General features: G+C 63.2%; 47 protein-coding genes, 6 tRNA genes, 2 rRNA genes and 2 pseudogenes. 31 read left to right on the forward strand and 26 right to left on the reverse strand.

Annotation, left to right across the window (positions count from 1 at the left end; translation table 11 throughout):
* Window positions 1-205: 205 nt before the first annotated feature.
* Together C2847_RS12480 and C2847_RS12485 are read left to right on the forward strand one after the other, a co-directional pair.
* Window positions 206-391 (forward strand): annotated as a pseudogene (locus C2847_RS12480) (helix-turn-helix domain-containing protein); the annotation flags it as partial.
* Between the two features lie 111 nt (window positions 392-502).
* Window positions 503-979, forward strand: coding sequence for an IclR family transcriptional regulator (locus tag C2847_RS12485; protein WP_244187345.1), 477 nt, complete (start codon window positions 503-505; stop codon window positions 977-979).
* On the opposite strand, the gene C2847_RS03645 is transcribed toward C2847_RS12485, so the two are convergent.
* The 3 genes from C2847_RS03645 to C2847_RS12985 form a co-directional block, all read right to left on the reverse strand.
* Window positions 957-1,583, reverse strand: a complete 627-nt coding sequence (locus tag C2847_RS03645) for a bifunctional 4-hydroxy-2-oxoglutarate aldolase/2-dehydro-3-deoxy-phosphogluconate aldolase (RefSeq protein WP_105317124.1) — start codon at window positions 1,581-1,583, stop codon at window positions 957-959. The two genes, C2847_RS12485 and C2847_RS03645, sit on opposite strands and share 23 nt — an antisense overlap.
* Before the next feature lie 59 nt (window positions 1,584-1,642).
* Window positions 1,643-1,777, reverse strand: a complete 135-nt coding sequence (locus tag C2847_RS12980; protein WP_279627869.1) for a hypothetical protein — start codon at window positions 1,775-1,777, stop codon at window positions 1,643-1,645.
* A gap of 130 nt (window positions 1,778-1,907) precedes the next feature.
* On the reverse strand, window positions 1,908-2,183 hold the full coding sequence (locus C2847_RS12985; protein WP_244187344.1) for a hypothetical protein: 276 nt from the start codon (window positions 2,181-2,183) through the stop codon (window positions 1,908-1,910).
* A 393-nt stretch (window positions 2,184-2,576) separates the two neighbouring features.
* On the opposite strand from C2847_RS12985, the gene C2847_RS03655 reads away from it, so the two are divergent.
* The 7 genes from C2847_RS03655 to C2847_RS03685 are packed head-to-tail and all read left to right on the forward strand — an operon-like array spanning window position 2,577 to window position 8,749.
* The gene (locus C2847_RS03655) at window positions 2,577-3,551 is read left to right on the forward strand and encodes a C4-dicarboxylate TRAP transporter substrate-binding protein (protein WP_164835629.1); all 975 of its coding nucleotides are present in this window, start codon (window positions 2,577-2,579) and stop codon (window positions 3,549-3,551) included.
* 29 nt (window positions 3,552-3,580) lie between these two features.
* The gene (locus C2847_RS03660) at window positions 3,581-4,051 is read left to right on the forward strand and encodes a TRAP transporter small permease (RefSeq protein WP_105317125.1); all 471 of its coding nucleotides are present in this window, start codon (window positions 3,581-3,583) and stop codon (window positions 4,049-4,051) included.
* 13 nt (window positions 4,052-4,064) lie between these two features.
* Entirely contained in the window at window positions 4,065-5,339 is a 1,275-nt protein-coding gene (locus C2847_RS03665; RefSeq protein ID WP_105317126.1) for a TRAP transporter large permease, read from the forward strand.
* Window positions 5,340-5,341: 2 nt separating this feature from the next.
* A complete protein-coding gene (locus C2847_RS03670; RefSeq protein WP_105317127.1) occupies window positions 5,342-6,046 on the forward strand; it encodes an SDR family oxidoreductase in 705 nt (234 codons plus the stop codon).
* A complete protein-coding gene (locus C2847_RS03675) occupies window positions 6,043-7,086 on the forward strand; it encodes an Ldh family oxidoreductase (protein ID WP_105317128.1) in 1,044 nt (347 codons plus the stop codon). Before C2847_RS03670 ends, C2847_RS03675 begins: the two co-directional genes overlap by 4 nt.
* Window positions 7,079-8,011: a sugar kinase gene (locus C2847_RS03680; protein WP_105317129.1), complete on the forward strand. Its 933-nt coding sequence runs from the start codon at window positions 7,079-7,081 to the stop codon at window positions 8,009-8,011. The genes C2847_RS03675 and C2847_RS03680 overlap by 8 nt, the downstream gene beginning before the upstream one ends.
* Before the next feature lie 9 nt (window positions 8,012-8,020).
* A complete protein-coding gene (locus tag C2847_RS03685) occupies window positions 8,021-8,749 on the forward strand; it encodes an SDR family NAD(P)-dependent oxidoreductase (RefSeq protein ID WP_105317130.1) in 729 nt (242 codons plus the stop codon).
* A 349-nt stretch (window positions 8,750-9,098) separates the two neighbouring features.
* Here the strand turns inward: C2847_RS03685 and C2847_RS12990 are convergent.
* Window positions 9,099-9,266, reverse strand: a pseudogene (locus C2847_RS12990) (transposase); the annotation flags it as partial.
* A 123-nt stretch (window positions 9,267-9,389) separates the two neighbouring features.
* On the opposite strand from C2847_RS12990, the gene C2847_RS03695 reads away from it, so the two are divergent.
* Both C2847_RS03695 and C2847_RS03700 read left to right on the forward strand, forming a co-directional pair.
* Window positions 9,390-9,980, forward strand: a complete 591-nt coding sequence (locus tag C2847_RS03695; RefSeq protein ID WP_105317132.1) for a GNAT family N-acetyltransferase — start codon at window positions 9,390-9,392, stop codon at window positions 9,978-9,980.
* Complete coding sequence (locus C2847_RS03700; RefSeq protein ID WP_105317133.1) at window positions 9,946-11,145, forward strand: anion transporter; 1,200 nt, start codon at window positions 9,946-9,948, stop codon at window positions 11,143-11,145. The genes C2847_RS03695 and C2847_RS03700 overlap by 35 nt, the downstream gene beginning before the upstream one ends.
* On the opposite strand, the gene C2847_RS03705 is transcribed toward C2847_RS03700, so the two are convergent.
* The 5 genes from C2847_RS03705 to C2847_RS03725 form a co-directional block, all read right to left on the reverse strand.
* The gene (locus C2847_RS03705) at window positions 11,137-12,441 is read right to left on the reverse strand and encodes an amidase (protein WP_105317134.1); all 1,305 of its coding nucleotides are present in this window, start codon (window positions 12,439-12,441) and stop codon (window positions 11,137-11,139) included. The genes C2847_RS03700 and C2847_RS03705 overlap by 9 nt on opposite strands.
* A complete protein-coding gene (gene thiI / locus C2847_RS03710; protein WP_105317135.1) occupies window positions 12,422-13,651 on the reverse strand; it encodes a tRNA uracil 4-sulfurtransferase ThiI in 1,230 nt (409 codons plus the stop codon). Before thiI ends, C2847_RS03705 begins: the two co-directional genes overlap by 20 nt.
* Window positions 13,652-13,754: 103 nt before the next feature.
* On the reverse strand, window positions 13,755-14,183 hold the full coding sequence (locus C2847_RS03715; RefSeq protein ID WP_105317136.1) for an NUDIX hydrolase: 429 nt from the start codon (window positions 14,181-14,183) through the stop codon (window positions 13,755-13,757).
* Window positions 14,184-14,219: 36 nt separating this feature from the next.
* Window positions 14,220-16,229, reverse strand: coding sequence for a molybdopterin oxidoreductase family protein (locus C2847_RS03720; RefSeq protein WP_105317137.1), 2,010 nt, complete (start codon window positions 16,227-16,229; stop codon window positions 14,220-14,222).
* A gap of 4 nt (window positions 16,230-16,233) precedes the next feature.
* Complete coding sequence (locus tag C2847_RS03725) at window positions 16,234-17,787, reverse strand: carboxylesterase/lipase family protein (RefSeq protein ID WP_105317138.1); 1,554 nt, start codon at window positions 17,785-17,787, stop codon at window positions 16,234-16,236.
* A gap of 68 nt (window positions 17,788-17,855) precedes the next feature.
* Here C2847_RS03725 and C2847_RS03730 point away from each other — a divergent pair, with 68 nt between their 5' ends.
* The 3 genes from C2847_RS03730 to C2847_RS03740 all read left to right on the forward strand — a co-directional run bounded on the left by C2847_RS03730 (window position 17,856) and on the right by C2847_RS03740 (window position 20,139).
* Window positions 17,856-18,473 (forward strand): ribonuclease HII, encoded by a 618-nt coding sequence (locus C2847_RS03730; RefSeq protein WP_105317139.1) that lies wholly within the window; start codon window positions 17,856-17,858, stop codon window positions 18,471-18,473.
* Between the two features lie 35 nt (window positions 18,474-18,508).
* Entirely contained in the window at window positions 18,509-18,979 is a 471-nt protein-coding gene (locus C2847_RS03735) for a DUF4384 domain-containing protein (protein WP_105317168.1), read from the forward strand.
* A gap of 80 nt (window positions 18,980-19,059) precedes the next feature.
* Window positions 19,060-20,139, forward strand: coding sequence for a TRAP transporter substrate-binding protein (locus C2847_RS03740; protein WP_105317140.1), 1,080 nt, complete (start codon window positions 19,060-19,062; stop codon window positions 20,137-20,139).
* Between the two features lie 53 nt (window positions 20,140-20,192).
* On the opposite strand, the gene C2847_RS03745 is transcribed toward C2847_RS03740, so the two are convergent.
* From C2847_RS03745 to C2847_RS03760, 4 genes are all read right to left on the reverse strand, one after another.
* Window positions 20,193-21,686, reverse strand: coding sequence for a TRAP transporter large permease (locus C2847_RS03745; RefSeq protein WP_105317141.1), 1,494 nt, complete (start codon window positions 21,684-21,686; stop codon window positions 20,193-20,195).
* The gene (locus C2847_RS03750; protein ID WP_105317142.1) at window positions 21,683-22,222 is read right to left on the reverse strand and encodes a TRAP transporter small permease subunit; all 540 of its coding nucleotides are present in this window, start codon (window positions 22,220-22,222) and stop codon (window positions 21,683-21,685) included. The genes C2847_RS03745 and C2847_RS03750 overlap by 4 nt, the downstream gene beginning before the upstream one ends.
* 109 nt (window positions 22,223-22,331) lie before the next feature.
* Window positions 22,332-23,900, reverse strand: a complete 1,569-nt coding sequence (locus C2847_RS03755) for a phosphoglucomutase (protein WP_105317143.1) — start codon at window positions 23,898-23,900, stop codon at window positions 22,332-22,334.
* Between the two features lie 64 nt (window positions 23,901-23,964).
* The gene (locus C2847_RS03760) at window positions 23,965-25,782 is read right to left on the reverse strand and encodes a peptidylprolyl isomerase (protein ID WP_105317144.1); all 1,818 of its coding nucleotides are present in this window, start codon (window positions 25,780-25,782) and stop codon (window positions 23,965-23,967) included.
* 44 nt (window positions 25,783-25,826) lie between these two features.
* Here C2847_RS03760 and C2847_RS03765 point away from each other — a divergent pair.
* The 4 genes from C2847_RS03765 to C2847_RS03780 all read left to right on the forward strand — a co-directional run bounded on the left by C2847_RS03765 (window position 25,827) and on the right by C2847_RS03780 (window position 28,428).
* Window positions 25,827-25,903: transfer RNA gene (locus C2847_RS03765), tRNA-Arg, on the forward strand.
* Window positions 25,904-25,992: 89 nt separating this feature from the next.
* A complete protein-coding gene (locus C2847_RS03770) occupies window positions 25,993-27,144 on the forward strand; it encodes an MFS transporter (RefSeq protein ID WP_105317145.1) in 1,152 nt (383 codons plus the stop codon).
* Window positions 27,141-27,947: a universal stress protein gene (locus tag C2847_RS03775; protein WP_105317146.1), complete on the forward strand. Its 807-nt coding sequence runs from the start codon at window positions 27,141-27,143 to the stop codon at window positions 27,945-27,947. Before C2847_RS03770 ends, C2847_RS03775 begins: the two co-directional genes overlap by 4 nt.
* A gap of 49 nt (window positions 27,948-27,996) precedes the next feature.
* Window positions 27,997-28,428, forward strand: coding sequence for a CBS domain-containing protein (locus C2847_RS03780; RefSeq protein WP_105317147.1), 432 nt, complete (start codon window positions 27,997-27,999; stop codon window positions 28,426-28,428).
* Here C2847_RS03780 and C2847_RS03785 read toward each other — a convergent pair.
* The gene (locus tag C2847_RS03785; RefSeq protein ID WP_105317148.1) at window positions 28,425-28,772 is read right to left on the reverse strand and encodes a phage holin family protein; all 348 of its coding nucleotides are present in this window, start codon (window positions 28,770-28,772) and stop codon (window positions 28,425-28,427) included. The genes C2847_RS03780 and C2847_RS03785 overlap by 4 nt on opposite strands.
* Before the next feature lie 244 nt (window positions 28,773-29,016).
* Here C2847_RS03785 and C2847_RS03790 point away from each other — a divergent pair.
* The 3 genes from C2847_RS03790 to C2847_RS03800 all read left to right on the forward strand — a co-directional run bounded on the left by C2847_RS03790 (window position 29,017) and on the right by C2847_RS03800 (window position 32,217).
* Window positions 29,017-31,913: ribosomal RNA gene (locus C2847_RS03790) — 23S ribosomal RNA — on the forward strand.
* 82 nt (window positions 31,914-31,995) lie between these two features.
* A 5S ribosomal RNA gene (gene rrf / locus C2847_RS03795) occupies window positions 31,996-32,112 on the forward strand.
* A gap of 29 nt (window positions 32,113-32,141) precedes the next feature.
* Window positions 32,142-32,217: transfer RNA gene (locus C2847_RS03800), tRNA-Gly, on the forward strand.
* A 32-nt stretch (window positions 32,218-32,249) separates the two neighbouring features.
* Here C2847_RS03800 and C2847_RS03805 read toward each other — a convergent pair.
* Genes C2847_RS03805 through pgeF form a run of 7 tightly spaced genes read right to left on the reverse strand, consistent with a single transcriptional unit; the run spans window position 32,250 to window position 40,334 of the window.
* On the reverse strand, window positions 32,250-32,879 hold the full coding sequence (locus tag C2847_RS03805; protein ID WP_105317149.1) for a histidine phosphatase family protein: 630 nt from the start codon (window positions 32,877-32,879) through the stop codon (window positions 32,250-32,252).
* Window positions 32,876-33,877, reverse strand: coding sequence for a phosphoribosylformylglycinamidine cyclo-ligase (gene purM / locus C2847_RS03810; RefSeq protein ID WP_105317150.1), 1,002 nt, complete (start codon window positions 33,875-33,877; stop codon window positions 32,876-32,878). Before purM ends, C2847_RS03805 begins: the two co-directional genes overlap by 4 nt.
* Window positions 33,878-33,882: 5 nt before the next feature.
* Window positions 33,883-35,292: an Asp-tRNA(Asn)/Glu-tRNA(Gln) amidotransferase subunit GatB gene (gene gatB / locus C2847_RS03815; protein ID WP_105317151.1), complete on the reverse strand. Its 1,410-nt coding sequence runs from the start codon at window positions 35,290-35,292 to the stop codon at window positions 33,883-33,885.
* Between the two features lie 30 nt (window positions 35,293-35,322).
* A complete protein-coding gene (locus tag C2847_RS03820; RefSeq protein ID WP_105317152.1) occupies window positions 35,323-36,411 on the reverse strand; it encodes a type IV pilus twitching motility protein PilT in 1,089 nt (362 codons plus the stop codon).
* An 11-nt stretch (window positions 36,412-36,422) separates the two neighbouring features.
* Window positions 36,423-39,095, reverse strand: coding sequence for a type IV pilus assembly ATPase PilB (gene pilB / locus C2847_RS03825; protein WP_105317153.1), 2,673 nt, complete (start codon window positions 39,093-39,095; stop codon window positions 36,423-36,425).
* Window positions 39,092-39,574 (reverse strand): YqeG family HAD IIIA-type phosphatase, encoded by a 483-nt coding sequence (locus C2847_RS03830; RefSeq protein ID WP_105317154.1) that lies wholly within the window; start codon window positions 39,572-39,574, stop codon window positions 39,092-39,094. The genes pilB and C2847_RS03830 overlap by 4 nt, the downstream gene beginning before the upstream one ends.
* A gap of 4 nt (window positions 39,575-39,578) precedes the next feature.
* Complete coding sequence (pgeF, locus tag C2847_RS03835; protein ID WP_105317155.1) at window positions 39,579-40,334, reverse strand: peptidoglycan editing factor PgeF; 756 nt, start codon at window positions 40,332-40,334, stop codon at window positions 39,579-39,581.
* 79 nt (window positions 40,335-40,413) lie between these two features.
* Between pgeF and C2847_RS03840 the strand changes: the two genes are divergently transcribed.
* Entirely contained in the window at window positions 40,414-40,818 is a 405-nt protein-coding gene (locus C2847_RS03840) for a DUF4395 family protein (RefSeq protein ID WP_105317156.1), read from the forward strand.
* Here the strand turns inward: C2847_RS03840 and ribH are convergent.
* Window positions 40,805-41,278 carry a 6,7-dimethyl-8-ribityllumazine synthase gene (gene ribH / locus C2847_RS03845; RefSeq protein WP_105317157.1) on the reverse strand — a complete coding sequence of 158 codons (474 nt, stop codon included), beginning with the start codon at window positions 41,276-41,278 and terminating at the stop codon, window positions 40,805-40,807. The genes C2847_RS03840 and ribH overlap by 14 nt on opposite strands.
* A 20-nt stretch (window positions 41,279-41,298) precedes the next feature.
* On the opposite strand from ribH, the gene crcB reads away from it, so the two are divergent.
* Genes crcB through C2847_RS03865 form a run of 4 tightly spaced genes read left to right on the forward strand, consistent with a single transcriptional unit; the run spans window position 41,299 to window position 42,938 of the window.
* A complete protein-coding gene (crcB, locus tag C2847_RS03850) occupies window positions 41,299-41,676 on the forward strand; it encodes a fluoride efflux transporter CrcB (RefSeq protein ID WP_038071939.1) in 378 nt (125 codons plus the stop codon).
* Between the two features lie 4 nt (window positions 41,677-41,680).
* Window positions 41,681-42,013, forward strand: a complete 333-nt coding sequence (locus C2847_RS03855; RefSeq protein ID WP_105317158.1) for a DUF190 domain-containing protein — start codon at window positions 41,681-41,683, stop codon at window positions 42,011-42,013.
* A 44-nt stretch (window positions 42,014-42,057) separates the two neighbouring features.
* Complete coding sequence (locus C2847_RS03860) at window positions 42,058-42,672, forward strand: sulfite oxidase-like oxidoreductase (protein WP_105317159.1); 615 nt, start codon at window positions 42,058-42,060, stop codon at window positions 42,670-42,672.
* The gene (locus tag C2847_RS03865; protein WP_105317160.1) at window positions 42,669-42,938 is read left to right on the forward strand and encodes a hypothetical protein; all 270 of its coding nucleotides are present in this window, start codon (window positions 42,669-42,671) and stop codon (window positions 42,936-42,938) included. Before C2847_RS03860 ends, C2847_RS03865 begins: the two co-directional genes overlap by 4 nt.
* On the opposite strand, the gene C2847_RS03870 is transcribed toward C2847_RS03865, so the two are convergent.
* Genes C2847_RS03870 through C2847_RS03880 form a run of 3 tightly spaced genes read right to left on the reverse strand, consistent with a single transcriptional unit; the run spans window position 42,914 to window position 44,901 of the window.
* On the reverse strand, window positions 42,914-43,717 hold the full coding sequence (locus tag C2847_RS03870) for a histidinol-phosphatase HisJ family protein (protein WP_105317161.1): 804 nt from the start codon (window positions 43,715-43,717) through the stop codon (window positions 42,914-42,916). The genes C2847_RS03865 and C2847_RS03870 overlap by 25 nt on opposite strands.
* Window positions 43,707-44,318: a hypothetical protein gene (locus C2847_RS03875; protein ID WP_105317162.1), complete on the reverse strand. Its 612-nt coding sequence runs from the start codon at window positions 44,316-44,318 to the stop codon at window positions 43,707-43,709. The genes C2847_RS03870 and C2847_RS03875 overlap by 11 nt, the downstream gene beginning before the upstream one ends.
* Window positions 44,311-44,901 (reverse strand): nicotinamidase, encoded by a 591-nt coding sequence (locus C2847_RS03880; protein ID WP_105317163.1) that lies wholly within the window; start codon window positions 44,899-44,901, stop codon window positions 44,311-44,313. Before C2847_RS03880 ends, C2847_RS03875 begins: the two co-directional genes overlap by 8 nt.
* 53 nt (window positions 44,902-44,954) lie before the next feature.
* Here C2847_RS03880 and metF point away from each other — a divergent pair, with 53 nt between their 5' ends.
* Window positions 44,955-45,836 (forward strand): methylenetetrahydrofolate reductase [NAD(P)H], encoded by an 882-nt coding sequence (gene metF, locus C2847_RS03885; RefSeq protein WP_105317164.1) that lies wholly within the window; start codon window positions 44,955-44,957, stop codon window positions 45,834-45,836.
* On the opposite strand, the gene C2847_RS03890 is transcribed toward metF, so the two are convergent.
* Window positions 45,833-47,128 (reverse strand): MBL fold metallo-hydrolase, encoded by a 1,296-nt coding sequence (locus tag C2847_RS03890; protein WP_105317165.1) that lies wholly within the window; start codon window positions 47,126-47,128, stop codon window positions 45,833-45,835. The two genes, metF and C2847_RS03890, sit on opposite strands and share 4 nt — an antisense overlap.
* Before the next feature lie 70 nt (window positions 47,129-47,198).
* Here C2847_RS03890 and C2847_RS03895 point away from each other — a divergent pair.
* The 4 genes from C2847_RS03895 (at window position 47,199) to C2847_RS03910 (ending at window position 47,548) form a co-directional block, all read left to right on the forward strand.
* Window positions 47,199-47,274 (forward strand) — tRNA-Thr (locus tag C2847_RS03895).
* Between the two features lie 9 nt (window positions 47,275-47,283).
* Window positions 47,284-47,369 (forward strand) — tRNA-Tyr (locus tag C2847_RS03900).
* A 24-nt stretch (window positions 47,370-47,393) separates the two neighbouring features.
* Window positions 47,394-47,469, forward strand: a tRNA-Gly gene (locus tag C2847_RS03905).
* Between the two features lie 3 nt (window positions 47,470-47,472).
* Window positions 47,473-47,548: transfer RNA gene (locus C2847_RS03910), tRNA-Thr, on the forward strand.
* The last annotated feature ends 132 nt before the right edge of the window (window positions 47,549-47,680 follow it).

The raw sequence follows: 47,680 nt of genomic DNA on the forward strand, positions 1-47,680 counted from the left end.
GAGGTGGGAGACTTTTACGACAGCCTCTTAGTGGAGAACGTGCGGGATTAGCCTGATTGGGAGGGCAGTAAGATGACCACAGGGGTGGAACGTGTCAAGCAAGTATTCAGGACTCAACTGTGCTCTTGGATGTTGGTCTCGATGATGACAGGAGGTTCTGCGCGTTAGGCGCATACGCCCTTTGACGTGCCTGTTGACGTGTGACATGAGGAAACCGCGGGGGGAAAGTTCAAGTCGTGGAACTGGGGGGACACAGACCTTGCTTCGAGGCCTGCTTTTGCTCGAGAAGGTCAGTGAGGGGGTAAACGACTTACCCAATTTGGCAAAGTCCCTCGGATTGACTCGGAGTACAACTTATCGCCTTCTGTCGGCCTTGGTTCGCGCGGGCTACTTGAAGCATGAGCCCAGAGGAGGTTACCGCTTAGGGCCCCAGCTTATCCGCTTGGGATTTAAGGCCTACAGCCAACTCCACCTTCCCACCGTGGCGCGCCCTCATTTGGAAATGCTCCGGGACCTTACAAGTGAGACCGTTCACCTAGCTGTTCTGGAGGGCTCGGAGGTGGTATACATTGACAAGGTCGCCGGGTCTCGGGAACTGCAATTGGCTAGTCAGATTGGTAGCCGATTCCCCGCGCAGTCCACAGCCTTGGGCAAGGCCATACTAGCTTGGTTACCGGAGGAGCAGGTCCGGAGCATATTTGTGCCCGGATTGAAGCGAACGGAGAGGACCATCGCTGATTGGACTTCCTTTTCCGAGGAGCTCAGGAAAACCCGGGAAAGAGGGTATGCCCTAGATCTCGAGGAAAACGAACCCGGGGTGAGGTGTGTGGCGGCACCCATCTGGGGGGCCAAAGGTGAGCCAGTGGCCGCCGTCAGCATTTCCACAGCCACCATCTACTTAGATGAAAATAGAATTGCTCCGGTGGCCCTCACTGTGCGGCAGGTTGCCGAAGCGATTAGTCGCGAGCTTGGGGGCTAACGAGGGCTTTGGCATTGCGAATATTCCTGGACACTGCCTCAAAGCCACCTTTTATTAGCCAGGATCCGCCACATGCTATGACATTGGGTAGCGAGCAATAGATGGACACGTTCTTCTCGTCTATGCCCCCCGTAGGTATGAATTGTGCTTCCGGGAAGATCTTGGCGTAGTGTGCCAGCACCTTTACACCTTGAAAAGGCTCGGCAGGGAAGAACTTGAGGATGCTGAGGCCACGATCGAGAGCTTGCTCAACCTCTAGTGGCGTTAGAACCCCAGGTAGGTATAGCAGGCCGTGCTCCCGCGCAAAAAGGGCCACGTCTTCTCTGTAGGCCGGTGAAACCAGAAACGCTGCTCCACTGGCAAGGGCTTCCCTAGCGTGTTCAGCGTTCCGCACTGTGCCTGCTCCCACACAAAGGCCGCTTGCATTTATGCGGGTAAGCGCCTGCAAACCAAGGGGGGTTCGCAGGGTAACCTCGATTATGGGAAGATCCTCCTCCTTCAAAGTCGTTATGAGGTGCTCCAGATGCTGAAGCTCCTCGTGAGTGCGCACGGTTAAGATAGGCAGGAACCTATAACTGGTGAGCAGCTCAAGAGGGTTTTGCATGGGGCCAGTATAGTTTGGTCATCCTCCCCTGTTCAAGGGAGAAAAAACAGACTTGACCGCTATACCGCATAAAGTCCCAGGAACCGCAGGGCAGCCAGGGGGTTGAAGGAGAAAGCCTCCAAGGCCACCTCCTTCCGACGAACCCCTTTGGGGTTTAGCCACGACACCAGGTGCGCCCGCAACACCGCCAGCACCTCGCCCCCGCACCCACCCCAAAAGCTTCCCCTGGTTCCCCTTCAGGACCAAAAGGTACTCCCCCCTTTGCCCCCACCTAGCGGGCCACCTCGGGGTACAGGAAGCCCGCATCCCCCACCACCACCTTCCCTAAGAGCCCCTCGGCCCCCAGGTGTTCAGAAGAGCCCTATCTTCCCTCCCCTCCGCCCTGGCCTGGGCCAGGGTGCGCCCCAGGGCAAGGGCCCATGCCTCCACCAGGTGCACCTGGGGGCTCTTACCCTTGCCGCTTCCCCGCAGGACCTTTCCGTCGGCTACCAGGACCTTTTCCCCTTCCAGCTCCTCTTCTGGGAAGACCTTGGCCAGGGCCTTAGGGTCCAGGCGGTGGAGGAGTTGGGTGAGGGCGGTGTGGCCCGGGGCCTTGCGCAAGCCCAGGTGGGGGAGGAGGTGGGGGTTGGCGCGGGCGGTCAGCCCGTCAGACCTGGGATAGGGCTTCGCGCAGGGTCATGGAGAGCCATCTACCCCAAAAGGGGTACAACGGTCAAGTCTGGGGAGAAAAAATCCCCGTCAGGACGTGATGCTGCGGTGATCCTGAACGGAACTTTTCGGGTTGTCTCGTTGCCGATTCCCGCGCCTGAGGTAAAGTGCCCGGGGACGGTAGTGGAGGAAGCTGACTTGGGGTTGAGCCACGCCTGGACACGTGGCGGGCAAATGGGTTTCCTTGGGTAGGAGTCCTTTTGTAGAGGGTTTCAGGCATCCCTCCCGCGAGCAGGTGCTTGACAAAATGTGGGATCTAATGATAGATAGTGAGAAGAAAGGCGGGTGAGGAAAGTGAAGCGTGCTTGGGTTTATGCAGCCCTAACGGCACTGGCAGGATTGGCTGTGGGGCAGTCGTATACTCTTCGTTTCAACCATGTCTTGGGACCAAATCATCCTTATCACGCTGGGTTCCTGTCTTGGGCAGAGCGCGTGGAACAGCGGACGAACGGAAATCTCAAGATTTTGGTTTTTCACAGCAGCCAGTTGGGCATCGAAGAGGACATTATCGAACAGTTACGCCAAGGGGTACCCCTTGGGCAAAATACGGATGGTGCTCGCCTGGGCAACTACGTGCGTGAATTGGGCGTGTTCAACGGCCCATATTTCGTGGACGATTACAACTCCGTTGAGCGATTGGCTACCCTTCCAATAGTGCAGGGTTGGATAGAAAGGCTGGCTCAACAGTATGGTATCCGCGTTCTGTGCTTCAACTGGGTCCAAGGGTACCGGCACTTCATGACCAACCGCCCTGTGCGTCGGCCGGAAGATCTGAAGGGCCTCCGGATTCGTACTCCGCCGGCCCCCGTCTGGCAAGAGTCCGTACGGGCTTTGGGCGCCACCCCCGTTGCCCTTCCGTTTGGGGAAATTTACTCCGCACTGCAGCAGAGGGCTATCGACGGTGTCGAGCTTGTGTACGCCAACGTTCCCGATATGAGTCTCTGGGAGGTGCTTCGCTACATCAATGAAACGAAGCACTTCCTTCTCATTAATTTCCAGATCGTAGGGGAGGCCTGGTATCAACGGCTTCCTGCGAACTACCGGCAGATTCTCCGCGAGGAGTGCGTACGGGCAGGAAGGGAGACCTCCCTGCGGATTGCACGCGAAGAGGGTCAGATTAGGGAGCTTGCCAAGCAGAGGGGTATGACCGTGGTCACGGATGTGGACCTGGCTGCCTTCCGTAGAGCTGCAGAGACCGCCTACCAGCGCTTAGGATTGAAAACGGTCCGCGATGCACTGTATCAGGCTTTGAAACGCTAGCTAACGTACCGCTACGGGGGGGTGGGGCGATGGGGGCTTTTTGGCGTGGTCTTCACAGTCTCGAGGAGTTTCTGGCGAAGGCGTTCTTGATTCTCTCGGTTCTGACCGTGTTTGCCGGCGGGGCGGGGCGTTTCCTTGGTCATCCGTTGGACTGGGCGATGGACTGGGCAACGTTCTGCTTTGCCTGGGCTGTGTTTCTCGGCGCGGATCTTGCGTTAAAGGAAGATCGCCACGTGGCGGTTGAGATCCTCCTCCGCCTGCTCCCCCACCCAGTTCAGCGCTACCTTCGCACGTTGTTGTGGGCCATAATAGCTCTTTTCCTTGTTGTGCTTGCTATCTACAGCATCCAGGCTTCCTATCAGACGCGTTTCCGATCCTTTCAGGGCATACCCGGGTTCAGCTACACATGGTTAACGCTAAGTGTCACTGTGGGTAGTGGGCTGATGCTGCTGTCTGTGTTAAGGAAACTCCGTCAAACCGTTAGGGGCGAGGAGCCATGAAAGGAGAAGGGCGATGTTGTTGAGCTTCTTGGTCTTTCTCACCCTACTCTTGCTCGGGATGCCTGTGGTCTTTGCCATTGGTATTGGCGGACTGATCTTCTTCTTGACGCACCCCGACCTGCAACTCACCATGCCGGTCCAGCTTGCCCTTGCGGAAACGCAGAATTTTTCCCTGCTGGCAATCCCCACCTTTATTCTTGCCAGCAACCTCATGAACGAGCTGGGCGTTACGAGGCGGTTACTGCAAGTTGCTTATGCCTTAACGGCGTTCATCAGAGGGGGATTGGCTCATGCCAGCATAGTCCTTGGATTCCTAATGGGTGGGGTCTCGGGATCAGCCATAGCCGATGCCACCATGCAGTCGAGGCTCCTGGGACCAGAGATGCTGCGTCAAGGTTATTCCAGGGGATTCATAGCTGCCCTTCAGGGTTTTGCCGGTCTGCTTGCTGTGGCCATTCCCCCCAGTATCGGGCTCATTCTCTACGGAAGCATTGGACAAGTGTCGATAGGCCAGCTTTTTGCTGGGGGAATAGGGCTGGGGCTGGTCATGGCAGTGTCCCTTTTGCTAGCCGTAACTGTACTTGGACCGAAGCTCCCTCCTGGCGAGGGATCGTTCCACGTGTCCGAGATTGCTAGGGCCCTCAAGGATGGGTTCTGGGCGGTTGTTTTTCCGATCTTACTCTTGGTCTCCTTACGTTTTGGCGTTTTTGTGCCATCTGAGGTGGGAGCGGCCGCCGTGGTTTATTCGTTGTTCGTTGGACTTGTCTATAGAGAATTGTCCGTGGACAGGGTAGGTAGAGCGCTCTCCAATTCTGTGCGGGACATAGGGATGGTGGCTTTACTGATCGCGATGGCGGGGGTTTTAGGGTATGGAATGAAGTGGGAGATGGTTCCCCAGCAGGTGTCTAGCTTTCTGCTGGATGTTGTGCAGAATCCTCAGTTCGCTTTGGTTCTTATTCTTCTTTCGCTTTTGGTACTTGGTATGATCCTGGATTCGACGGTGATGATTATCATGCTGACCCCAATTCTGGTACCAGCGGTCAAGGCGCTCGGTATCGATCTGGTCTATTTCGGTGTACTCATGGTTATGACGTGCGCTATTGGCTTGCTGACGCCCCCGGTTGGGCTGTCCATGTATTCCGTCTGCTCGATTATGAATTGCGATCTGGAGGAGTACGTTCGGGAGGGGTGGCCCCTCTTCGTAGCCGCGTTGGTAGCCCTTATCGTGGTAATGACGTTTCCGCAAGTCGTTTTATTCTTGCCAGAACTGCTATTTAGGGGTAGGTGACCATGAAGCTATTGGGAAAGAAAGCTTTGGTAATTGCTGCTGGGCAGGGAATCGGAAGAGCAATAGCGATAGCCTTCCGTGAGGAGGGAGCGGAGGTACTGGGAGCCACTTTGCATCCCGAAAAGTTGAAGGGCGTGGTTCCAGCGGTGAAGCTGGATGCCAGGGATCGGGAGAGCCTGGTTCGGCTTTTAGGTAGCTTGGACGACCTGGACATACTTGTAAATGCGCAAGGCATTGTTCCCGAAGGGGGACTCGTCGATGCGACCGATAGGGATTGGGATGAGGCCTTCTTGTTGAACACCAAAAGTATCTTCTGGGCCATGCAGGTGGCTCTACCGAAAATGGCAGCTAGGGGAGGAGGAAGTGTCATCAATATCGCTTCCGTTGCTGCCCTGAAGGTGGTCCCTAGGCGCTTCATTTACAGCGCCACGAAGGCGGCCGTGGTGGCCATGACCAGGGCCGCAGCCTTAGAGTTCGCCCCCATGGGGGTGCGTGTCAATGCCATCTGTCCAGGGACTGTGGACACACCTTCCCTAAGAGAACGTGCTCGAGATGAAAGCGGACTAAAAAAGTTTGCAGAACGCCAGCCCTTAGGTCGGTTGGGGCGGCCAGAGGAAATCGCAGCCTTGGCAGTATATCTGGCCTCAGACGAGGGTGCGTTTGCCACGGGGGGCGTGTTTGTGGTTGACGGAGGCTTAAGCTTATGAAGACATTTCCTTCCGCCGCGTTGCAGACCTTTGCGGAGCGTATTCTCAGGGCCGCCGGTGCGGATGAGGCTTCGGCTAGGGCCACGGCCCAGGTTTTGCTCGACGCCGAACTTAAGGGAATCCATAGCCACGGGTTGTCGCGCCTTCCCATTTATGTGCGACGGCTTACGTCGAAGTTGGTCAATCCGTCTCCTTTTCCACAAGTGGTGAGCCGTCATGGAGCCATCACAGTGGTTGATGGCGACAACGGATTAGGACCTCGAGTGGGGATATTCGCACTGGAGGAGGTGAGGCAACTTGCCCTTGCCTATGGTATCGGGGCTGTGGGGGTGAGACGCAGTACCCATTTTGGCGCAGCGGGCTTCTATGCGGAAGCCCTGGCAAAAGAGGGCCTGCTAGGCCTTGTCATGACCAATGCGGAGCCAGACGTTGTACCCTTTGGTGGTAAACGGTCCGCTCTGGGAACGAACCCAATAGCTTTTGCCGCACCCGCTCCGCAGGGGATACTCGTGGTGGACTTGGCTACCGCTCAGGTAGCCATGGGTAAGGTGCTGATGGCCCGGGCTAGGGGCAGTGCCATCCCCTTGGATTGGGGTGTGGATGAGGAGGGCGTTCCAACAGGTGATCCCCATAAGGTTAGGGCGTTGTTGCCTTTGGGTGGTCCGAAAGGATATGCGCTTGCGTTAATGGTGGAAGTCCTTGCGGGAGTGCTCACGGGAGCTGGGGTCGCAGACACGATTGGCCGCATGTACGATGATTGGGATCGTCCTCAAAATGTGGGCCATTTCTTGGTGGCGATTGATCCAACATTCCTGTCAAGTCGGGAAGAGTTTCTTGGACGCATGGAGTATCTGTGGAACCACATCAAACGCATACCACCCGCTCCAGAGTTTTCAGAAGTGTTCTTGCCAGGAGAAAAGGAGGCCCGTCTTAGAAATGCGCGCCTCCTAGAGGGAGTTCCGCTGGAGGACGCGGTAGTGGAGTCTCTTCTGGAGTTGGGTGAGAGCTACGGCGTGTCCTTGGAGGTGCGTGGTGATTGAGGTTGTAACTGCTGGAGAGGCTATGGTGCTTCTCCTGTCCCCGAGAAAAGGGTATCTCCGGCACCAGACTTGTCTCGAGGTCCGTATAGGAGGGGCGGAAGCCAACACGGCCATAGCCCTGGCCAGGCTTGGATTTTCTGTTGGGTTTTTCACTTTTGTTGGCCAGGATGAGCTCGGTGACGTAGTGTTGCACCGTCTGCGCGCCGAAGGGCTCCAGGTGTTCGCCAGGAGAGTGGATGCGCCCACGGGACTTTATATAAGGGAAAATTTAGCGTTCGGTGGGAGGGTTTATTATTACCGCCAAGGTTCGGCGGCTGCCTATATGGCTCCTGAAGCGTTCGATCTGGATTGCTTGGGCGAAGCAAAAATCTTTCACCTTAGTGGGATTACGCTAGCACTTTCGGAAAGGACCTGGGCCTTTTCCCGATGGCTCTTACAAGAAGCCAAGGAGCGGAAGATGCGGGTGAGCCTCGATGTGAATTATCGGAAAAAGCTATGGGCGCCCGAGGATGCTAAACCACTCATTGAGGACGTTCTTCCGTTAACGGACATTTTGTTCTTGAGTGAGGATGACGCCGTGCTCTGGCCTGGCGATAGAACTTCGATTCTCTACACGCTTGCAGCTAAAGGTCCGGCGGAAGTTGTGCTGAAGAGAGGGAAAAAGGGTGCGGTGGCGTTAGTGGAAGGTTCGCTTGTAGAGGCCGATCCGTTCCCAGTTAACGAGATAGACTCCGTGGGGGCTGGGGATGCCTTTAATGCAGGCTATCTCGCAGGGGTGCTGTGGCAATATCCCGCTCAGGAGAGGCTCAAATTGGGAAACGCCATGGGTGCCTTGGCCGTAACCACACTGGGTGATTACGAGGGGGCCCCGTCTCGGGAGGATCTTTTTCGGTTCCTCGGTAAAAGTCCCATACTCGATCGGTGAGGTGGCAGTATGCGCGTTGCGATAGTCACAGGAGGAAGTCGCGGAATTGGACGGGCACTGGCTGAGGAGCTGGCGAAGAAGGGATTCAAGGTGGGTATAGTCAGTCGTCATCCAGAAGGGGCTGTCAAGAGTTTTCAGGAAATGGGCCTACCCGCATTCCCAGTTGCCGTAGACTTGGAAAAGGATCCGCCTGAAAAGGTGGTCGACCTGGCTTTGGCGGAAGGCGATATCCATGCTCTCATACACGCAGCTGGAATCAACGTGCGTAAGCCCGCCCTGGAGCTATCCTACGAGGAGTGGCGTAGAGTCTTGTACCTCCACCTAGATGTTGCCTTTCTTCTGGCAAAAGCGGTGGCCCCCCACATGGCTTGTGTCGGATGGGGCCGAATCTTATTCATTGGGTCTGTAACCACCTTTACCTCAGGCGGGCCGGTTCCCATCCCTGCATATGTGTCTGCTAAGACTGGCTTGTTAGGTTTGACCCGGGCCCTCGCCAAAGAGTGGGCACCTCTCGGAATCCGGGTCAATCTCCTCTGTCCAGGCTATGTGCAAACGGACTTCACCGCTCCAGTGTGGAGTAACCCCGATCTCTATCAGGCAATCACCAGTCGCATTCCGGTAGGACGTTGGGCTTCTCCAGGGGAAATCGCTAAGGTTGGCGCTTTGCTATGTACTGAGGACATGGATTACGTTACGGGCACGACCGTGGTTGTAGATGGGGGCTTTCTGAGCTATTAACCACGGGAAACCCCTATTCGTAATCTGGTCATGCGCTAGCCTTAGGGAAAAGTTTGTCGTAACGAGGGGTGTACGTGAGTCAAGCCGCGATTTTTGTGGGTTTCCCTTCCGCAGCCCAAAGCGGGGTCATGTCCACGTAGCGCCTGAACCCCACTCTTCCGTGACCCTGAGCATCACCACCGTGGCCAGGTCGGCCAGGCTCTCTTCGTTGGAAAACACCCCCACCCCCTGAAGCCCCCGCTCCACAAGCCCCTTCAGCAGGTTGCGCCACCCTTCCTTCCTCTCCCCGCCTGCCCCAGTTCGCCTTGAAGTAGCTGGCGTCCAGGTACAGGTAGGGGGTGGAGACCCCTTGCGGGTACATCTCCAGGACCGCCCCTTCCATCTCCCCGGTCATCCGCTTGCAGCGTTCAAAGACCTCCGTGAGAAAGCTCCCCTCGCGATCCCGGGGGGCCTTGAGCTGGGCAATCTTGCCCGCCGGCGTGATCAGGTCCCGGGTGTAGTGACCGTTGCGCTCCCCCCGCCGGCTCGGCGGGCCTTTTCATCTCTTCCCGGTCCATCCGCCCCTCCGTGCTTAACCCACAAATTAACCCACAAAATAAGCGACACTACCAGGAGTCCTGTGGGCCTCATAATGGGGGACATGTGGACTTTCCCCGAGGCCTTTCAGGGCCGGTATGTCCGCCTGGAGCTCCTAACCCTCTCCCACCTTCCGGGCTTCCAAGCCCAGTTCGACCCCGAGGTCTACCGCCACATGAGCCATAGGGTAAGGGGGCCGGAGGACCTAAGGGATCACCTCGAGGCCCTTCTTTCCGAGCCTGGCCGGGTTAACTGGGCCGTTTTCCTGGGAGGGAAGCTGGCCGGGCGGATCTCCGTCATCGCCCCGGATCCGCAAAACCGCAAGCTGGAGATCGGTACCCTCATCTTCAAACCCTTCTGGGGAAGCCCCGCCAACAAGGAGGCCAAGTACCTCCTCCTGCGCCACGCCTTCCAGGTGCTCCTCGCGGAAAGGGTGCAGTTTAAGGTGGACCCCTTGAACCTGCGAAGCCAAAGGGCCTTAGAGTCCTTGGGGGCGGTGCGGGAAGGGGTCTTGAGGCGTAACCGCCTTCTCTCGGATGGCCGTTTCCGCGACGACGTGGTCTACAGCATCCTGCGGGAGGAGTGGCCTCGTGTGAAGGCCCGGCTGGAGGAGAAACTGTATGGAGCTTTCCCAGGAGATACGGGAGGGGCTTAGCCTCTTGGTACTCCTCCTCACCTACCTGGGCCTGGCCCTGGGGGGGCTCCCCGGCTACCGCATGAACCGGGCGGGGGTGGCCCTGGTGGGGGCGAGTTTTCTGGTGCTCCTCGGGGTCTTGGACCTCCGGGAGGCCTGGCAGGCCCTGGACGCCCAAACCCTCACCTTCCTCTTCGGGATCATGGTCCTGAACGCCCATCTGGGCTATGCGGGCTTCTTTGGCCTGGTGGCGGAGAGGCTTTTGCGCCTGGCCAAGACTCCCTTGGCCCTTCTCCTCCTTCTTACCTTGGGAAGCGGGTTCCTTTCCGCCCTCTTCTTGAACGACACCATGGCCCTCCTCCTCACCCCCTTGGTCCTCTCGGTCACCCGGGGTCTGGGGCTCAACCCGGTGCCCTACCTCCTGGCCCTCATGGGGGCGGTGAACACCGGGAGCCTCATGACCCCCACGGGGAACCCCCAGAACATCGTGGTGGCGAGCCTATCCGGCATCTCCTACCTGGGGTTTGTGGCGGCCCTTTGGCCCGTGGCCGTCTTGGGGCTTTTGCTCCAGGTGGCCTTATTGGCCCTCCTTTACCCTGAGGTACGCTCCCTAAAGCCCCTTCCTCCCCTGCCCCCCTTGCGCTACCGGCTTCACCGTCCCCTTCTGCGGAAGGGGGTTTGGGTAGCCCTTGGGCTTTTCCTAGCCTTCCTCCTGGGCTACCCCATGGCCCAGGGGGCCTTGGTGGCTGCGGGAATCCTCCTCTTCACCCGCCGAATACGCTCCGAGCGCTATTTCTTGCGGGTGGACTGGGAGCTACTGGTGATGTTCGCCGCCCTCTTCATGGTCACCGAGGGGGTACGAAGGCTGGGCCTGGCGGAGTTTCTTGTGCCCTTGGCCACCACGCCTTTAGGGCTTCTTTTGGCCGCCACCTTCCTCTCCCTGCTCGTCTCCAATGTGCCCGCGGTCTTGCTCCTGGCTCCCCTGGTGCAGGAGCCCAGGGACTGGCTTCTTCTGGCCGGGGGAAGCACCCTGGCGGGGAACCTCACCCTCCTCGCCAGCGTGGCCAACCTCATCGTGGCCGAGGGGGCGGGAAAGGAGGGAATGCGGGTGAGCTTTCTGGAACATCTCCGCTTTGGCCTGTCCTTGACCCTCCTGACCCTGGCCCTGCTTTACGCCCTACTTTAGCCGCGCCTCGAGCCAGCCCCCAATGGCCAGCACCCGGCCGTCCTCCACGTAGGGCCCCATCACCTGGAGCCCCACGGGCATCCCCTCCACCCGGGCGAAGGGGAGGGTTAGGGTGGGCACCCCGAGGAGGCTGAAGGGCAGGGTGAGGGTGATGAAGGCCTCCCGGTGGCTCTTCTTCCCCGATTCCAGCTCCACCTCCTCCGTGCCCAAAGGGGGGGCAGGAAGGGGCTGGGCGGGGAGGAGGAGGGCGTCCACCCCTCTTAGGGCCTTCACCAACTGGAGGCGCAGGGCCTCCCTTTCCGCCACCGCATCCCGGTAATCCTTCTCCGTGAGGGAAAGCCCGGCCATAAGGGCCTCCCGCACCTGGGGGGAGAAGCCTTCCGGCTGTTCCCTTAAGGCTTTTTCGTGGATGCGGGCTGCCTCGTAGCGCACCAGGCGGGTGTAGACCTCATAGACCCCGGATAGGGGTAAGGATACCTCCCTTACCTCGGCCCTCAAGGAGGGGAGTTCCTCTAGAAGCCTCTGGAAGGCCCTGCGCACCTCCACCCCCAGACGGCCCTCCAGGAAGTCCAGGGGCACGCCGAAGGTGGGGTTTTGCGGGCCCTCGAGGGGGATGCTTTCCCCGGCCAGGATCTCCGTGAGGAAGTGGGCGTCCCGCACGCTCCTGGCGATGGGCCCCGCGTGGTCGGTGGAGCGGGAGAGGGGCAAGGCGCCTTCCAGGCTTACCCGGCCGTAGGAGGGCTTGAAGCCCACCACCCCGTTGAAGGCGGCGGGGATGCGGATGGAGCCCCCGGTGTCCGTGCCCAAGGAGGCAAGGCCGATCCCCAAGGCCACGGCCACGGCGCTTCCGCTGCTGCTTCCCCCGGCTTGGCGGCTTGCGTTTAAGGCGTTGCGCACCGGGCCCGTCCAGGGGTTTTCCCCGGTGATGCCCAGGGCCACCTCGTGCATGTTGGTTTTGGCGAAGAGGAGGGCCCCGGCTTCCCTCAGGCGCCTTACCGCCTGGGCCTCCTCGGGAAGGGGAGGGAGGGGGGCCCGGGTTCCTGCCCGGGTGGGCATGCCCTTGACCGGGAAGAGGTCCTTTACCGTGAGGGGGATGCCGTGTAGGGGTCCGCGGATGTACCCCTGCCTTAGCTCCTCCGTAAGCCGCTGGGCTTCCTCCTTGGCTCCCTCCTCGTCCAGGTAGGCCAAGGCGTTGCGGTCCTGGAAGGCCCGGGCCCTTTCCAAGGCTTCCTCCAAAAGGGCCAAGGGAGTGGTTTCGCCCCTTCCCAGGAGGGCTTTAGCCGTCAAGAGGTCCATGCTCCATTATAGGGGCCTTCTCCTGAGCCCCTGGTAGGGGTTTTTGCCCCGGCCAGGTGTAGCGCACCACCTCCCGGCCCTCGAGGGCCAAGGCGATGAGCCTTTCCGTATCCAAACGGCTTTCCGTTTCCAAGGCCACGGAAAGTTGGGCCCGGGTCACGGGGTGCTTGGGGGCGAAAAGGGTGCAGCACTCCTCGTCGGGGAGGATGGAGATGGCGTAGGTGCCGATGCGCTCCGCCTCCGCCTTGATCTCCACCTTGTCAAAGCCGATCAAGGGCCGGAAGACGGGAAGGGTGGCCGCCTGGTTGACCACATGGAGGTTCTCCAGAGTCTGCGAGGCCACCTGGCCCAGGCTGTCCCCGGTGGCCAAGGCCAAGGCTCCTTCCTCCTTGGCGATGGCCTCGGCGATGCGGAGCATGTAGCGGCGGTAGAGGACCACCCGGTAGGCCTTGGGGGCCTCGAGGATGATCTGCCGCTGCACCTCGCTGAAGGGAACCAGGTGGAGAGTGATGCGGTGCTGGAAGCGGGCCAGGCGCTCGGCGATGGCCTTGGCCTTTTCCCGGCTCTGGCCCGAGAGAAGGGGGAAAGGGTGGAAGTGCACCAGGACCACCTCCGCTCCCCGGCGCATGAGGCGGTAAGCGGCCACGGGGGAGTCAATCCCCCCGGAAAGGAGGGCCACCACCTTCCCGGAAACCCCCGGGGGAAGCCCTCCCGGTCCCGGGTGGCGCTCCACCTCCAAAAGGGCAGCGTTGGGCAGGATGCGCACCACCCACTCCCTTTCCGCCCCCTTGAGCTGTACCCTGGCTCCCGTCTTCTCCTTCACGAAGGCCCCAAGGAGGCGCTCAATCTCGGGAGAGGTGAGGGGGAAGGTCTTGTCGGAGCGCTTGGCGGTGATGCGGAAGCTCTGGAAGGGCACTTCCGGCAGGACCTGCTCCAGGGCACCTTTGAGGGCCTCGAGGTCCGCCGCCGTGCGCAGCACCCGGGCGAAGCTTTCCACGCCCAAGGTTTCCTGCAGGCGCCCCCTGGTTTCCGGCCAGGACGGCTCGGGCAGGCGGAAGAGGAGGGCCATGGGCCACTCCGCTTCCAGCCTGGCCCCCGTGCCTTTGAGGGCCCGCTTCACGTGATCCTTGGCCTTCCTCAGGAAAAGGGGGCGGTTTTGGCCCTTCAGGGCCAGTTCGTGGAAGAGGTTGACCAAGACCAGGGTTTCCATGGCTAAGTGTCCATGCATGAAGGTTGCCCCATCGGCAAGGACGAATGCGGCTTATCCATGGCCTTTTGGGGTCCCCCTTGGGGTGCAAGCCCCAAGGGGGTACCTAGGAGCACAGGCCCTTTACCGCCAGATAGAGGCGGCTGCAGAGGGAACCCACCCGGGCGGCCCCCCGTAGCTCCTCCGGCTTGCCGAAACGAAAGGCGGTGTAGAAGGTCTTCCCCGGCTTGGGCTCGGGCAGCCGGGGGGTAGTGAGGAGCCGGGCCTCGAGGACCCAAAGCTCCAGGGTATAAGCGGGGCGCTCCTCTATCCCGCAGGCCACGGGGCGGGCCGCCGCCACCTCCGCCTGGAGTTTCTCCTGCGCCACCCGGAAGGCGACCTCCTCAAGGCCTTCCCCTTCTACGAGGCTCACCGCCGGCAGACCCCAGGCCCCGCCGAACTCGGGGTCCTCCTCGGGCCGCTTCACCAAGAGAAGCCCTTCCTCGCTCCAGGCGGCCAGGGCCACCGCGCGCTTAAGGGGCTTGGCCGTCTGCACCCAACCAGCCTAGCAAAACCCTAGCCCAGGCGCAAATCAGGCCAGGCGGAGGGGCTCCACCTCCACCGGGGTGCTGTGGAAGGTGCTTCCGCCCCCTAAGTCGGTGAGGGTTTCCGCGGTGAGGTGGTTGATGCCCTTGCCGTCTGGGGCCCACTTTTCCCACCAGGTGCCCTCGAGGACCACCGTCCCCGGCATGGGGGCCTCGGTCACCTTGGCCTTGCGCACCACCCTGCCTTGGGGGGAGTGGATGTAGACCAGCATGCCCTCAGTGATCCCCCGCTCCTCGGCGTCCTTGGGGTGGATGAGAAGCCTGGGCTCGCCTCCTTCCGCCTCCACCAGGGCCTGGACGTTCCCGTAAGTGGTGTTCAGGAAGCGGTGGGCCGGGGGGGTGAGGAGGATCAAGGGGTAGCCGGGGAGGGTTTGGGTGGGGATGACCTCCGGCGGGGGGCTGAAGCGCACGGGGCCCTTTTGGAAGGGCAGGAAGGGCTTGGGGAGGTTGAGCTTCACAAACCCCTCCTCCTTAAGCCTCTTCGGGTTGATGCCCGCCAGGTAGGGGTGGTCCACATCCAGGAGGCTTTCTGCCACCTCTTCCGCGGTCCAGTAGAGGGTGGGTTCCTTTAGGCCAAGCCTCCTCCCCAGTTCCCGGAAGACCCAGGTGTTGGGCCTGGCCTCCCCTTCGGGCTCGGTTAGGGGCTCATTCCAGGAGAGGTAGTAGTGGCCGTAGCTGGTGTAAAGGTCGGGGTGCTCGTAAAAGAAGGTGGCGGGGAGGAGGTAGTCCGCGTAGCGGGCGGTTTCCGTCATCACCTGCTCCAGCACCACGGTGAAGAGGTCCTCCCGCAAGAGGCCCTCCTTGACCCTTCCCGTGTCCGGGGCCACCACCAGGGGGTTGGAGTTGAAGACGAAGAGGGCCCTTATGGGGGGCTCGAGGCGGGTGAGGGCGCTGGCGAGCTCGTTCATGTTCACCCGGCGCACCTTTGGATTGGGGCGGAAGTAGCCCTCGTGCGGGTGTTCCCCCTCCAGAAGGTGCCGCCCCCCTAGAAAGCGTTTATTCAGGGGGAAGGCCCCGCTGGTGGAAAGAAGGGCCCCGCACCCCGGGTAGCGCCAGGCCCCCAGGAGGGCGGGGAGGAGGCTCGCTGCCCTTAGGGCATTCCCCCCACCTGGATGCCGGGTCATCCCGTAGCCCACCCGGAGGAAGACCCGTTTGGCTTCCCCCAGTTCCCGGGCCAGCCGCTCTATGGCCTCCTCGGGCACCCCGGTAAGGGCGCTGGCCCTTTCTGGGGGCCACTTCCGGGCCTCTTCCTGGAAAGCTTCCAACCCTGTGGCGGCCTCCTTGAGGTATTCCCAGTCCACCAGGTTTTCACGGAACAGCAAGTGGGCCAGGGCGTAGGCCAAGGCAGCGTCGGTGCCAGGGCGGAGCTTGATGTGCTCGTCGGCGAATCGGCTGGTGTGGTTCTTGTAGGGGTCGATGTGGACCACCTTGGCCCCCCGCCTTCTCGCCTCCTTGAGAAAGGGGGTGAGGTGGCTGTTGGTGGAGAGGCTGTTGATGCCCCAAAGGAGGATGTAGCGGGCCTCGGGCACCTCCTCCGGGTCGGGGCCGAGCCTAGGGCCATAGGTCATCTCCCAGGCGGCGCTTCCTGCGGTGGAGCAGATGGTTTCCAGAAGCTCGCTGGCCCCGATGGCCCGGAAGAAGGCCAGGGGGTGTTGGTTCTCCACGAGGCCCATGGTTCCCGCGTAGTGGTAGGGGAGGACGGCCTCGCCCCCGTGGGTGTCCAGGATGGCCTTGAGCCTTTCGGCGATCCCGTCCAGGGCCTCCTCCCAGGAGACCCTTTCAAAGCGGCCTTCCCCCTTCCTCCCCACCCGGCGCAAGGGGTAGAGGAGACGCTCCCTTACCCTTTCGGGATAGCTGTAGGTTTTGGCGCAGGCGAAGCCTTGGGTGACGGGGTGGCGGGGGTCGCCCTCCACCCGAAAGAGCCTTCCCTCTTCAAAGGTGAGCAGGAGGCTACAGGCATCGGGGCAGTCCAGGGGGCAGGTGGCTCGGGCCTTCATGCCCCTATAGTAGCTCCAGGGCCTCGAGGGCGCCGCAACGCTCCTCATAAGGGTCCGGCATCAGCCCCGGGGGCTCGTCCAGCCGGAGGAGGTAGCCCTCCGAGTAGAAGGGCCAGCGGGGCCAGCCCCGGGGCTCCCCTTCCTGGGCGAAGCTCACCCAGTAGCGGCGCATGCGTTTTCCCAGGGCCTCGGCCCTTTCCCTGGCCTCGGCGCTGAGGAAAAGCGGAAGAAAGGGCATTTCCTCGAGGTTTCCGAAAAGGAGGGCGAGCTCCAGGCCGTGGAAGGCCCCGAGTCCCTCCCAGCCTGGGATTCGGAAGGTGAAGAGATAGGCATGGGTGAGGGCGAAAGGGGCCTGGAGCCTTGCGGCCTTTAAGGAGGGGCAGAGGAGGAGAAGATCGGTTTGGGCCTCTCCCCAGGCTTTTCGGGGGTCGGGAAAACGTTTCTGATACACACTTTTTAAGGCCTCGCGTTGTTGCGGGGTGAAGCCTTGGGCGGCAAGCCTTTGGTCAAACTCCTCCCAACTCCTTGGTCCCAGGAGCCAGGCTAGACCCGGGAAAGCGAGTTCCTCCAGGTTGGCCCCTGCCAAGAGGGGGATACCCCGGGCCCGCCCCTTCTGAAGGGCCTCGAGGGGGCTTTCCGGAAGCAGGGCCCCCAGGTGGGGCTTGAAAGGGGAGTTGGGAAAGCCCAGGGCAGAGGCGGTGATGTCGGGAGGGGCTTTGGGTTCCGTGGGCGGAAAAAGGCGGGAGAGGGGAAGGCTCCGCAGGCAGACCAGGTCTTCCGGGGGGCAGCCTAAGGCCTTAGCCCACCGTTCCCCGAAGGGGAAATCCCTTTCCAAGGGGCGGACCTGGTGGCACCCCCCCGACTGGACGATCGCCTTCTGAAAAAGTCCCCGGGCCTCCGGGGTGGCCAGGAGGGTGCAGACCAGCATGCCCCCAGCGGATTCCCCGAAGAGGGTCACGTTTTGGGGGTCGCCGCCAAAATAGGGGATGTAGCGCTGGACAAAGCGCAGGGCTTCCATCACGTCCAGGAGGCCATAGTTGCCCACCGCCTTGGGATCTTCCTTCGCCAGGGCGGGAAGGGCCAAAAAGCCCAAGGGTCCCAGGCGGTAGTTTATGGAAACCACCACTACCCCCTCCTGGGCTAGCCGGTGCCCCCCGTAGATGGGCTCGGCGGCGCTTCCCGAGGTGAAGCCACCCCCGTGCAGGTAGACCATCACGGGAAAGCCTTCCGGGGGTGGGAGTTCCAGGGGAAGGAAAAGGTTTGCCACCAGGCAGTCCTCCCTCTGCGGGGGGATGTATCCCCCCAGCCGGGCGGTGGTCCCAAGGGTTTGGGGGCAGGCTACCCGCTCCCTTCCCACCCCAGGGGGCCAGGTGGCCACGGGCCTGGGGGCCTCAAAGCGGCCCGCTTCCGCGTAGGGCAGGCCGTAGAAGGCGATGGCGCCCTTTTCGATCTGGCCTTGGGCGGGGCCGAGGGGGGTCCGGACCGTGATCCCCTGGGCTAGAGCAAGGCCCAGGGTTAGGTTCAGGGTAGCCGCAATCAGGAAGGCAGCGGGGTTCATATTCAAACTTTTCCAGATCGTTTCCCCCGATGTCAATAAGCGGGGCAAAGGAGACATAATGCCAAAGGATGGAAGGGGTGCAGGGGTGCCTCGAGGCCTCCTTCTGGTCCTTGGGCCTAAGGGTGGCCGGGGTGGATGAGGCAGGCCGGGGGGCCTGGGCGGGGCCCATCGTGGTGGGGGCGGTGATCTTGCCGTCTGGCCGCTACCCCTTCCGGGATTCCAAGCTCCTAAGGCCCAAGGAGCGCGAGCACCTGGCGGAGGAGGTGCAGCGGGTGGCCTTGGCCCATGCCCTGGGGGTGGCGGAGGTGGCGGAGGTGGACCGACTTGGGGTTTTGAAGGCCACCCTTCTAGCGGCGCAAAGGGCCTTGAGCCTTCTGGATCCACCCCCTGAAGCCCTGGTCACCGATTATCTCCAGGTGTCCACTTCCTTGCCCCTCCTTGCCCCTCCCAAGGCGGACCAGCATAGCCCCAGCGTGGCCGCGGCCAGCATCCTGGCCAAGGTGCACCGGGACCGGCTTATGGTGGAGTTGGATCGCCTTTACCCCGGTTACGGGTTTGCCCGGCACAAGGGCTACGGCACCCCTGAGCACCAAGCGGCTCTTCTGGTCCTAGGGCCTTCCCCTGTGCACCGCAGGCGCTTTGCCCCGGTGGCCCAGGCTCCCTTAAGGTTTTCTGAAGAGGAGTAGTCCCATTGAGGACTAGACTGAGGGTGGAGGTGGCCATGCGGCTTTTGTGGATTATAATGGCGGGGCTTCTTTCCGCCTGCACCCTGACCCTTGAAGGGATCACGGTCAGTTACTGCTGGGACTTCTCCCCTGCCATCCTGCGCTTTGAGCCGGACCGGGGGGCAGGGGCCACCTATTACGTGGGGGAGGAGGTGCGCTTCTTCCTTACCCTGGCTGAACCCGGCTGGATAAGCTTAGTGGCCATAGATCCCGATGGACGCACCTACGAGTTTGACAGGTTTTACCTGGGCCGGGGTACCTACGTGCTGCCTCCAGGGGCCTACCGCTACACCCTCATGCCCCCGAGGGGGCTCCAGCGGGTGCGGGCAGTATACACGGATAGGCAGCCTGGGAGCCTGCGCCTGGAGGGGGTATACACGGACTGGGATGCCCGGCTCAGGGTGTACCTGGATGCCTCTGGGGCCCACCGCTACCAGGTGGTGGAGACTTACTTCTACGTGCGCTAACCGCAAGAACTTGCAAGGGGACTTGCGCTTTCTACCCCCAGGTGGGGTATAATCCTCCCGGACCGCTAAGGAGGTCAAAAATGAAGCGGCGTGATTTCTTAAAGAAGGCAGGTATCGGCGTAGCAGCCAGTGCAGCCTTTGGCCCGGTCTTCGCCCAAGCCCAGCCCAGCGTGAGGTGGCGGCTAGCCAGCAGCTTCCCCAAGAGCCTGGACACCATCTATGGGGCAGCAGAAGTGCTGGCGGAGCGGGTTTCCGCCCTCACCGGCGGCCGCTTCCAGATCCGTCCCTACCAGGCTGGAGAGATCGTGCCTGGGCTACAGGTGATGGATGCCGTGCAGCAGGGCACGGTGGAAATGGGTCACACCGCTAGCTACTACTTCGTGGGCAAAGCGGCGGTTTTCGCCTTTGACACCGCGGTGCCCTTTGGCCTCACCGCTCGACAACAGAACGCCTGGATGTACTACGGAGGAGGTATTGAGCTCTTCCGCCCCATCTTTGCTGATTTCAATATCATCCAGTTCCCAGGTGGCAACACCGGGGTCCAGATGGGGGGCTGGTTCCGCAAGGAGATCAAGGGCGTGGCGGACCTCAAGGGGCTCAAGATGCGCATTCCTGGCCCTGGCGGCCAGGTGATGAGCCGGCTTGGGGTGGTTCCCCAGGTGCTGGCGGGTGGGGATATCTATCCCGCTCTAGAACGGGGCGTGGTGGATGCTGCTGAGTGGGTGGGCCCCTACGACGACGAGAAGCTGGGTTTCTACAAGGTCGCCAAGTACTACTACTACCCTGGCTGGCACGAGCCCGGACCCCAGCTTGCCTTCTATATCAACCTGAGGGAGTGGCAGAAGCTCCCTAAGGAGTACCAACAGGCCCTCGAGGTGGCGGCCGCCGAGGCCAACCTGGTCATGATGGCCAAGTACGACCAGGTGAACCCCCCTGCCCTTCAGCGGCTCATCAGGGCGGGGGTACGGTTGCGCAAGTGGCCTGCTGACGTGATGAAGGCGGCCCAGAAGGCGGCCTTTGACTGGTACGAGGAAGAGGCGGCCAAGGACGCCACCTACCGGAAGGTCTACACCGCCTGGAAGAGGTTCCGCGAGGAGCAGTACCGCTGGTTCGGGGTGGCGGAGCTGGGCTACGAGCAGTTCGCCTTCCCCGCCCCTTAGGGCGTAGAGCTAAGGGGCCCGGGGCCTTGTGCCCCGGGCCCCTTAGGTTTTTTTCAACCTCCTAAGCCGTTCACAAACCGCAGGATGGGCTCGCGCAGGAAATAGACCATGACCAGTACCAGAAGCTGGAGGCCAATGAAGGGGATGCCTCCTAGGTAGATGTCTATGGTCTTCACCTCTTTGGGGGCCACGTTGCGCAGGTAAAAGAGGGCGAAGCCAAAGGGTGGGGTGAGGAAGGAGGTTTGCAGGTTTACCCCCACGAGGAGGCCGAACCAGAGTTTGTCGATGTTGAGCGCCTCGGCGCCGATGGCCAGGAGGGGTAGGGCGATGAAGGCGATCTCAAAGAAGTCAATGAAGAAGCCCAGGAGGAAAACCAGGACCATCACGAAAAGGATGAAGCCCACTTCCCCGCCGGGAAGCCCAGTGAGAAAGCCCTCCACCCAGAGGTCTCCATCCACCCCCCGGAAGACCAAGCTGAAGAGGGTGGAGCCGATGAGGATGAAGATGACAAAGGCGGTGAGCTTAGCCGTGCCCTCCATGGCACCGTAGAGCACCTGGAAGGAAAGCTTCCGGTTTAAAGCCGCTAGGATCAAGGCTCCCACCACCCCCATGGCTCCGGCCTCCGTAGGGGTGGCCAGGCCGATGAGCACCGTGCCCAGCACCAGGAAGATGAGCACCAAGGGGGGCACCATGGAGAGGAGGGCCCGTTGCAGGAGGCGGTTGTTGCGGATCCAGGGCAGGAGGACCAGGGTCCAAAGGGACAAGGCGGCCAGCACCTCCAGCCACTCCGCCCAGGCGGGGAGAAAGCGGCCTACGGCGTAGGCTCCTACCCCCACCAGGAGGTACGAAAGGAGGACGAAGGCCGTTTGGGCTTCCTTGCCCGCATCGGGGCGGGCTTCCGGGGGAAGGGCCGGAGCCCACCTGGGCCGGAAGAGGGCCACGTAGATCACGTACAGGAAGTAGAAGGCTACGGTGAGCCCGGCGGGGATCAGGGCTGCTTTGTACATGTCCCCCACGCTGACTCCCAGCTGGTCGGATAGAACGATGAGCACCACGCTGGGGGGGATGATCTGGGCCAGGGTGGCGGAACCCAGGATCACCCCGCTGGCGAAACGGGGGTTGTAGCCGTACTTGAGCATGACGGGCAGGGAGATGAGCCCCATGGCCATGACGCTGGCGGCCACCACGCCCGTGGTGGCCGCCAGGATGGCTCCCACGAAGACCACGCTCAGGCCAAGCCCTCCCCTTAGGGGGCCGAAGAGCTTGCCCATGGTGTCCAATAGGTCTTCCGCCAGGCCGCTTTTTTCCAGAATGATGCCCATAAGGGTGAAAAAGGGGATAGCCAGGAGGAGCTGGTTGGACATGATGCCAAAGATGCGGTCGGGCATGGCCCTTAGGAGAGGCGCGGGGAAAATGTCCAGGGCTATCCCCAGGAAACCGAAAACGATGCCCACCGCCCCTAGGGAGAAGGCCACCGGGTACCCGGAGAGCAGGAAGACCACCAGGGCCAGAAACATCAGGGGGGGCAAGAGGCTCTCCAGGCTCATTCCACCACCTCCTGCTCCTCCTTCCCCATCTGCAGGTGCCCGGTCAGGTAGGCGATGCGCTTGATGAGTTCCGAAATCCCCTGGAGGGCCAAGAGGGCGAAGCCCACGGGCAGGGCCAGCTTAATGGGCCAGCGGGGAAGGCCCCCCACGTCGGGGGACATCTCGCGGCCCAGGAGGGAGTTTTGCGCCCAGGGCCAAGAGAGGTAGATGACTCCGATGGCCATGGGGAGCAGAAACAGAAACGTGCCCACGATGTCTATCCAGGCCTGGGTGCGCTTGGAAAAGCGGCCGAAGAGGAGGTCGATGCGCACGTGGGCGTTGTGCTTCAGGGCGTAGGCCCCCCCCAGGAGGAAGATCAGGCTGAACATGTACCACTGGGCCTCGAGGTAGGCGTTGGAACTATAGCTGAAGCCGTAGCGCATGACGGCGTTGCCCGCGGAGAGCAAGGCTACCAGGAGGACCAGCCAGACCACCAGCCGTCCTACCCCTTCCGTGAGGGCATCGATCCACCGAGATAGGGCTACCAACACTCCCATGCGTTGCCTCCCCTGCGTTTACCTGCCAGATACAGCCCGCCGTATCTTAATGCGGGGTTTCGGGAGGTGTCAATGCGAGGGGCCTTCCGGAGGTCAATCCGGACGCGCATCAGGCAAGGGCCTTGCGCACCAGGGCCATGGCCGCCTCCAGCACCTCCTGCAGGTGGGCCTCGCCCTTGAAGCTTTCCGCGTACACCTTGGCCACGTCCTCGGTGCCGCTGGGACGGGCGGCGAACCAGGCGTTTTCCGTCACCACCTTGAGGCCTCCTAGGGGCTCACCGTTTCCGGGAGCCCGGGTGAGGATGGCCAGGAGGGGCTCCCCTGCCAGCTCCTTTTCCTTTACATCCTCGGGGGAAAGGCGGGCCAGCCTGGCCTTGGCCTCGGGGGAGATGGGGAGGTCCTTGCGGGCGTAGTGGGGCCGGCCCAGGCGCTCGGCCAGCTCCTCGTAGAGCTCGTCGGGCCCCTTTTCCCGCTTGGCCAGGATCTCCGCCGCCAAAAGCCCCAGGAGGATGCCGTCCTTATCGGTGGAAAAGGGCCTGCTGTCAAAGCGCAGGAAGCTGGCCCCGGCGCTTTCCTCCCCGCCGAAGCCCAGCCAGCCTTCCAGGAGCCCGTCCACGAAGTACTTGAAGCCCACGGGGGTTTCGTAAACCTTCCGCCCCAAGGCCCTGGCCACCCGGTCCAGAAGGGCGCTGGTCACCGCGGTCTTGCCCACCTTGGCCTTAGGCCAGGTGCGGGTGGTGTAGAGGTGGGAGACGGCGGCCGCCAGGTAGTGGTTGGGGTTCATGAGGCCCTTCCTGGTGACGATGCCGTGGCGGTCGGCGTCGGGGTCGTTGCCGATGGCCAGGTCAAAGCGGTCTTTAAGGGCCAGAAGGCCCGCCATGGCGTAGGGGCTGGAGCAGTCCATGCGAATCTTGCCGTCGTGGTCCGGGGGCATGAAGCGGAAGGTGGGGTCTACGGTGGGGTTGACCACCTCGAGGTTGAGCCGGTAGGCCTCGGCAAGCCGCTCCCACACCCTTAGGCTCGCTCCTCCCAAAGGGTCCACCCCCAGGCGCAGGCCGGAAACCCGGATGGCCTCGAGGTCCACGGCCTCCCGGATCTTCTCCACATAAAGCCCCACGTAGTCAAAGGGCTTAGCCTTTTTCAGGGCCTCCCGAAGGGGAAGGCGTTTCACTCCCTTTAGCCCTTCCGCAAGGAGGGCGTTGGCCCTTTCCTCAATGGCCTTGGTGATGCGGGTATCGGCGGGGCCACCCGTGGGGGGGTTGTACTTAAGCCCCCCGTCCTCGGGGGGGTTGTGGCTGGGGGTGAGGAGGATGCCATCCGCCTTAGCGGGGTGGTGGGCGTTGTGCTCCAGGATGGCCAGGGAAACCAGAGGGGTGGGGGTGTAGCCCTCCTCGAGGTGCACCTCTATGCCGTTGGCGGTGAGGACGGCAAGGGCCGTGGCCCAGGCGGGTTCGGAGAGGGCGTGGGTGTCCTTGGCCAGGAAGAGGGGTCCGGTGGCCCCAAAGGAGGCCCGGAGGTCGGCGATGGCCTGGGAGATGGCCAGCACGTGGGCCTCGGTAAAGGTGCCCTTAAGGCTTGTGCCCCGGTGGCCGCTGGTGCCGAAGGCCACCCGCTGGAGGGGGTTTTGGGGGTCGGGGCGCTCTTCGTAGTAAAGGGTGAGGAGCTTGAGGAGGTTCATGCTTCCATCTTAAAAAACCGAGGAGGCCCCAAGCGTCTGGGGCCTCCCGCGGGCTCCTTCCAGCCTAGGGCTTGGAAGGCGCTTCCTTGGGAGCCTCCTGTGTGGGGGACTTCGCCGGCTCCTGGGTTTTGGGGGTGAGTTCCGCCAGCACCTGGCTCAGGCGGTTTTCTATTTGGGCTGCCTTACGGAGCTCCTGAATGAGGGCCTGGGCCTGCTGCTGCCGCTTCCGGTTGATGACCCCTTCCTTAGCTTGCTCCGTCACTTCCGCGAAGGGCTTGAGCACCTCCGGCTTGCGGTCTTTGATGATCAGTACGGCAAAGGTCCCGTCTTCCAGCTTTACCACCTCGCTCACCTCCCCCAAAGGACCCGTGGGGAAGGTTTCCTTCACCTTGAAGACCAGGCGATCCAAGACGGCGGGGAGCTGGTTGGGGTTCACGGTGCCGTACTCGGTGACGCTGCCCTCCTGGGCCTTGGCCAGGGCCTGTAGATCGCCGCCTTTTAAAGCCGCCTCCCGGAAGGCCTTGGCCTTGGCCTCGGCCTTAAAGACTACCCCCGTCACCTCGGCGCTGGCCGGGATGGTGAAGAGGGCGGGGTTTTCCGCGTAGAATTTGCGGGCTTCCTCCTCGGTGGCGGCGAGGCCACGGGTTTCGTAGAGGAGGTAGGCCTGGGCGATCTGGTCCTTGGAGCCGATGAAGGGCTTGCCGGTCTTCTTGGCGGCCTCCACCAGGAGCTCGCGGTCGATCAGGCTTTCCAGGGTCTGGGGCAGGAAGAACTGCACCGCTAGCTCCCCCAGGCCTTGCTGGATGAGGGATGCGGTCTGCTGGTTGGAAAAAACCGGCTGGAGAACCTCGCTCAGCAGGATTTCCCTGTCGCCCACCTTGGCCACGGGAGGGTTCTTGTAGCTATAGGGGCTCTCCTCGGCGAAGCGGACCTGGGCCTTCCGGCGGAGGTCTTCCAGGTAGGCCTCGAGGGCCCCGTTCCCCTCGGCCTCCTGGGCATCCTTCTCCACCTGCTCCTTCACCTCCTCAAAGGTGGGCACCTTGGGGGGCAGGTACTCCTCCACCTTCACCAGGTAATACCGGCCCCCTGCCTCTATGGGCCCCATCAGGCCAGGCCCCTTCGTTGCAAAGACCGCCTCCGCCACCTTCTCGGGGAAGACCACCTTGGTCACGGGTTTGGGCTCGCTCTCCCCTGGAGCTGCTCCCAGGGCCCCACCTTGCTCGGCCCCCACCTTGGAGTACTGCTTGGCCAAGGCGGCAAACTCCTCCCCGGCCTTGGCCTTGGCCAGAAGCTCCGCCGCTAGCTTGGCATCGTCCACCACGATCTGCCGGGCCTTCACCCGGGGCTCGCCCTTGTAGTCCTCCTGGTGCACCTCAAAGTAAAACCGCACCTCTTCCGGGGTGGGCTTGGCTGCGGAGCGGATCTGCTCGAGGCGCTTTTGGATCTGGAGCTGGGTTTTTACCTCGCTCCTAAGCTGGGCATCGGTGTACCCCACCTGGTTCAGGAACTGCTCGTAGGCCTTCTTGTCCTTCAGGCCAAACTGCTCCCGGATGCGGTCCACCTCCTTGCGCACCTCGGCGCTACCCACCCGGATCCGGGCAGCGTCCTGTTTGAGGGCCTCGGTGAGGATCACCTGCTCCAGGAAATGGGTGTCCACCAGGTTCTTTAGGAGCCCTTGCGGGTTTGCGGCGTAAAGGGGATCGTTTCCCTGGAGCCTAAGCAGGTCCAGCTCGTAAACCGCCTTCCCGTTCACCCACAGCACGGGCTTACCCCGTGCCTGCTGTCCCGCTTGGGGGGTGAAGAGGAGGATGGCCCCCACGGCGAAGGCCAAGGCCAGAAGACCGAAAAGGATGGTGATGGCTTTCTTGCTGATACCGAACACTTGACCGCCTCCTCCTTAGCGTGCTAGGATACTTCCCGCTGAGTGCGCCCGTAGCTCAGCTGGATAGAGCGTCGGCCTCCGGAGCCGAAGGTCAGAGGTTCGAGTCCTCTCGGGCGCGCCATTTTTCTTTTTCCCCCGTCTACCGGAAAGCCCACAAGCACGAAGGGATTGTAGCACACTCCTCATGAGAAAGGGGTTTAGCATGGGAGGGTGCTGCCGCTTCTCCTGGCCTGGCTTCACACGGTCAACGACCTCTTCTCCAACTTCCTCACGCCCCTTCTGCCCAAGCTGATGGCCCACTTTGGGGTAGGGCTGGGGACGGTGGGGCTTCTGGTGTCCGTCTACTCCTTAACGGGCAGCCTTTTCCAGCCCTTGGCCGGCCTCATCGCCGACCGGTGGGACCGAAGGCTTTTGGCGGCCTTGGGGCCGGTGCTGGTGGCTTTGGGCATGGGTTCCTTGGGCCTATGGCCTCGGTTCGAGGTACTGCTTCTGGTCCTGGGGCTCGCCGGCTTGGGTTCGGCCCTTTTTCACGCCTCGGGGGCCAGCCTGGTGGGGGAGTTCGCCCCGAGGGAGCGGAGGGGTTTTTGGCTTTCCTTTTTTGGGTCCGCTGGGTACCTGGGCCTTTCCCTGGGGCCGGTGGTGGCCTTGTTCGCCGTGGGGGCTTGGGGGCTTAGGGGCCTAGTGTGGTTAACCCCGCTTGCCCTGGTGCCGGCCCTGCTTCTCCTGCGCCTGCCTCCGGTGCGGCGCCAGGGAAAGCCTGCGGGTTTCAGGGACTTTCTGAGGGTCTTTCGCGGGGATGTGGCCCGGCTTTGGGGGATGGCCACCTTAAGGAGCCTGGTGTTTATGAGCTTTTCCACCACCTTACCCTATTGGTTTACCCAAAGGGGCCTTTCCGATGCGTACATCGCCTTAAGCCTTTCCACCTATAGCTTCTCCGCCACCTTGGGCGCCTTCCTTGGGGGTACCCTTTCCGACCGCCTCGGGCGGAAGGCGGTTTTGGTGGGGACCCTGGCCTTCGGGCTTCCCCTGTACCTGGGCCTTCTTTTCCTGCCTCCCGAGGGTGCGCCCTACCTGGTCCTTCTGGCCTTGACCGGGGCCTTGATGAACGCGGGGATCCCGGTGGCTGTGGCCTTGGCCCAGGAGCTGGAACCGGGCCAAACGGCCACCGTTTCCGGGCTTCTCATGGGCTTCACCTGGGGTTTCGCCGGGCTCTTCTACGCCCCCATAGGACACTTGATCGAGGTCTTTGGCGTGATGCCGGTTCTCCTGGCCCTGGGGGCCTTGATCCTGCCCGCCTGGGCCTTGGCCCAGGGGGTACGGGAACCTGGGGCTGGGCCTCAGGGACGTAAGATGGATCCATGAGGATCCTTCTGGCCACAGATGGCTCTCCCCAGGCCCGGGGAGCGGAGGTGTTGGCGGAGTGGCTTTGCTACAAGCTTTCCGCCAAGTTGGTGGCCCTCTACGTCCGGGATTCCCGCCTCATCCGGGTGTTGGAGCTCATGGACTTCGGGGCCCTTACCGTGCCCGTGCCCGCCTACCGGGAAGAGCTGGAAAAGGCCCTTTCCGCCCATGGCGAGGCCTTATTGGAGCGCATTCACAAAAGCGTCGAAGAGGCGGGGCTTCAGGCGGAGGTTTTCATGGAAACCGGGTTGCCCCACGAGGTGATCCTGCGCCACGCCCGTACCGCAGACCTCCTGGTCATGGGCCGGAGCGGGGAAACCCACGGGGGGAGCTTCGCTGGTCTGGGGAGCACCGTGGATAGGGTACTGAGGACCTCGCCCACCCCGGTTTTGGTAGCCCCCACCGACTACGTGGAGATAGAGGGGGCCGTCCTGGGCTACAACGCTTCGGAAAGCGCAGTGCGGGCCTTGCACACCCTAGCCCTTCTGGCCAAGCCTCTTGGGCTTTCGGTCCGGGTGGTGAGCGTGCACGATGACCCGGTTCAGGCTGGGGCGTGGGCCCTCGAGGCTCAGACCTACCTGCAGGACCAGGGGATCCGGGTGGAGTCCCTGGCCTTCTCCGGCGATCCCGCTGAGCACCTTTTGTCCCTGCAGACCCCCTCGGATCTTTTGGCCTTGGGAGCGCCGGTGCGCCGCCTGGTTCTGGGGAGTACTGCCGAACACGTGGTGCGCCACGCGGTGGGGCCAGTGCTCACCGTGCGATAAGTTACATCGCGGTCTGGTATAATGGACCCCTAAAGGAAAGGGGGGTTCTATGACCGTTCGTCAGGTCCTGTTGCGCAAGGGGGTAGGGGCCCATAGCGTTCACCCCCAGGCCACGGTGCTGGAGGCCCTCAGGAAGCTGGCCGAGCACGACATCGGAGCCCTTTTGGTTATGGAAGGGGATAGGCTTCTTGGCGTCTTCTCCGAGCGGGACTATGCCCGGAAACTGGTCCTCCTGGGCCGGTTTTCCAAGGACACCCTGGTGGAGGAGGTCATGACCCGCGAGGTGATCACGGTGACTCCCGAAACCACCTTGGAAGAGGCCATGCGCCTGATGACCGAGTACCGGGTGCGGCATCTTCCTGTCTTGGAGGAAGGCAGGGTGGTTGGGGTGGTTTCCATCGGGGATGCGGTCAAGGCCATCATCACCGAGCAGGAGGTCCTGATCGAGGAGCTTTCCCGCTACGTGATGGAAAACCGCTAGTCGCGGAAAAGCCAGCTGAGAAGAAGGCTTACTAGGGAAAGGATCAAGGCCCCGATGAGGGCTTCGGCAAAGCCCGGCACCTGAAGGGCCGTGGCCTCGGCCACCAGGTAAAGCACGATGCCGTTGACCACCAGGGTGAAGAGCCCCAGGGTCATGAGGTTTAAGGGCAGGGTCAGGAAAAGGAGAATGGGTCGCAGTAGGGCGTTGGCCAGCCCCCATACCGCACCTGCTACCAAGTAGTCCAAAAGCCCTGCCTCCCGGGCGAAGGAAACCCCCGGGTATACCAGGCTTACCACCCAAAGGGCTAGGGTGTTGAGGAGAAGCCGTGCCAGTAGGCCGCGCACGGCCTTAGCTTACCCCAAAAGCCTCCACCCCCCTTGACAGTTTTGTTTTGNTCCGGTCCAAACGGCAAGCTCCTCATACAGCCCCATTTTGTCTGAACTCAAAGGGGGAGCTCAGATTACACCCCCTTGACATAGCTTCTCGGGTCTGGTAGTTTTTTCTTTGCGCTGCCTGGTGGGCGGCGGGGGATCTTGAAAGCTGGGGTGGAGGATAGGTGGTTGGAGGCCGCGATGAGCGGCCTTTGAGGGTCAAGATGCTAAGGGCCCACGGTGGATGCCTTGGCACCCGAGCCGATGAAGGACGTGGCTACCTGCGATAAGCCAGGGGGAGCCGGTAGCGGGCGTTGATCCCTGGATGTCCGAATGGGGGAACCCGGCCCGTGGGAACACGGGTCACCGCCGGTTGGCGGGGGGAACCTGGGGAACTGAAACATCTCAGTACCCAGAGGAGAGGAAAGCGAAAGCGACTCCCTGAGTAGCGGCGAGCGAAAGGGGAAGAGCCTAAACCGTCTGGCTTGTCCGGGCGGGGTAGTGGGGCCCTCGGATACCGAATCCCCGACTCTAGCCGAAGCTGTTGGGAAGCAGCGCCAGAGAAGGTGAAAGCCCTGTAGGCGAAAGGGGAGGGGATAGGTGAGGGTACCCGAGTACCCTGTGGTTCGTGGAGCCATGGGGGAATCTGGGCGGACCACCGCCTAAGGCTAAGTACTCCGGGTGACCGATAGTGGACCAGTACCGTGAGGGAAAGGTGAAAAGAACCCCGGGAGGGGAGTGAAATAGAGCCTGAAACCGTGGGCTTACAAGCAGTCGCGGCCCCTTTGGGGGTTGCGGCGTGCCTATTGAAGCATGAGCCGGCGACTCACGGTCGTGGGCGAGCTTAAGCCGTGGAGGCGGAGGCGTAGGGAAACCGAGTCCGAAGAGGGCGTTAGTCCGCGGCCGTGGACCCGAAACCGGGTGAGCTAGCCCTGGCCAGGGTGAAGCTGGGGTGAAGCCCAGTGGAGGCCCGAACCGGTGGGGGATGCAAACCCCTCGGATGAGCTGGGGTTAGGAGTGAAAAGCTAACCGAACCCGGAGATAGCTGGTTCTCCCCGAAATGACTTTAGGGTCAGCCTCAGGTACTGACTGGGGCCTGTAGAGCACTGATAGGGCTAGGGGGCCCACCAGCCTACCAAACCCTGTCAAACTCCGAAGGGTCCCAGGTGGAGCCTGGGAGTGAGGGCGCGGGCGATAACGTCCGTGTCCAAGCGCGGGAACAACCGAGACCGCCAGCTAAGGTCCCGAAGTCTGGGCTAAGTGGGAAAGGATGTGGCGTTGCTGAGACAGCCAGGAGGTTGGCTTAGAAGCAGCCATCCTTTAAAGAGTGCGTAATAGCTCACTGGTCGAGTGACGCTGCGCCGAAAATGATCGGGGCTTAAGCCCAGCGCCGAAGCTGCGGGTCTGAGGGGTGATCCCTCAGGCGGTAGGGGAGCGTTCCCGATGCCGATGAAGGTTGTCCGCGAGGGCGGCTGGAGGTAAGGGAAGTGCGAATGCCGGCATGAGTAACGATAAACAGGGTGAGAATCCCTGTCGCCGTAAGCCCAAGGGTTCCTACGCAATGGTCGTCAGCGTAGGGTTAGGCGGGGCCTAAGGTGAGGCCGAAAGGCGTAGCCGAAGGGCAGCCGGTTAATATTCCGGCCCTTCCCATGGGTGCGATGGGGGGACGCTCTAGGCTAGGGGGACCGGAGCCATGGACGAGCCCGGCCAGAAGCGCAGGGTGGGGGGTAGGCAAATCCGCCCTCCGCGAGCTCTGCGTGGTGGGGAAGCCCGTGAGGGTGACAACCCCCCGAAGCCAGGGAGCCGAGAAAAGCCTCTAAGCACAACCCATGGGAACCCGTACCGGAAACCGACACAGGTGGGCGGGTGCGAGAGCACTCAGGCGCGCGGGATAACCCTCGCCAAGGAACTTTGCAAGTTGGCCCCGTAACTTCGGGAGAAGGGGTGCTCTCTGTCGGCGCCGCGTGCGGCGCCGATGGCGAGCCGCAGTGAACAGGCTCTGGCGACTGTTTACCAAAAACACAGCTCTCTGCGAACTCGTAAGAGGAGGTATAGGGAGCGACGCTTGCCCGGTGCCGGAAGGTCAAGGGGAGGGGTGCGAGCCCTGAACCGAAGCCCCGGTGAACGGCGGCCGTAACTATAACGGTCCTAAGGTAGCGAAATTCCTTGTCGGGTAAGTTCCGACCTGCACGAAAAGCGTAACGACCGGAGCGCTGTCTCGGCGAGGGACCCGGTGAAATTGAACTGGCCGTGAAGATGCGGCCTACCCGTGGCAGGACGAAAAGACCCCGTGGAGCTTTACTGCAGCCTGGTGTTGGCTCTTGGTCGCGTCTGCGTAGGATAGGTGGGAGCCTGGGAAGCCGCCCTTTCGGGGGCGGTGGAGGCGCCGGTGAAATACCACCCTGATGCGGCTGGGGGCCTAACCCAAGGGATTGGGGACAGCGCTTGGCGGGCAGTTTGACTGGGGCGGTCGCCTCCCAAAAGGTAACGGAGGCGCCCAAAGGTTCCCTCAGGCGGGACGGAAATCCGCCGGAGAGCGCAAGGGTAGAAGGGAGCCTGACTGTGAGGCCTGCAAGCCGAGCAGGGGCGAAAGCCGGGCCTAGTGAACCGGTGGTCCCGTGTGGAAGGGCCATCGATCAACGGATAAAAGTTACCCCGGGGATAACAGGCTGATCTCCCCCGAGCGTCCACAGCGGCGGGGAGGTTTGGCACCTCGATGTCGGCTCGTCGCATCCTGGGGCTGAAGAAGGTCCCAAGGGTTGGGCTGTTCGCCCATTAAAGCGGCACGCGAGCTGGGTTCAGAACGTCGTGAGACAGTTCGGTCTCTATCCGCCACGGGCGCAGGAGGCTTGAGGGGGGCTCTTCCTAGTACGAGAGGACCGGAAGGGACGCACCTCTGGTTTCCCAGCTGTCCCTCCAGGGGCATACGCTGGGTAGCCATGTGCGGGAGGGATAACCGCTGAAAGCATCTAAGCGGGAAACCCGCCCCAAGATGAGGCCTCCCACGGCTTTAGCCGGTAAGGACCCGGGAAGACGACCCGGTGGATGGGCCGGGGGTGTAAGCGCTGCGAGGCGTTGAGCCGACCGGTCCCAATCGTCCGAGGTCTTGACCCTTTTTGCACTGATGGTCCACCCCAGCCCAAATCCCCCGCCTCCCCAGGGGGCGTGGAATTTTGAAAAGCAAAACACCAGAATCCCCCGTGCCCCTAGCGGCGTGGAACCACCCGTTCCCATTCCGAACACGGAAGTGAAACGCGCCAGCGCCGATGGTACTGGGACCGCAGGGTCCCGGGAGAGTAGGTCGGTGCGGGGGATTTTTACTACGCGCCGCGTGTGGCGCGTGCGGGAGTAGCTCAGTTGGTAGAGCACGACCTTGCCAAGGTCGGGGTCGCGGGTTCAAGTCCCGTCTCCCGCTCCAACAAAACCCCCAGGCATAGGCCTGGGGGTTTTTCATTTGACACTTTCGTCGGAAAGCCAGTCGGCCCAGGTTTCCAAATGGGCGCTATCGGAAACGGCGAGGACCTCCCGCTCGGGCAGAAGGATCCGGGTGATGGAGGTGTTGGGGATGTGGAAGCGCCGCCAGGCGTCGCCCTCGAGGTCCAGGGCCATCTTCAAGGCGGCGCGGATTACGCCCCCATGGGTCACCAGGAGGTGCCGGCCGGCTGGGAGCGTTTCAAGGAAGGCCTCCAGGCGCCGGGCCAGGTCGGCCATGCTTTCCCCACCAGGGCGGGGGGTATGCCAGGGATCCCTTTGGGCAGCCCGGATGAACTCGGGGTACCGGGCCTCCGCTTCCTCCCGGCTCAGGCCGGCCAGGGCTCCCACGTTGATTTCCCGCAAAAGGGGGGTGGTTTCCAAGGGAAGGCCCAGCATTGCCGCCAGGGGCTCGGCGGTTTCCCGGGCCCGGCGGAGGTCGGAGGCGTAAAGCCCGTGAAAGGAAAGCTGGCTTCGGGAAAGGCGTTGGGCCAGGCGGAAGGCCTGGCCGATCCCCGCAGGGGAGAGGGGTACATCCAGGTGGCCCTGGAAGCGCTTCTTGACGTTCCACTCGGTTTCTCCGTGGCGGATGAGCCAGATCTCTTTCATACCAGGTGGATTCTGGAGCCGGCCACCACCCTTCCCACCGGGAAGCTTTCCACCAATTTCTGGGCCCTTTGGGCCTCTCTTTCCGGTAGGACCAGGATGAGCCCTAGACCCATGTTGAAGACCCGGTACATCTCCTCCTCCGGTACGGTTCCCATCCGTTGTAGGTAGGGAAAGATGGGGGGAATGGGCCAGCTTCCCTTATGGATTTCCGCCCCCAGTCCCTCGGGGAGGGCCCGGGGTAGGTTTTCCGGGAGGCCGCCCCCGGTGATGTGGGCGATGGCGTGGATCCTCACCCCAGCTTCCCTAAGCGTTAGGAACTCCTTGAGGTAAGCCCGGTGGGGGCGGAGGAGGGCTTCTTTTAGGCTTTCCCCAAGCTCCGGCACCGGCGCCTCGAGGTCCAGCCCCCCCACCACCTTCCGGATCAGGGAGTAGCCGTTGGTGTGGGGGCCGGAGGAGGGAAGGGCCAGGAGAACGTCCCCTTCCTGGACCCTTTCCGGGCCCAGGATCTCCCCCTTCTCCACCACGCCCACCAGGGTGCCCACCACATCCCAGGCCCCTTCCCGGTAGACCCCGGGCATCTCCGCGGTCTCCCCGCCCAGAAGGGGAATGCCCAGGGCCTTGCAGGCCTCGGCGAGGGAGGAGAGGAGTGCGGAGAGCACCTCCTCCTCCAGGCGGCTTGCCGCCAGGTAGTCCATGAAGAAGAGGGGGGTAGCCCCTTGGCAAAGGAGGTCGTTCACCGAGTGGTTCACCAGGTCAAAGCCCAGCCCGGACACCTCGCCCGCCTGCAGGGCCAAAAGGGTCTTGGTCCCCACCCCGTCCGTGGTGGCCACCAGGACGGGTTCCTTCATCTCCTTTAGCTCCCCGGCGTCAAAAAGCCCCCCAAAGGCGCCAAGCCCTCGTAACACCCTGGGGGTATAGGTGGCGGCGATGGCCTCCTTGGCCCTTTTCAGGGCTTCCGCTTTGGCCTCGATGTGCACCCCGGCTTCCTCGTAACGCATCCGCCTCATCCTACCCCAAGGGCCTCGAGGAGAAACCTTCGCACCAGCTCGGGCTTGGCCTGGCCCTTGGTCCTCCGCATCACCTGGCCCACGAGGGCGTCCAGGGCCTTGAGCTTGCCCTGGCGCACGCTTTCTGCCGCCTCGGGCATGGCGGCGATCACCTCGGCCACCACGGCCCTCAAGGCTCCCTCGTCCGCCACCACCCTTAGGCCCCGCTCCCGCACCAGGGCCTCGGGATCCTTGCCCTCCAGCACCTCCGGCAGAAGCTCCTTGGCCACCCGGCTGGTGATCTCCCCCCGCTCAAAGAGGGCCACCAGGCGGGCGAGGCCTTCCGGGGTAAGGCGGGTCTGTTCCAGGGTAAGCCCCCGATCGTTCAAGAGCCCGGCCACGTCCGCCAGAAGCCAGTTGGCCAGGGCCTGGGGGGAGGCTTGGCCCAGGCTGAGGGCCCGGTCCAGGAAGCGGGCCAGGGAGGGGGTATAGGCCAGGACCTCGGCGTCTTGGGCCTTGATCCCTAAGGCCTGGTAGCGCCCTTCCTTTTCCCAGGGGAGTTCGGGGAGGTCTTGCCGGATGGCCTCGAGCCACTCCCGGGAAATGGGCACCGGGGGGATGTCGGGCTCGGGGAAGTAGCGGTAGTCCGCCTCCTCCTCCTTGGTGCGCATGGGGTAGGTTTTTCCGCTTCCCTCCTCAAAGCCCAGGGTGGCCTGTTTTACCCTCTCCCCCCGCCGCAGGATCTCGGTCTGGCGGCGGATCTCGTACTCCAGGGCCCGTTGCACGCTCTTAAAGGAGTTCAGGTTTTTGATCTCCACCTTGGTGCCCAAAGGCTCCCCCGCACGGCGCACGGAAACGTTCACGTCAGCCCTCATTTTCCCTTCCTCGGGGCTGGCCTCGGAGATGCCCAGGGTCTGGACCAGAGCCTGGATGCGCTGCAGGAAAAGCCGGGTTTCCTCGGGGCTTTTGAGGTCGGGTTCGGTGACGAGCTCGATCAAGGGGCTTCCCGCCCGGTTCAGGTCCAGAAGGGTGCGGTCCTCCAGGTGGAGGCTTTTCCCGGCATCCTCCTCCAGGTGGAGGCGCTTGATGCGCACGGTCCTCTCCCCCAAGGGGAGGCTACCTCCCTGGCCCAGGGGGAGGTCATACTGGCTGATCTGGTAGTTCTTGGGCAGGTCGGGGTAGAAGTAGTTCTTGCGATGGAAGACCAGCCTCTCCGGAATCCGGCTTCCCAGGGCCAGGGCGAGCCTGAGCCCGAACTCCACCGCCTTCTTGTTGGGCACGGGGAGGCTTCCGGGTAACCCCAGGCACACGGGGCAGGTGTGGGTGTTGGGCGGGGCGCCGAAATAATCGGCCTGGCACCCGCAGAAGGCCTTGGTCCGGGTCTTTAAGTGCAGGTGGACCTCGAGGCCAATGGCCGCCTCGTACATGGCCTAAAGTTTACCAAGCCCCCTGGGTACTTAAGGGCGCTTGCTCCCCTCCTGCACCCCGGCCAGGCGCATGAACTCCTTGGGGTCCACCGCCCGGCTCAAACCCATCTCGTAGGTGATCAGCTTGCGCCGGTAGAGATCCGCCAGGCAGGCGTCCATGGTGATCATCCCGTACTGGCCCCCGGTCTGGATGACACTCCTAAGCTGGTGGCTCTTGCCCTCCCGGATCAAAGCCCTTACCGCAGGGGTGGCGATCATGAGCTCGTAGGCCAAGACCCTTCCGCCCCCAAAGGCCTTGGGCAGAAGCTGCTGGGTGAGCACCGCCACCAGGTTGTTGGAAAGCTGCACCCGCACCTGCTCCTGCTGGTTTTCCGGGAAGACGTCGATGATGCGGTCGATGGTCTCGGGGGCGGAGTTGGTGTGCAAGGTACCCATGACCAGGTGCCCGGTTTCCGCGGCGGTGATGGCGGCGGCGATGGTTTCGTAGTCCCGCATCTCCCCCACCAGGATCACATCCGGGGCCTGGCGGAGAACGCTCCTAAGCGCCTTGTGAAAGCCGTGGGTATCGGAGCCGATCTCCCGCTGGTTGACGATGGCCTTCTTGTGCTTGTGGAAGAACTCTATGGGGTCCTCAATGGTCACGATGTGCACGGGCTTGCGTTCGTTGATGTAGTCGATCATGGAGGCCAGGGTGGTGCTCTTCCCCGACCCGGTGGGCCCCGTGACCAGGACCAGGCCCCTGGGAGAAAGGGCGATCTCGGCGATGTTCTTGGGCAGGCCCAGCTCCTCAAAGCTCTTGATGGTGGCGGGCACCACCCTTAAGACCCCTCCCACGCTTCCCCGTTGCAGGAAGACGTTCACCCGGTAGCGCCCTTTTCCCGGGAGGCTGAAGGAGAAGTCCAGCTCCTTTTCCTCCTCAAAGATCCGCTGCTGCTTCTCATCCATGAGGGCGTACATGAGCCGGCGGGTGTCCTGGGGGGAGAGGGGCTCGTACTCCGTGGGGTGGAACTCCCCGTCCACCTTGATCATGGGGGGGAGGCCCACGGTGATCACCAGGTCGCTGGCCCCCCGCTCCACGGCCAGGGTTAGAAGATCCACAATATCCGGTGTTTTGGCCATAGCCAACTCCTTTACTCAATGGTACGCGCCAGGACCTCCTCGAGGGTGGTGATTCCCTGGAGGGCCTTGTAGATGCCGTCCTCCCGCAGGGTTTTCATGCCCTTCTTACGGGCGATCTCCTTGATCTCCGTGGCCGACTTTCCGGCCACGATGGCATGGCGGATCTCGTCATTCACCACCAAAAGCTCGTGGATGGCGTAACGCCCCTTATAGCCCGTTCCCCCGCAGCGCTCGCACCCCATGCCCTTGTAGAGCTTGGCCCCTTGGATCTCCTCCGGGGAAAGGCCCAGGCGCCGCAGGACCTCGAGGTCGGGTTTCACCTCCACCTTGCAGTGGTCGCAGATCCTCCGCACCAGGCGCTGGGAGAGCACCCCGATGAGGGCGGCGGAGATGTTGAAAAGCTCCACCCCCATCTCGTCCAGGCGGGTGATGGCCTGGGCGGCGTCGTTGGTGTGCAGGGTGGCGATGACCAGGTGGCCGGTGAGGGCGGCCTCGGTGGCGATCTTGGCGGTTTCCGAGTCCCGGATCTCCCCCACCATGATGATGTCCGGGTCCTGCCTCAAAAAGGCCCTAAGGGCCCGGGCGAAGGTGAGCCCAGCCTGGGGGTTCACCTGGGTCTGGTTGATGCCGGGGATCTCGTACTCCACGGGATCTTCGATGGTCTGGGTGTTCTTGTCGGGGGTGGCGATGCGCTTGAGGATGGAGAAGGTGGTGAAGCTTTTGCCGCTTCCGGTGGGCCCGGTGATGAGGAAGATGCCGTAGGGCTTGGAGATCACCTCCTGGAAGCGCTCAAAGACCCCGGGGGCGAAGCCCAGGCCCTCGATCTCGGGGATGTCGGCGGCCTTCTTCAAAAGGCGCATCACCGCCTTTTCCCCGTAGACCGTGGGCAGGGTGGAGAGGCGGAGGTCCACGTCGATGGCCCCTTCCCGGTAGCGCACCCGCCCGTCCTGGGGCAGGCGCCTTTCGGCGATGTTGAGGCCCCCCATGATCTTGACCACGCTGATGATGGAGTTTAGGGCCCCCTTGGGCAGGGTGGTGTACTGGCGCAGGGTGCCGTCGATGCGCAGGCGCACCAGCACATCCGACTGCCGGGGTTCTATGTGGATGTCGGAGGCATCCTGCAGGAAGGCCTCCCGGATCACCTGCTTGACGAACTTTTGGGCGGCGCTCTCGTCCAGCTCCGAAAGGGCAGGCGCCTCCTCTTCCTGCTGGTACCCCTTGGAGAGCTCCTTGGCCAGTTCTCCGAGCTCCTCCTTGCCGTAGAAGCGCTCGATGAGCTTGGTGATGGCCGCTTCTGTGGCTACTGCGGGCACCACCTCGTAAGTGAGGCCCTTCCGCTTCAGGGCCAAGCGCACGTCGTCCAGGGCCAGGATGTTCCTGGGGTCCTTCATGAGGAGGACCAGGGTTTTGCCCTCCAGGCGGTGGGGGAAGAGCCCGTAGCGCCGGGCCAGGTCCTCGGGGAGGAGGAGGGCGGCCCCGGGGTCCGGGGGGTTCTCCTCGGGGTTGATGTAGGCGTAGCCCAGCTGGGCGGCTACCGCCTGGGCCAGGGCCTCGGGTTTGAGCTTGCCCGAGGCCACCAGGGTGTCCTCGAGGCGCCCTCCGCCCTGGCGTTGCTTTTTCAGGGCCTCCTCCACGTCCTCGGGCCGGGCCAGGCCCAGCTCCACCAGGATCTCCCCCAGGGGCTTGGCCTTGGGCAGGCGTCGTTGCACCTCGAGGGCCTCCCTTAAATCCTCGCGACTCAGGCGCCCCTCCTGGACCAGGACCTCCCCCAGGCGGCTTTTTTCCGGATAGGCCTTGTGGAAAAGGGCCTCCCACTCCTTGGGAAGGGTGAGGAGGAAACGGGCAGGGCGCCCAAGGAGCTCCGCCACCGCTTCCTTGTGCCGGGGGTCGGCCAGGACCACCTCCACCTCCCCATCCCGGAAGGCCACGGGCACGGCGCTATAGCGCAGGGCATCCAAGCGGAGGAGAAGGCTGGCGGCGGCGGGGTCGGGGGATAGGTCCTGGGTGGAGGGGAGAAACTCCATTTCCTTCTGTTCCGCCAAAACCCGGTAGAGATCTTCCTCGGCCAGCCCCTTTCGCACCAGGATGCGGCCCAGGAGATCCCCGGTTTTTTCCTGCTCCACCAGGGCTTCCTCCAGGGTACTCCGGTCCAGGAGACCCTTCTCCACCAGAAGCTCGCCCACCTTTAGCTCCTCCCGGCTGGGGCCGCTGGGAGGAGGGGGTAGGGGTAGGCCGAGCTCCGGGTAGTTCTTGGCCAAGGCATAGAGGAAGGCGCTCCTGGTGGCCTGGTAGGGTTCCACCACCATCCCGGTGAGGTCCTCCACCTCCTCGAGGGCCAGGGTGTCCAGGGGGTTCACGAAGGCCACCCGCACCACCCCTGCCTCCTCGTCCAGGGCGAAGGGGATGGCCTGGAGCTCCTTGGCCTTCTCCGCCGGTAGGAGGGCCTTCACCTTGGGGGGGATCTCCAGGGTGTGGAGCTCCACCAAAGGGATGCCGAAGTGGTCCTCGATGGCCTGGGCGATGCGCCTTTCCGAAAGCAGTCCCGAGTCCACGATGACCTCCGCCAAGGAACCCCCCACCTCCCGGTGCTTTTCCAGGGCCATCTGTAGCTCCTCGTCGGTGAGGAGGCCAGCATCCAACAGGATGGCCCCTAGCCGTTTGTCCCCGATGGTGAGCACGCTCATCCCAATCCTCCCCGTGGTCTTCTGAATGGAGTCTCCAGCATCCGTATGAAACGGGTGTAAAAGAATTCCCTTTCCCGCAAGGGGGGTACCAAAACAGTATAGGCTCCCACCAGGTTGCCCCCAAGGACGTCGGTGAAGATCTGGTCCCCCACCACCGCCACCTCCTTGGGAGGAAGGCCCAGGGCCTTCAGGGCCCTTTGAAACCCAAGCCAGGGCTTGAGGGCGGGGGCGTGGCCGGGGAGGCCCAGCCTTTCCTGGATCCGGGCGAAGCGGTCGGGGAGGGCGTTGGAGAGGAGGTAGACGGGAACCTCGGCCTTTAGGGCCTCCAGCCAGGCCCGATGCTCGGGCAAGGGTTCCTCCTCCCCGTAGGGCAGGAGGGTGTTGTCCAGGTCCAGGATCACCCCCTTAAGGCCCCGTTCCTTCAGCCACTGGGGGGTGAGGTGGAGGAGGGAGGGCAGGACCGCCCGGGGGAAGAGCATAGCCTTATTGTGGCACGGCAGGGTGAACAGACCCTTGACGGGGAAGCATGACGAGCCCCCACATCCGCCCCGTCTTCCCCCGGTCGCGGCGGTGGGAGAAGAGGGTGGGTTCGCAGTGGGTGCATAGGCCTGCCCGGTAGATCCTTTCCGGGGAAAGCCCAGCCCTTTCCGCCTGGAGGAGGAGGGCCCTTTCCAGGTCCAGAAGGTACTTGCCCGGGGCTTTAGGGTCCGGGGTAAAGGTGTTTAGGCCCGCTTGGGCAAACCGCTCCGCCACCTCCTCCCCCACCTGGTAGCACCGGCCCCCGATGCCAGGGCCGATGGCCAGGTGGGCCTCCTTCGGATCCAGCCCCAGCCTTTCTAGGAGCCCTAAGGCTCGAGGTAGGATGCCCCCTACCACCCCCCGCCAGCCGGCATGCAGGGCCGCCACCGCCCCTTCTGGGTGGTAAAGCAGAAGGGGGTAGCAGTCCGCCACCCCCACCCGGAGGAGGAGTCCGGGGGTCTGGGTGAGGAGGCCATCCCCTTCCCAAACCCCGGGGCCTTCCACCAGGTGGATCGCCGTGCCGTGCACCTGCTTGAGCCCGGCCACGGGGGGATGGCCAAAGAGGGACAGGACCCGCCTTTGGTTCTCGGCCACCCGTTCGGGCTCGTCCCCGGTGGCGGCGGAGAGGTTCAAGCTCTGAAAGGGTCCTGGGGAGACCCCGCCTAAGCGGGTGGTGAAACCGTGGGGCACGGGCAGGGGGGTGGTGAGGAGGGGAACCATGCCTCTATTGTGCCCTGGGGTTCCGCAAAGTGTACTCTTACCCCTATTCTTCACAGGCTCATGTGTATACTATAGCCCCATGAAGACAGACCGGAACCAGCTCCGCTTCAACCAGGTTCTCCTCACCCTACTCCTCCCCCTGGCGGCGCTTTTGGACCTGCCCCTTCTGGTCTATCTCCTCTTCCTCCTCATGGTAAGCCAACACACCCCTTGGGATCTGATGGGGGTCCTGAAGCGAGCCCTGGGCATCCCGGCCAGGCTGGTGGAGGAGGACCCCAGGCCCCACCGCTTCGCCCGCACCCTGGGGGCGGTGTTTTTGGGGCTTGCCTCCCTCTTTCTCCTCCTTGGGCTCAAGGGGGTGGGGTACGCCTTGGCCCTGTTGGTGGCCCTATTGGCCTTCGTTAACCTGGCCTTCGGCTTCTGCCTGGGTTGCTTCCTCTACCTGCACCTGCGCTACGCCCGGGCCCTTTTCACCGGGAAATAGCCTCCAGAAGGCGCACCATTTCTATGGCGGTGAACACCGCCTCGGCTCCCTTGTTCCCCGCCTTACCCCCGGCCCTTTCCTGGGCCTCCTCCGGGGTATTGGTGGTGAGGACACCGAAGACGATGGGTTTTTCCGTCTGGAGCATGGCCTGCATGAGGCCAGAAGCGGCCTGGGCGGCCACGTACTCGAAATGGGGGGTTTCCCCCCGCACCACGGCCCCCAGGGCCACCACCGCGTCCACGTCCGAGCGCTGGGCCAGGCGCTTGGCCACCAGGGGGAGCTCAAAGGAGCCCGGCACCCAGGCCACGAGAACCTCGCCGGGGTCCCCGCCCAGGCGGGCGTAGGCCTCGAGGGCCCCTTCCAGGAGGAGCTTGGTTACCCGCTCGTTGAAGCGGCCCACGGCGATGGCCAGGCGAACCCCTTTGGCGGTGAGGATGGGGGAGAGGGTCTTGGGCTTCATGGTCCCAATATACTTTGGGGGTGGAGCGGTATCTCCTGGTGGCCTTGGGCGGGGCCTTGGGCTCCGCCTTGCGCTACGGGCTTGGGGCCTGGGTGCAGGCCCTTACCGGGCCCAGCTTCCCCTATAGCACCCTCTTGATCAACGCTTTGGGCAGTTTTCTCATCGGCGTGGTGATCCGCCTGTCCCTGGAGGGGGCCCTGTCCGGGGAGGGGCGCCTCTTCCTGGCGGTGGGGGTGTTAGGGGGGTTCACCACCTTCTCCACCTTTAGCTACGAGACCCTGGCCCTCATCCAGGACGGCGAGGCGTGGAGGGCTTTTTTATACGTCTTTTTCAGCGTCTTCCTGGGCCTTTTCCTGGTGCTTCTGGGCTACCGCCTGGGCGGGGTCCTGGTAGCCTAGGGGTATGAAGCTGGAAGGGGAGGCCAAGCTCCTGCGCATCTTCGTGGGGGAGTCGGACCGGCATGGGGGGAGGCTCCTCTATGAAGCCATCGTCCTCGAGGCCAAGCGCCAAGGCCTGGCCGGGGCTACGGTGTTCAAGGGCTTCATGGGCTTTGGTGCCCACTCCCGTATCCACACCGCCAAGGTGCTCCAGCTCTCCGAGGACCTGCCCGTCATGATCGAGATCGTGGACACCGAGGAGAAGATCCGGGCCTTTCTGCCCGCCTTGGAGGGGATGGTGAAGGAGGGGCTGGTGACCCTGGAAAAGGTGGAGGTCATCTGCTACCGAAGCCGGTGATCCAGGGCGCCTTCTTTCCCCGTGGGCTGGTCTAGCCTAAAGGTATGGAGAGGATTCCCCCGGGCCAGGTGGTCACGGAGCGGTTCCCCATCCTCACCTATGGGGAGGAGCCCAGGGTTTTCCCCGAGGAGTGGCGGTTTTCCCTCTTCGGCCTGGTGGAGGAGTCCTTTACCCTCACCTACCCGGAGCTCCTCCGCCTGCCCCAGGTGGAGGTGGTGCGGGACTTCCACTGCGTCACCCGCTGGAGCCGCCTGGATGTGGCCTGGCGGGGGGTGCGGGTTAAGGACCTTTTGCTGAGGGCCAAGCCCAAGCCCCAGGCGGTGGCCGCCTTGGTCCACAGCTACGGGGGCTACACCACCAACCTCTTCCTGGAGGACCTCTTGCGGGAGGATGTCCTCCTCGCCCATACCCTTTTCGACAAGCCCCTGCCCTTGGAGCGGGGTGGGCCGGTGCGCCTCTTGGTGCCCCACCTCTACGCCTGGAAAAGCGCCAAGTGGGTGCGGGGCATTGAGCTTCTGGACCATCTGGAGCTGGGGTTTTGGGAAAAGCTGGGTTACCACTTCCGGGGCGACCCCTGGCGGGAGGAGCGCTTTCAGGAAGGCCCCATCCCCGCGGCGAGCCTGCGGTTCCCAAGCCGGAAAGGAGGGAGGGAAGGATGACGGCTCTGGAGCAAGCCCGTCTGGATGTGGAGGAGGCCTTGCGCCGTTACTGGGAATGCGTGAAGGCGGAGGAGGAGGAGTACGCCGAGGACTACGAGCGGGTCACCTTTATGGAGTACGAGGCCCCCGCCCCCGATCCCTGCGCCGAGGCCTTTTCCCGGCTGGTAGCGGCGGTGCGGGCCTACGAGAAGGCCTCGGGGCGGCGGGATGACCTGGACCTGGGCGCGCTGAGGAACCGGGTCTACGAGGCCCTGGACAAGGGGTAGGCTTGAGCCCTACCTCCCTGGAAGTAGTGGGCCTCTTGGTATCCGAGGTTGAGGAGAAGATCCACCGTCTCCTTAAAGGCGTACCCCACCTGGGGGGGCTGGTGGGCGTCGGAGCCCAGCACCACCCCGATCCCGAGCTCCCGGGCCCGCCGTAGGAGGGCGGGGGCCGGGTAGATCTCCAGGGCCGGGTTCCGGAGCCCGGCGGTGTTCACGTCCAGGAAAAGCCCCTCCTCCGCAATGGCCCTAAGGGCGGGTTCGGCCAGCTCCACCAGGGCTTCCTTCGGAAGACGGTGGCCGAACTTCTTGGGCAGGTCCAGATGGCCGATGGCGTGAAAGAGGCCGCTTCTTGCCGCTTTTTCCACCTCCTGGAAGTAGGCTTGGAAAATCCCCTTCAGGTCCCGCCAGGTGTACTCCTCCTGGTGGTCGGGATGGTCCAGGGGCCAGGCCCCCAGGTAGTGGACGCTGCCGATCACGTAGTCAAAGGGGTAGCCTTTAAGCAGGATCCGCACGAACTCCTCCGTGCCCTCGTGGAAGTCGGCCTCGAGGCCGATCCCCACGTAAAGGTCCGGGTGGTCCTCCCGGATTTTCTCCAGGGCCAGGAGGTAAAAGGGTAGGGCCTCGAGGCGCATGCGGCTCATGGGATCGTACCAGGAGGGCATGGGGCTGTGGTCGGTGAAAACCAAGCCCTTTAACCCCGCTTTCCGGGTGTAAAACAGGTACTCCCCCGGGGCCCCCTGGGCATGGCCGCAAAGAGGGGTGTGGACGTGGCTATCCACCATGTACCGATTCTATCCGAAGAAGGGTTCCCTCCCAGGTGTAGGCGACCACCCCTTGTCCCAGGGCCTGGGATAGGTCCAGGGAGAGGAAGGGGTCCTCCAGGAGCCCCCCTTCGGGCGGAGGGAGGGTGGTCACCTCCTGCACCAGGACGGGCAGGGATGGGGGAAAAAGGGTGGGGTAGCGTTCCAGGATGGCTTCCGCCCGGAAGGCTTCAGCCCAAACCCGCTTTAGGGCGAAAAGGGCCTCCTGTGGGTTCCGGGCCAGGTGGTAGGTTCCCTCCCCTTCCCGGCGGACGAGGAAGGGCCCTCTACCCTGGAGAACTTCCAGGAACATTTCGGACCGCTCGGGGAGGAGGTAGCTTTCCCGCACCGCCCGCTTTGCCTCCTCCACCGCCAGCAGCAACCTCTCCTCGTCTATGCGCACGCCAAAGACCCCCTGAAAAAGCCTTCCGATGCGCTCGAAAAGGTTGTTTAGGCGGGCGAACTCCTCCCAAAGCCCCACCACCCAGGTTCCCCCCACGGGGAAACCCAGGTCCTGGGCCCGCTTCAGGAGAAACACCTCCCCCTGGCCTGCCGCTTGGGCCAAGGGGCTTAGCTCAAACAAAGCGTACCCCTTCGGCCCGGGTCACCTTCCCCTGGTAGAGGAAGGTGATCTGGCGCAAGGCGGCCTGAAGGTCAAAGGGGGTGAGGGCGCTGGTGGCGTCCTCCGGGAGGACCACCCGGTACCAGCGAAGGGCGGCGGAGCCCGCGGTGTGGAGCACGCAGATGTTGGCCACGGTGCCCGTCACCACCACGTTCTTCACCCCCCAAAGGTGCAGGTAGTGGTCCAGGGGGGTGCCGTAGAAGGCGTCGTAGCGCACCTTCTGGAGGATCAAGTCCCCCGGTTCAGGGCGGAGATCCTCCAGGATCTCCGCCCCCCAGGTGCCCGCCACCGCATGCCGGGGCCAGATCTGGAACTCGGGGTCGTCCTCCCGGTGCCAGTCCTGGGTGTAGACCACCCTTGCCCCTGCCTGACGCGCCCTTTCCAGAAGAAGCCGGATGGCCGGGACGCTTTTGGGGGCATCGGGCACGAAAAGGGCACCTTGAGGGTGGGCGAAGTCGTTTTGCATGTCCACCACGATCAAGGCGGTTTCCCTGGCGGGAAGCTCCAGGCCTTCCACCTTGGGGATTTCCGGAACCTCTACCATACCCTTATTTTGCCACCTTGACCAGGGGGAGGGGAGGGGCTACACTCTAGCGCATGAAAATACGGGACCTCCTTAAGGCGCGCAAGGGGCCCCTTTTCTCCTTTGAGTTCTTCCCCCCCAAGACCCCGGAGGGGGAGGGGGCCCTTTTCCGCACCATGGAGGAGCTCAAGGCCTTCCGGCCCGCCTTCGTCTCCATCACCTACGGGGCCATGGGGAGCACCCGGGAAAGGAGCGTCCTCTGGGCGGAGCGGATCCTGGGCCTAAAGCTAAACGCCCTCGCCCACCTTACCGTGGCCGGGCAAAGCCGGAAGGAGGTGGCGGAGGTCCTGGACCGCTTCGTGGCGGCGGGGGTGGAGAACATCCTGGCCCTCCGGGGCGATCCGCCCCAAGGGGAGAGGATCTTCCGTCCCCATCCCGAGGGTTTCCGCTACGCCGCCGAGCTGGTGGCCCATATTCGCGCCCGCTATGGGGAGGGGCTCTCCGTGGGCGGGGCCGCCTACCCCGAGGGGCATCCGGAAAGCGAGAGCCTCGAGGCCGACCTGCGCCACTTCCGGGCCAAGGTGGAAGCGGGGCTGGACTTCGCCATCACCCAGCTTTTCTTCAACAACGCCCACTACTTCGGTTTCCTGGAAAGGGCCCGGCGCGTGGGCATAGGAATCCCCATCCTCCCCGGCATCATGCCCATCACCAGCTACGCCCAGCTCCGCCGCTTCACCGAGGTCTGCGGGGCCAGCATCCCCGGGCCCCTCCTTTCCAGGCTGGAAAGGTACCAGGAGGATCCCAAGGCCATCCTGGAGATCGGGGTGGAACACGCCACCCGCCAGGTGGCGGAGCTTTTAGAGGCCGGGGTGGAGGGAGTGCACTTTTACACCCTCAACAAAAGCCCGGCCACCCGCATGGTTCTGGAGAGGCTTGGCTTTAAGCCAAAGCCTTAGACCCCCAGGGCCTCCCCGAAGGTGGCCAGGTGGGCCGCCTGGCCCCGCTGGGCAAGAAGCCGCTGAAGCTCCCCTAGCTTCTCCTCCTCCCCGTGCACCAGGGCTACCCGGGGTTGCCCTTCCAGCCAGTCCAGAAGCTCGTCCTGCCCCGCATGCCCCGAGAAGCCGCCCAGGGTGTGGACGCTGGCCCTAAGGGGTACCTCCTGCCCCAGGAGGTGGATGCGCTCGGGCCTTTGGATGATCTCGGCTCCTAGGCCCCCTCGAGGCTGGTAGCCCACGAAGACCAGGGTGTTCCTGGGATCGGAAAGGCCGTGCTTCAGGTGGTGGAGGATCCGTCCCCCGGTGAGCATGCCGCTTCCCGCGATGATCACCATGGGGCCGGGCTCGCGGTTTAAGGCCTTGGATTCCTCCACGCTTTCCACCAGCCGAAGCCCCCGGGGGCGGAAGGGATTCTTCCCCGCCAGGAAGTAGGCCTGCACCTCCTCGCTGAAGTAGCGCACCAGCCGGGGATAGAGGTCAAGGACCCGCTCGGCCATGGGGGAGTCCAGGTAGATGGGGGCCTCAGGCAGACGGTGGCCGTTTTCGTAGAGGAGGAAAAGGATTTCCTGGGCGCGCTCCACGGCAAAGGAGGGGATGAAGACCTTGCCGCCTTGGCCCAGGGTTCGTTCCAGGATTTCCAAAAACTCCTGCACCGTGGCGGCGAAGGAGCGGTGGGGCCGGTCCCCGTAGGTGCCCTCGCAGAGGATTAGATCCGCCCTGGGAGGCAGGGAGGGATCGGGGAGGACGGTCTTTTGCCGGTTGCCCAGGTCCCCGCTGTAGACCAGGGTCTTTCCCTCTCCCTGAACCACCACAAAGGCGCTTCCCGGAAGGTGTCCCGCCTGGCCGAAGGTGAGGGTAAGGTCCCCTAGCCTGAGCCATTCCCCGTACTCCAGGGGGCGGACGTGGCGGAGGGCCTCCTCCACATCCTCCTCGTCGAAAAAGGGGGTTTCCATGACCTTTAGGGCGTCCTGGAGGACGATCTGCATCAACAAGAAGGTGGCCTGGGTGGCGTAGACCGGCCCCCTGTACCCCTCCCGGAAAAGCTTGGGCAGACGGCCCACGTGGTCCAGGTGGGCGTGGGTGAGGACCACCGCGTCCACCGCCTGGGGGTCAAAGCCAAAGGGGGCGTGGTTCTTCTCCTCCTCGCGCCCCTGGAACAGGCCGCAGTCCAGGAGGACCCGCCTGCCCTCGGCCAAGAGGAGGTGGCAGCTTCCCGTGACCTCCCGAGCGGCGCCAAAAGGTACGATGCGCATGCCTTTATCTTGACACTCACCCGTGGGTGTGCTAGCCTATTCCCTCGGACAGGGTCCTATCCCCCGTCCTGCCACCCTAGCTCAACAGGCAGAGCACCCGACTTGTAATCGGGGGGTTGGGGGTTCAACTCCCCTGGGTGGCTCCAAGCGGGCGTGGGCAGGTGCCCGAGCGGCCAAAGGGGACGGTCTGTAAAACCGTTGGCGCATGCCTTCGCTGGTTCGAATCCAGCCCTGCCCACCAAAGGTGTGCCCAGCACACCCCCATGCGGGAGTAGCTCAGTTGGTAGAGCATCGGCTTCCCAAGCCGAGGGTCGCGGGTTCGAGTCCCGTCTCCCGCTCCACGAGCTCGCGTAGCTCAGCAGGTAGAGCACACCCTTGGTAAGGGTGAGGTCGCCGGTTCGAGCCCGGCCGCGAGCTCCATCTTTTTGTCTGCCCTGGGCTTAAGGCCCCCAGGGCGGCTTTTGCGTGCAAGAAAGAAGGAGGAACCATGGCCAAGGGCGAGTTTATCCGTACGAAGCCTCACGTGAACGTGGGGACGATTGGGCACGTGGA

Origin of the sequence: Thermus tenuipuniceus (genome assembly GCF_002964845.1) — a bacterium.
GTDB lineage: Bacteria > Deinococcota > Deinococci > Deinococcales > Thermaceae > Thermus > Thermus tenuipuniceus.

What these genes read in the sequence shown, in the direction of transcription:
- C2847_RS03860 (WP_105317159.1), top strand. Translation starts at nt 42,058, where the DNA reads ATGGAGAGGATTCCCCCGGGCCAGGTGGTCACGGAGCGGTTCCCCATC.
- C2847_RS03645 (WP_105317124.1), bottom strand. Translation starts at nt 1,583, where the DNA reads ATGCAAAACCCTCTTGAGCTGCTCACCAGTTATAGGTTCCTGCCTATC.
- C2847_RS03720 (WP_105317137.1), bottom strand. Translation starts at nt 16,229, where the DNA reads ATGAAGGCCCGAGCCACCTGCCCCCTGGACTGCCCCGATGCCTGTAGC.
- C2847_RS03755 (WP_105317143.1), bottom strand. Translation starts at nt 23,900, where the DNA reads ATGAACCTCCTCAAGCTCCTCACCCTTTACTACGAAGAGCGCCCCGAC.
- C2847_RS03840 (WP_105317156.1), top strand. Translation starts at nt 40,414, where the DNA reads ATGAAGACAGACCGGAACCAGCTCCGCTTCAACCAGGTTCTCCTCACC.
- pilB (WP_105317153.1), bottom strand. Translation starts at nt 39,095, where the DNA reads ATGAGCGTGCTCACCATCGGGGACAAACGGCTAGGGGCCATCCTGTTG.
- C2847_RS03660 (WP_105317125.1), top strand. Translation starts at nt 3,581, where the DNA reads ATGGGGGCTTTTTGGCGTGGTCTTCACAGTCTCGAGGAGTTTCTGGCG.
- C2847_RS03740 (WP_105317140.1), top strand. Translation starts at nt 19,060, where the DNA reads ATGAAGCGGCGTGATTTCTTAAAGAAGGCAGGTATCGGCGTAGCAGCC.
- thiI (WP_105317135.1), bottom strand. Translation starts at nt 13,651, where the DNA reads ATGGAAACCCTGGTCTTGGTCAACCTCTTCCACGAACTGGCCCTGAAG.
- C2847_RS03775 (WP_105317146.1), top strand. Translation starts at nt 27,141, where the DNA reads ATGAGGATCCTTCTGGCCACAGATGGCTCTCCCCAGGCCCGGGGAGCG.
- C2847_RS12485 (WP_244187345.1), top strand. Translation starts at nt 503, where the DNA reads ATGCTCCGGGACCTTACAAGTGAGACCGTTCACCTAGCTGTTCTGGAG.
- C2847_RS03855 (WP_105317158.1), top strand. Translation starts at nt 41,681, where the DNA reads ATGAAGCTGGAAGGGGAGGCCAAGCTCCTGCGCATCTTCGTGGGGGAG.
- C2847_RS03705 (WP_105317134.1), bottom strand. Translation starts at nt 12,441, where the DNA reads ATGGACCTCTTGACGGCTAAAGCCCTCCTGGGAAGGGGCGAAACCACT.
- C2847_RS03725 (WP_105317138.1), bottom strand. Translation starts at nt 17,787, where the DNA reads ATGAACCCCGCTGCCTTCCTGATTGCGGCTACCCTGAACCTAACCCTG.
- C2847_RS03695 (WP_105317132.1), top strand. Translation starts at nt 9,390, where the DNA reads ATGTGGACTTTCCCCGAGGCCTTTCAGGGCCGGTATGTCCGCCTGGAG.
- C2847_RS03670 (WP_105317127.1), top strand. Translation starts at nt 5,342, where the DNA reads ATGAAGCTATTGGGAAAGAAAGCTTTGGTAATTGCTGCTGGGCAGGGA.
- C2847_RS03685 (WP_105317130.1), top strand. Translation starts at nt 8,021, where the DNA reads ATGCGCGTTGCGATAGTCACAGGAGGAAGTCGCGGAATTGGACGGGCA.
- purM (WP_105317150.1), bottom strand. Translation starts at nt 33,877, where the DNA reads ATGCGTTACGAGGAAGCCGGGGTGCACATCGAGGCCAAAGCGGAAGCC.
- C2847_RS03820 (WP_105317152.1), bottom strand. Translation starts at nt 36,411, where the DNA reads ATGGCCAAAACACCGGATATTGTGGATCTTCTAACCCTGGCCGTGGAG.
- C2847_RS03890 (WP_105317165.1), bottom strand. Translation starts at nt 47,128, where the DNA reads ATGCGCATCGTACCTTTTGGCGCCGCTCGGGAGGTCACGGGAAGCTGC.
- C2847_RS03780 (WP_105317147.1), top strand. Translation starts at nt 27,997, where the DNA reads ATGACCGTTCGTCAGGTCCTGTTGCGCAAGGGGGTAGGGGCCCATAGC.
- C2847_RS03675 (WP_105317128.1), top strand. Translation starts at nt 6,043, where the DNA reads ATGAAGACATTTCCTTCCGCCGCGTTGCAGACCTTTGCGGAGCGTATT.
- gatB (WP_105317151.1), bottom strand. Translation starts at nt 35,292, where the DNA reads ATGTACGAGGCGGCCATTGGCCTCGAGGTCCACCTGCACTTAAAGACC.
- C2847_RS03750 (WP_105317142.1), bottom strand. Translation starts at nt 22,222, where the DNA reads ATGGGAGTGTTGGTAGCCCTATCTCGGTGGATCGATGCCCTCACGGAA.
- C2847_RS03865 (WP_105317160.1), top strand. Translation starts at nt 42,669, where the DNA reads ATGACGGCTCTGGAGCAAGCCCGTCTGGATGTGGAGGAGGCCTTGCGC.
- C2847_RS03735 (WP_105317168.1), top strand. Translation starts at nt 18,509, where the DNA reads ATGCGGCTTTTGTGGATTATAATGGCGGGGCTTCTTTCCGCCTGCACC.
- C2847_RS03700 (WP_105317133.1), top strand. Translation starts at nt 9,946, where the DNA reads ATGGAGCTTTCCCAGGAGATACGGGAGGGGCTTAGCCTCTTGGTACTC.
- C2847_RS03805 (WP_105317149.1), bottom strand. Translation starts at nt 32,879, where the DNA reads ATGAAAGAGATCTGGCTCATCCGCCACGGAGAAACCGAGTGGAACGTC.
- C2847_RS03730 (WP_105317139.1), top strand. Translation starts at nt 17,856, where the DNA reads ATGGAAGGGGTGCAGGGGTGCCTCGAGGCCTCCTTCTGGTCCTTGGGC.
- C2847_RS03745 (WP_105317141.1), bottom strand. Translation starts at nt 21,686, where the DNA reads ATGAGCCTGGAGAGCCTCTTGCCCCCCCTGATGTTTCTGGCCCTGGTG.
- pgeF (WP_105317155.1), bottom strand. Translation starts at nt 40,334, where the DNA reads ATGGTTCCCCTCCTCACCACCCCCCTGCCCGTGCCCCACGGTTTCACC.
- C2847_RS03830 (WP_105317154.1), bottom strand. Translation starts at nt 39,574, where the DNA reads ATGCTCTTCCCCCGGGCGGTCCTGCCCTCCCTCCTCCACCTCACCCCC.
- metF (WP_105317164.1), top strand. Translation starts at nt 44,955, where the DNA reads ATGAAAATACGGGACCTCCTTAAGGCGCGCAAGGGGCCCCTTTTCTCC.
- C2847_RS03665 (WP_105317126.1), top strand. Translation starts at nt 4,065, where the DNA reads ATGTTGTTGAGCTTCTTGGTCTTTCTCACCCTACTCTTGCTCGGGATG.
- C2847_RS03880 (WP_105317163.1), bottom strand. Translation starts at nt 44,901, where the DNA reads ATGGTAGAGGTTCCGGAAATCCCCAAGGTGGAAGGCCTGGAGCTTCCC.
- C2847_RS03870 (WP_105317161.1), bottom strand. Translation starts at nt 43,717, where the DNA reads ATGGTGGATAGCCACGTCCACACCCCTCTTTGCGGCCATGCCCAGGGG.
- ribH (WP_105317157.1), bottom strand. Translation starts at nt 41,278, where the DNA reads ATGAAGCCCAAGACCCTCTCCCCCATCCTCACCGCCAAAGGGGTTCGC.